The 41,927-nt window shown below is 35.8% G+C and carries 30 protein-coding genes; 6 read left to right on the forward strand and 24 right to left on the reverse strand.

Going from position 1 to position 41,927, the window contains the following annotated elements:
* Positions 1–259: 259 nt before the first annotated feature.
* Together RMO83_RS13260 and recA are read left to right on the forward strand one after the other, a co-directional pair.
* Entirely contained in the window at positions 260–859 is a 600-nt protein-coding gene (locus tag RMO83_RS13260; RefSeq protein WP_310560180.1) for a hypothetical protein, read from the forward strand.
* Between the two features lie 105 nt (positions 860–964).
* The gene (gene recA / locus RMO83_RS13265) at positions 965–1,969 is read left to right on the forward strand and encodes a recombinase RecA (RefSeq protein ID WP_310560208.1); all 1,005 of its coding nucleotides are present in this window, start codon (positions 965–967) and stop codon (positions 1,967–1,969) included.
* A gap of 136 nt (positions 1,970–2,105) precedes the next feature.
* Here recA and RMO83_RS13270 read toward each other — a convergent pair whose 3' ends face one another.
* A complete protein-coding gene (locus tag RMO83_RS13270; RefSeq protein ID WP_310560181.1) occupies positions 2,106–2,852 on the reverse strand; it encodes a lysophospholipid acyltransferase family protein in 747 nt (248 codons plus the stop codon).
* Positions 2,853–2,926: 74 nt separating this feature from the next.
* On the opposite strand from RMO83_RS13270, the gene trpS reads away from it, so the two are divergent.
* Positions 2,927–3,898 carry a tryptophan--tRNA ligase gene (trpS, locus tag RMO83_RS13275; protein ID WP_310560182.1) on the forward strand — a complete coding sequence of 324 codons (972 nt, stop codon included), beginning with the start codon at positions 2,927–2,929 and terminating at the stop codon, positions 3,896–3,898.
* 10 nt (positions 3,899–3,908) lie between these two features.
* On the opposite strand, the gene RMO83_RS13280 is transcribed toward trpS, so the two are convergent.
* From RMO83_RS13280 to RMO83_RS13355, 16 genes are all read right to left on the reverse strand, one after another.
* Positions 3,909–4,565, reverse strand: coding sequence for a CoA transferase subunit B (locus RMO83_RS13280; RefSeq protein ID WP_310560183.1), 657 nt, complete (start codon positions 4,563–4,565; stop codon positions 3,909–3,911).
* 111 nt (positions 4,566–4,676) lie between these two features.
* On the reverse strand, positions 4,677–5,135 hold the full coding sequence (locus tag RMO83_RS13285) for a DUF4265 domain-containing protein (protein WP_310560184.1): 459 nt from the start codon (positions 5,133–5,135) through the stop codon (positions 4,677–4,679).
* 52 nt (positions 5,136–5,187) lie between these two features.
* Positions 5,188–5,604 (reverse strand): hypothetical protein, encoded by a 417-nt coding sequence (locus tag RMO83_RS13290; protein WP_310560185.1) that lies wholly within the window; start codon positions 5,602–5,604, stop codon positions 5,188–5,190.
* Positions 5,605–5,730: 126 nt separating this feature from the next.
* Positions 5,731–6,189 (reverse strand): hypothetical protein, encoded by a 459-nt coding sequence (locus tag RMO83_RS13295; protein WP_310560186.1) that lies wholly within the window; start codon positions 6,187–6,189, stop codon positions 5,731–5,733.
* Positions 6,190–6,257: 68 nt separating this feature from the next.
* Positions 6,258–6,956 carry a CoA transferase subunit A gene (locus RMO83_RS13300; RefSeq protein ID WP_310560187.1) on the reverse strand — a complete coding sequence of 233 codons (699 nt, stop codon included), beginning with the start codon at positions 6,954–6,956 and terminating at the stop codon, positions 6,258–6,260.
* A 152-nt stretch (positions 6,957–7,108) separates the two neighbouring features.
* Positions 7,109–9,421, reverse strand: a complete 2,313-nt coding sequence (locus RMO83_RS13305; RefSeq protein ID WP_310560188.1) for a transglycosylase domain-containing protein — start codon at positions 9,419–9,421, stop codon at positions 7,109–7,111.
* A 9-nt stretch (positions 9,422–9,430) separates the two neighbouring features.
* A complete protein-coding gene (locus RMO83_RS13310; protein WP_310560189.1) occupies positions 9,431–9,910 on the reverse strand; it encodes a gliding motility lipoprotein GldH in 480 nt (159 codons plus the stop codon).
* Positions 9,894–11,198, reverse strand: a complete 1,305-nt coding sequence (locus RMO83_RS13315; RefSeq protein WP_310560190.1) for a regulatory iron-sulfur-containing complex subunit RicT — start codon at positions 11,196–11,198, stop codon at positions 9,894–9,896. Before RMO83_RS13315 ends, RMO83_RS13310 begins: the two co-directional genes overlap by 17 nt.
* Positions 11,199–11,632: 434 nt before the next feature.
* A complete protein-coding gene (locus RMO83_RS13320; protein WP_310560191.1) occupies positions 11,633–12,532 on the reverse strand; it encodes a hypothetical protein in 900 nt (299 codons plus the stop codon).
* 107 nt (positions 12,533–12,639) lie between these two features.
* Positions 12,640–14,025, reverse strand: coding sequence for an MBOAT family O-acyltransferase (locus RMO83_RS13325; RefSeq protein WP_310560192.1), 1,386 nt, complete (start codon positions 14,023–14,025; stop codon positions 12,640–12,642).
* A gap of 144 nt (positions 14,026–14,169) precedes the next feature.
* Positions 14,170–15,525, reverse strand: coding sequence for a rhodanese-related sulfurtransferase (locus RMO83_RS13330; protein ID WP_310560193.1), 1,356 nt, complete (start codon positions 15,523–15,525; stop codon positions 14,170–14,172).
* 146 nt (positions 15,526–15,671) lie between these two features.
* Positions 15,672–16,058 carry a hypothetical protein gene (locus tag RMO83_RS13335; protein ID WP_310560194.1) on the reverse strand — a complete coding sequence of 129 codons (387 nt, stop codon included), beginning with the start codon at positions 16,056–16,058 and terminating at the stop codon, positions 15,672–15,674.
* 142 nt (positions 16,059–16,200) lie between these two features.
* Complete coding sequence (locus tag RMO83_RS13340) at positions 16,201–16,611, reverse strand: BrxA/BrxB family bacilliredoxin (RefSeq protein WP_310560195.1); 411 nt, start codon at positions 16,609–16,611, stop codon at positions 16,201–16,203.
* 153 nt (positions 16,612–16,764) lie between these two features.
* Positions 16,765–23,481 (reverse strand): T9SS type A sorting domain-containing protein, encoded by a 6,717-nt coding sequence (locus tag RMO83_RS13345; RefSeq protein WP_310560196.1) that lies wholly within the window; start codon positions 23,479–23,481, stop codon positions 16,765–16,767.
* A 299-nt stretch (positions 23,482–23,780) separates the two neighbouring features.
* The gene (locus RMO83_RS13350; RefSeq protein WP_310560197.1) at positions 23,781–24,257 is read right to left on the reverse strand and encodes a DUF255 domain-containing protein; all 477 of its coding nucleotides are present in this window, start codon (positions 24,255–24,257) and stop codon (positions 23,781–23,783) included.
* A 67-nt stretch (positions 24,258–24,324) separates the two neighbouring features.
* Positions 24,325–26,406 (reverse strand): TonB-dependent receptor domain-containing protein, encoded by a 2,082-nt coding sequence (locus tag RMO83_RS13355; RefSeq protein WP_310560198.1) that lies wholly within the window; start codon positions 26,404–26,406, stop codon positions 24,325–24,327.
* 92 nt (positions 26,407–26,498) lie between these two features.
* Between RMO83_RS13355 and RMO83_RS13360 the strand changes: the two genes are divergently transcribed.
* Complete coding sequence (locus RMO83_RS13360; protein ID WP_310560199.1) at positions 26,499–28,370, forward strand: Nramp family divalent metal transporter; 1,872 nt, start codon at positions 26,499–26,501, stop codon at positions 28,368–28,370.
* A gap of 97 nt (positions 28,371–28,467) precedes the next feature.
* The gene (locus RMO83_RS13365; protein WP_310560200.1) at positions 28,468–29,124 is read left to right on the forward strand and encodes a metal-dependent transcriptional regulator; all 657 of its coding nucleotides are present in this window, start codon (positions 28,468–28,470) and stop codon (positions 29,122–29,124) included.
* On the opposite strand, the gene RMO83_RS13370 is transcribed toward RMO83_RS13365, so the two are convergent.
* The 7 genes from RMO83_RS13370 to RMO83_RS13400 form a co-directional block, all read right to left on the reverse strand.
* On the reverse strand, positions 29,118–29,243 hold the full coding sequence (locus RMO83_RS13370; RefSeq protein WP_310560201.1) for a FeoB-associated Cys-rich membrane protein: 126 nt from the start codon (positions 29,241–29,243) through the stop codon (positions 29,118–29,120). The genes RMO83_RS13365 and RMO83_RS13370 overlap by 7 nt on opposite strands.
* An 11-nt stretch (positions 29,244–29,254) precedes the next feature.
* A complete protein-coding gene (locus tag RMO83_RS13375; RefSeq protein ID WP_310560202.1) occupies positions 29,255–29,740 on the reverse strand; it encodes a PAS domain-containing protein in 486 nt (161 codons plus the stop codon).
* A gap of 282 nt (positions 29,741–30,022) precedes the next feature.
* Positions 30,023–32,236 (reverse strand): TonB-dependent receptor domain-containing protein, encoded by a 2,214-nt coding sequence (locus RMO83_RS13380; protein ID WP_310560203.1) that lies wholly within the window; start codon positions 32,234–32,236, stop codon positions 30,023–30,025.
* A gap of 80 nt (positions 32,237–32,316) precedes the next feature.
* A complete protein-coding gene (gene feoB, locus RMO83_RS13385) occupies positions 32,317–34,419 on the reverse strand; it encodes a ferrous iron transport protein B (RefSeq protein WP_310560204.1) in 2,103 nt (700 codons plus the stop codon).
* A gap of 6 nt (positions 34,420–34,425) precedes the next feature.
* Positions 34,426–34,659 (reverse strand): FeoA family protein, encoded by a 234-nt coding sequence (locus tag RMO83_RS13390; protein ID WP_310560205.1) that lies wholly within the window; start codon positions 34,657–34,659, stop codon positions 34,426–34,428.
* 215 nt (positions 34,660–34,874) lie between these two features.
* A complete protein-coding gene (locus RMO83_RS13395; protein WP_310560206.1) occupies positions 34,875–35,753 on the reverse strand; it encodes an endo alpha-1,4 polygalactosaminidase in 879 nt (292 codons plus the stop codon).
* A gap of 227 nt (positions 35,754–35,980) precedes the next feature.
* Positions 35,981–36,658: an SCO family protein gene (locus RMO83_RS13400; RefSeq protein WP_310560207.1), complete on the reverse strand. Its 678-nt coding sequence runs from the start codon at positions 36,656–36,658 to the stop codon at positions 35,981–35,983.
* A 1,193-nt stretch (positions 36,659–37,851) separates the two neighbouring features.
* Here RMO83_RS13400 and RMO83_RS13405 point away from each other — a divergent pair.
* The coding region (locus RMO83_RS13405) for a hypothetical protein (protein ID WP_409025013.1) at positions 37,852–41,927 on the forward strand (4,076 nt) is incomplete at its 3' end.

Below are 41,927 nucleotides of genomic sequence, written 5' to 3' on the forward strand. Positions count from 1 at the left end.
GGGTACAATTTTAAGCTCCGATTCAACCAAATCAAGGAACAAATTGTTTTTTGGCTTAATTATTTGTTCAACTTCTATCCTGAAAATAATATTCCTATTTTTGTGGAAATTAAAAATAGCTCTTTTTAAGGGTTGACTAAATACAAATTCAAAAGAAATACTTCGAATAAAACAGCTTGATTGGCTAAAAATCAGAGATGCAGAATTTAAGAAAATTGATTCTAAAGAAACTGGTCTAGGAAATGGTAGAGATGATTTGATGAGTAAAACTCAGGACAAGGCAGATTATGTAAAAGAAAGAATCTGTTTTTTAATCAAAACATACCCAGATAAATATTATGATAGAGATTTAAAAAATAAATTTTCAGTATTTATACCTGCCGACTATAAAATTTTAGATGCGATAAAAGGAAATTTAAACCTAGATAAATATCCAGATTACATATTGATATTGAAGAAAAACAATGAAGAAACAACTTCAAATTTTGCAGATGATAAACAAGAAAAACGTCCGTTAATAATTTTAATAGGTTCAGAAAACAACACTTATACATTTGCAGGAAGAAATGATAATTCAGTTTTGTGTTATGATTGTGGAGGAATGATGGGAGATCCTTATGAAGGTGTAACAATTAAAGACGGTTATTTTTCTGTTGAACATTACGGCGGAAGCGCTTGGAGATGGACACAAACTATTACTTATAAATATTCAAATGAAGATAAAAATTGGTATCTCCATCGAGATGGTGGACAAAGTTTTCACGTCAACGACACTAACAAAGTAGAATTTTACGGCAAAACCAAAAAAGATTTCGGTGTTATTAAATTCAAAGATTTTGATATTTATAAAGAAGATTAAATAGATTTATACATTCAAAAATTCCCCTTGCTACTTCCAAAAAAAGAAGTATTTTTACAAAAAGATAAGCACAAAAAAAATATAATGAAAGAAAAGGTAAAAGAGATGAGTTCAGAAAAAGAAGCCAAATTAAAAGCACTACAGCTTACACTTGACAAGCTGGATAAAACTTACGGAAAAGGCACCGTAATGAAAATGGGTGACAAAGCGATTGTAGAAGTAGAAACTATTTCTTCTGGATCTTTGGGAATCGATTTAGCCTTGGGCGTTGGCGGTTACCCAAGAGGAAGAGTGATTGAAATATACGGTCCAGAATCTTCAGGAAAAACAACTTTAACATTGCATGCCATTGCAGAAGCTCAAAAAGCGGGTGGAATTGCTGCTTTTATAGATGCAGAACACGCTTTCGATAGAAATTATGCCGAAAAATTAGGCGTTGACATCGAAAACTTAATCATATCGCAACCGGACAATGGGGAACAAGCTTTGGAAATTGCCGAGAACTTGATTCGTTCTGGCGCGATTGATATTGTCGTGATTGACTCGGTTGCTGCTTTGACTCCAAAAAGTGAAATCGAAGGCGAAATGGGAGATTCTAAAATGGGATTACACGCTCGTTTGATGTCTCAAGCCTTGAGAAAATTAACTGGAACCATCAGCAAAACCAATTGTACGGTTTTCTTCATCAACCAGTTGAGAGAAAAAATTGGAGTAATGTTCGGAAATCCTGAAACTACTACAGGTGGAAATGCCTTGAAGTTTTACGCTTCGGTTCGTTTGGATATTCGTCGTTCGACACAAATAAAAGATGGTGATAACGTTCTAGGTAACAGAACCAAAGTGAAAGTCGTGAAAAACAAAGTGGCTCCACCGTTCAAAGTCGCCGAATTTGATATTATGTATGGCGAAGGAATTTCGAAAACAGGAGAAATCTTGGACTTGGCTGTTGAATTTGAAATCATCAAAAAAGCAGGGTCTTGGTTTAGTTATGGTGACACCAAATTAGGTCAAGGTCGTGATGCTGTGAAATCATTAATTAAAGATAACCCAGAATTAGCCGATGAGTTGGAAGAAAAAATCAAGGCTAAGATTAAAGAAAATAATGCTTAAAATTAGAAAAGAGTTCGCCACGGCGAACTTTTTTTTGCAAACGATAATTCTATACGCCTCTTTTCACGCTGGAAGCGTCACAACACAATAGAGCAAGAATTATTTAGTGTCAACTATAAAAGGTTTTAACTAAAAGCTACTTCTTCTTCTGAAACTCCAATAATTGTTTATGAATTACTTTCCAAGCTTGGTCTTTAAGACTATTCTTGTCTGCCATTGTTTTTCCTGCTGTTTCAATAAAAGGAAGAATTTTTACGCGCAAAAGCCCTGGGCTTCCACTAAAAATGGTATAGGAATATCGCTTTTTATTATCTGCAAAAGCAATGGGAACAATCGATAATTGATGGTCAATTGCCAATCGGAAAGCGCCGTCTTTAAAGCTGTCTAAAACTATGGATTCATCACTAGGAACTCCTCCTTCTGGGAAAATACAAATGCTGAGTCCTTGATCTATTCTTTTTTGTGCTCGTTCAAAAACCCCGTGCTTGCTTCTGGAACTTGTTCTGTCGACTAAAATACAGGTTCGTTTGTAGAAAAACCCAAACAAGGGAATTTTTACTAATTCTTTTTTGCCCACAAAAACAAAAGGTTTCTTTACAGAGACGAGCATCAACATTATATCGACCATCGAAGTGTGATTGGCAACAAACATATAACTTTGATGTTGTTCGAGCTCTTGATCTTTTTCGATTTTATAATAAAAACCCATTCCAAAAAGAATAACTTTCGCCCAAATTCTAGCCATTTTAAAAAAATAGGAATAGCCACTTTCGGTCAAAATGGAAGCCACTAAAAAAGGAAACATAATTAGAATAGGAATGGTCATTAATACATATAACCAGACTCGCCAAACGGACCAAAAAATGATTTTTATTCCTCTCATAGCGTCAAAAGTAATGAAAAGTGTGTAATTTTTAGTAAAAGAATTAACTTTGTCAAAAATAGCAATCTTTTACAATGGCAAAAATACTCACTGGCGTTCAAAGCACAGGAACACCACATTTAGGAAACTTACTTGGCGCAATCATTCCCGCAATTGAATTATCGAATGACCCTAAAAATGAATCGTTCCTTTTCATTGCCGATTTGCATTCGATTACCCAAATAAAAGACGGCAAAACATTAAGAGAAAACACCTATAGCACTGCAGCAGCTTGGCTAGCCTGTGGTTTGAATGTGGATAAAGTGGTTTTTTACCGTCAGTCTGATGTACCACAAACAGCTGAATTGTCTTGGTACTTGAGTTGCTTTTTCCCTTTCCAAAGATTGACATTGGCGCATTCTTTCAAAGACAAAGCCGATCGATTAGAAGACGTAAATGCTGGATTATTTTCATATCCAATGTTGATGGCTGCTGATATTTTATTATACGATGCACAGTTTGTTCCCGTAGGAAAAGACCAATTGCAGCATCTTGAAATTACTCGCGATGTGGCTTCTCGTTTCAATCATCAAATGGGAGAAACTTTTGTAATTCCTGAAGCCATAATCCAAAAAGACAGCATGCTCATTCCGGGAACCAATGGTGGAAAAATGAGCAAATCCGCCAATAATATCATCAATGTTTTCTTGGATGATAAAGGGTTGCGCAAACAAGTAATGAGCATCGAAACCGACAGCACACCGCTTGAAGCGCCAAAAAATCCTGATACTTGCAATGCTTTTGCTATTTATTCTTTGTTGGCAACCCAAGAACAAATAGAAGTAATGAGAGCCAATTATTTAGGTGGAAACTACGGTTACGGTCATGCAAAACAAGCCTTGTTTGAACTGATTGTAGAAAAATTCAAAACTGAGAGAGAGAAATATAACTATTACATTAAAAATCTTGCAGAAGTTGATACTTTGTTGAAAGTAGGAGCCGAAAAAGCTGGTGTTGTTGCCAATGGAGTTTTAGCTAAAGTGAGAGAAAAATTAGGGTTTGAGTAAATTTTAAATTTTAATCAATCACCATTTCTGGAATTTCGCCTTCGATAATTAAATTTGCTTCGGTGGAAGCGATGATATGCTCTACAGAAACTCCTGGTGCACGTTCTAAGAGTTTAAAACCTTTTGGAGTTATTTCGAGAACGGCCAACTCGGTTACAATTTTTTTTACGCAACCAACGCCTGTTAGGGGCAAAGTACATTTTTTGAGAATTTTACTTTCTCCCGCTTTGTTAACGTGCATCATTGCCACGATTATATTTTCGGCCGAAGCAACTAAATCCATAGCGCCACCCATTCCTTTGACCATTTTTCCAGGGATTTTCCAGTTGGCAATATCGCCGTTTTCGGCAACTTCCATCGCACCAAGAATCGTCAAATCGACGTGTTGTCCACGAATCATTCCAAAACTCATCGCTGAATCAAAAAAACTGGCACCTTGCAAAGTGGTGATGGTTTGTTTTCCAGCGTTGATTAAATCAGCATCTTCTTCGCCTTCAAAAGGGAAAGGTCCCATTCCGAGAACGCCGTTTTCACTTTGAAATTCCACGTCAATTCCTTTTGGGATATAATTGGCTACCAATGTTGGAATACCAATTCCGAGGTTTACAAAGTAGTTGTCTTTGACTTCTTGGGCTATTCGTTTGGCGATGTCTTCTTTTGTTAGCATAATTTTGTTTATTGAACCATATAAGTCATATAAGTTTTCTTTTTCAAACTGAACACTATGTTTTTTGAACCATATAAGGAATTTAAGGTCATTTAAGTTTTTATGTTCTTCTTATTCGTAAAAATGATTGTTCGATAAATTAGGTTCAGCAAATGAAATTATATTTTTCTCTTCAAGGTCGATGAGTTTTTGTCTTATTGGTGTGTAATCTATTTTTGCTGGAATTTCAATTACAAAATAACCTTCTTTGAATTTTTCAGATTCACAACCAAAATCATTGAAAATTTCTCGTAAATCATTTGTCGCTATCTCTTTGTTTAGTATAATAACTTGTATGGTTGAATTTCCTGAATGTTCAATGGTTTTTCTGTAAGTTAACATTTCTTCGTCTTTGTCATATTCAGCAAATACGATATCATCACAAGATACCGAAGCATAAAAAGGAATGTTGTCTAGTTTGTACAAACCTTTTTCTACATTAATTGTTGTAGCCCACATTGTTTCTACTGTCCACTCATCTAATACATTACTGAAGAATCTGAAAAGTATTTTTGCATCTTGGTTATCCATTTTGAGAAATATTTATTCTTTAATTTATTTTCTTCCTCGAACCGTTCTATTTTCAATTTTGTTGTAAACCTTTGCTTTTGTCAAGTACTTTATAACATTTAATTCTTTCGCTAACATTGTCAATTGAATCAATGCTTGAATAATATATTTTGTCGACTTCGCATTCGCAACTATCTTTTTTTAAAGTTATGGATACAATTCGTGATCCCAAAGGATGATTTCCACGCCCCCAATTTATAACTTTAAAACTTTTATTTTTAAGTGTTTGTACTAAAATTAGTTTTTCAGTGTTATCATTTACAATATTTTTGGATAAAGAATCGTATAAATTTGGAAGTTCTATAAATTTGTCGTTTGAGTTTTCAATTGCAAAATCTACAATTTTTTCATTGAAATTTTTAGGTTGATTTTGCTGTTTATTATTGCAAGAAAAAAGAAATACACTAACAAATATTACTATATATTTCATTGTAGTACAAAGTTAATTTAAGTTTTGATTTGACCTGAATATTAGATGTTTTTTTGAACCATATAAGTCCTATAAGTTTTGCTTGAATAATAATTGATATTCACCTTCAAGCTGTCGCTAATTGTTTTATTTACTAATTGATTTGCAATTTTTAAAGGTGTTTTTTAAAACCAATTCTTTTTTAAATTCTTCGGGTAATACTAATTTCTCATTGCAAAAATCTTTCATTTCGTACAAATCTGTTTTTTTGTTAAAGATAATTGCTTTCGATGATGAATAATCCGAATTATAAAACCAAATATTTGCTTCTACATCAACATATAAACACCAGTAATGATATGAACTGAAAGTTTCGTTTAAATCTTGCTGAAATAATATTTTATTTGAATTGTCGGTAATCGCAAATATTATAGATTCGTCTTTAAGTTGTTTTACTATTATTTTTCTAGTTTTAAAATCTTTTAAAAAGATTGAATATTCACCTGGCTCATTTGTAAATCCTGATTTAATACGATGTGATTTGAACTCAGAGTTATTACAAGAGACTAAGATTAAAAAAAGCATAATAAATATATTCCGAGTCATTTTCTGTTTTTTATAAGTATAAACTATTTTCTTTTTCGAACTGATCACTAAAAACTGAAAACTGAACACTATTTTTCCCTAACCGTTCTCTTCTCAATCCTCTTTTCATATTTCTCCCCTTGAAAAATGCGTTGCACGAATATTCCGGGAGTGTGAATTTGGTTGGGATCGAGGGTTCCGGCATCAACTAATTCTTCGACTTCAGCGATGGTGATTTTTGCGGCACCAGCCATACAAGGATTGAAATTTCGGGCGGTTCCTTTGAAGATGAGGTTCCCTGCCGTGTCGCCTTTCCAAGCTTTTACAATGGCAAAATCGGCTTTAAAAGCCAATTCCATTACGTGCATTTTTCCGTTGAATTCTCGGGTTTCTTTGCCTATGGCAACTTCAGTTCCGAAACCAGCTGGCGTGAAAAAAGCGGGAATCCCGGTTTGGGCTGCGCGACAACGTTCGGCTAAAGTTCCTTGCGGAATGAGTTCTACTTCGAGTTCGCCGGTCAGCATTTGGCGTTCGAATTCGGCATTTTCTCCTACGTAGGAAGAAATCATTTTTTTGATTTGGTGTTTTTGCAACAGCAATCCAAGACCAAAATCATCCACGCCAGCATTGTTAGAAATACAAGTAAGATTGTTGGTTTCTTTTTTGACGAGTTCGGCAATGGAGTTTTCGGGAATACCACACAATCCGAAACCACCCAGCATTAGGGTCATTCCGTTTTCGATTCCATCTAGTGCTTCTTGTACGTTATTTACTTTTTTGTTAATCATATCGGGTTTTTTAGCCCTGATGGGAACGGCATCCTTTTGTGGCGGTGTTCGCCACAAAAGATACAGTGTACAGCAGGAAATAGCTCCTCATTAAACAAATCAATAACTACAGATTGCGGTGTTACGATAGTTATAGGAACTCGCAATGACTATTACAACCCGAATTCCTCGGTTTGTTGTTCTACCGCAGTCGTGTCTTTTACAACTGCTGGTCGGGTGTAGCAATCTACTTTTATAGAGAGATTCGCAGGTCTATCGAAATCTTCTTTGGAGACTTTCAGGTTGTTGTCTTCGTAGCATTTTTTCATAAAATAAGCCCAAACAGGTAAGGCAGCAGTTGCTCCTTGACCATAAGTTAAACTTTTGAAACGTGCTGAACGGTCTTCGCAACCGACCCAAACTCCGGTAACAAGGTTGGGTACCATTCCCATAAACCAACCATCAGACTGGTTTTGTGTTGTTCCGGTTTTTCCAGCAATGGGGTTGGTAAACATATACGGATAGCCTGTCCAGCGGTTGTCGCCGCTTCCGCCACCTTGTGTTCTTAATCTGGCACCAGAACCACTTTCGGTAACGCCTTCTAGCAATTTGATTACGGCAAAAGCAATGTCTTTATTCAACACATCGTGAGATTCGGGTATTGGTTCGTAGATGATTACGCCGCTTTTATCTTCGATACGGCTGATAAATTGTGGTTTTACGTAAACACCTTGGTTGGCAAAAGTTCCGTAGGCCGCAACCATATCTTCTACCGTAATATCAACAGCTCCAAGAGCAATAGAAGGTTGGACAGGAATTTCGGATTTAACACCTAATTTGTGTGTTAATTCTACTACTGCTTCTGGACCAGTTTTATCGATTAATTTTGCCGAAATTGTATTAATGGAGTTTGCCAAACCTTGTTTGAGAGTTACCATTCCGCGGTATTTGTTGTCGGAATTTCTTGGTTCCCAATCTTCAGTAACATGATGACGGCCTTTTCGAATCATGAATGGCCCATCAAGGATCGTATCGCAAGGCGACATTCCTAATTGTTCGATAGCGGTTGCGTATACAAATGGTTTGAATGTAGAACCTACTTGTCTTGCACCTTGACCTACGTGATCGTATTGGAAATATTTATAATTGATACCACCAACCCAAGCTTTAATATTTCCAGTTTGAGGCTCCATTGCCATTAAACCCGATTGCAGAAAGTGTTTGTAGTATCTAATGGAATCCATAGGAGTCATAATAGTGTCTCTTTCACCTTTCCAAGTGAATACTTTCATTTTGGTTTTTTGGCTGAAAGAAGCTTCGATTTCTTCATCGCTTTTATCCATTTCCGCCATTACTGTCCAGCGGTATGATGATTTCATAGCTTGCGTCAAGAGGCGAGCTGTTTCAGCTTTAGAAATGTTGACAAAAGGAGCGTTTTTATTTGTTTTGGCTTCATCGAAAAATTGCTCTTGCAGGTTTGCCATATGTTTTTCAACGGCTTCCTCGGCATACAATTGCATTCGAGAATCGATGGTGGTGTAGATTTTCAAACCGTCTTTGTAGATGTTATAATCAGAACCGTCTGCTTTTTTGTTTTCTTCCACCCATTTTTTCATATAATCACGCAAATATTCTCTGAAATATGTTGCGGTTCCTTCACGGTGACTTTCTAATTTGAAATGTAAGGTGATAGGCAAAGCTTGAAGTTTTTCTTTTTGTCCTTCGGTAATAATCCCTCCTTTTTCCATTTGCAAAAGCACCACATTTCTACGGTTTTTAACTCCTTGGGGATTTTTGACAGGATTGTATAAGCCTGAATTTTTAAACATTCCAACCAAGATTGCCGATTCGTCAATGGTTAAATCTTTGGGCGCTTTTGAAAAATAGGTTTGCGCTGCCGAACTTACGCCCACCGAATAATTTCCAAAATCGTAGACATTGCAATACATGGCGATGATTTCGTTTTTCGTATATTGTCTTTCCAATCGGATGGCAATTATCCATTCCTTTATTTTTTGTACGATTCTAAAAGGCAAGAATTTTGACCCTTCTCCGTGGAATAATTGTTTGGCTAATTGTTGTGTCAAGGTACTTGCACCACCACTGGTTCCAAGGCTTGCGATGGCTCTTAAAGTTCCTCTTCCATCTATGCCTGAATGTTCGTAGAAACGAGCGTCTTCAGTGGCTACCAATGCATCGACAAGGTTTTTGGGTAAGTCAGAATATTTTAATTGTGATCTGTTTTTTTCGAAATATTTACCCAAAATTACTCCATCAGCCGAGATTATTTCGGTGGCTAAGTTAGAATCGGGATTTTCTAAATCTTCGAATGAAGGCATCGAGCCAAAAAGTCCCCAAGAGGCAAACAAGAAAAATAATAACAATCCGCCAAGTCCATAAAAGAAAACTTTCCAGAATTTCTTTTTATAGTAGTTTATGTCTTTTTCGGTATTTTTTGTCTGAATATTGTTTTTTTGACTAGCCATAATTACTTTTTAATCTCTGTTTTCTATTCTAAAACCAACTTCGGTGATTCCTTCCAATGCGGTTACTCCGGGAACTTTTCCGTTTTCACGAACTGCCTGTTTAATGTTTACTTTGTATTTTCCTCTAAATCGCACTTTTTCTTTGTAGAAAAGTTTGTTTTCTTTGATATCAGAAAAGCCATCTCCCATTAATGATCCATCAGGATTAGCCATTTTATATTCAAGGGTGTCCACTTTTGTAAAACCATTTGGCATTTCAATTCCCACAATCAAAAAGAGATTGTTGAACGGATAGTTGTTGTTGTCTCTCAAAGTTACAAAAAGATTGTAGCGTTTTGTTGAATCTAATTCGGGCAAATCGAAAGTTACAATACTGTCTTTGTGCCAAGCAGTTCCCACAGATTTGTATTCGTCGAAAACTCTTTTTTTGTCACAAGAAAAAAAGAGAATTGCAACTAAAATTAGTAATGCGCTATTCCTTATTCTCATTTTTAGTAATAATTATAGGTTTCCTAGCTACTACAGGTTTTGTGTCGTTTGAATTGTTGGGCTTGGAGTTATTGTTGGGCTTGTTACTATTGTTATTTTGCCTATTATTGTTGCTGATATTACTATTGTTATTATTATTTGCTACAATTAAATTCTCACCACTTTTGCGTTTTTTATTTGATTTTTTCTTTTTCTTTGGTTGGTCAAAACGGGTTAAACTTTCTTGACCCATTGCGTTATTAAAGTGTTGTTCAGGCTCTACAGCAATAACAATTTCATAATCTTCGAGAGATGCAACCTTGTTTTTTAGTTTATTTTCGGCAACAATTTCTTTGACTTGTTCGATTTTTAAAACATGCCAATTGGCAAAATCATTGGTGTAAGCAAACCACATCAATCCTTTGAAATTATCTTGTTTTTGACAAATAGCATCGCCTTTTTCGGTAACTAATTTGGTGTCGAAATCTGGGAAACCTTTCAAAGCATCCATATAAGTATCCAGCTCATAATTCAAACAACATTTCAATTTTCCGCATTGTCCCGCCAGTTTTTGTGGGTTTAATGACAACTGTTGGTAACGAGCTGCTGAGGTGTTTACGCTTCTAAAATCCGTTAGCCAAGTAGAACAACACAATTCTCTTCCACAAGATCCAATGCCGCCCAAACGAGCTGCTTCTTGACGCAAACCTACTTGTTTCATCTCGACTCTAGTGCTAAATTCTTTAGCAAAATCTTTGATTAACAGTCTAAAATCAACTCTGTCATTGGCAGTATAATAAAAGGTTGCTTTTGAACCATCGCCTTGAAATTCGATGTCAGAAATCTTCATTTCTAGTTTTTGCGAAATAGCTAATTCTCGAGCGCGAACCTTCATAGGTTCTTCTTTATCTCGTGCAGCCGACCAAATATCAATATCTCTTTGGGAAGCTTTTCTATAGACTTTAGCAACGTCAGCACTAGAGTGATTCACTCCTTTTTTCTTCATTTGGATTTTTACCAATTCGCCCGTCAATGTAACAATTCCGATGTCGTGTCCCGGAGAAGCCTCGGTAGCGACAATGCCTCCAATGCTTAAAGTTAGTTTTTCGGTATTGCGGTAGAATTCTTTTCTCCCGTTTTTGAAACGTATTTCAACACAGTCAAAAGGAGTTTCTCCATTGGGTAAACTCATATTTGAAAGCCAGTCGAAAACTGTTAATTTATTGCAGCTATCGGTGCCGCAAGTCCCATTATTTTTACAACCCTTTGGAGCACCTCCATCAGAAGTTGAACAACTTGTACATGCCATAATTTTATATGTAGTGTCGTGACAAGCACAACTTAAGTTCTTAAACGTTTAATCTGTAAAGATAGTATTTTTTAATTTTATGTCGCAAGAGTGAAGTAGCTCAAAAATGCATAATTATTTATTAAAAAAAGGGTCAACAAATTAAGCTGAAATTAGTTTATTTTTAATCTAAAATTAAATAAAAACTACGTTTCTTTGACTGATATAGTTTTCAGTGGACAAGCTTTGGTAGCGAGTTTGCATTTTTCAAATAGGCTGCTTAACATCACAACCTCAAATCTGACGGTTTTTTAGTATTGTAAATCTGACTAAAACTTTATGTTGCTTAGAAATCATTTAATTTTGTAATAGGTTTAAACGTATTTTCCCGACCAGAAGCAGCTTTATCTGCGTAGAAATAGTTGTGAGGTGTTTTTGTATTTATTAAAAGAGAGTTACTTTTTTATAAAAGGCACTAATTGGTTGCTCAAATAAATTCCGAAAACGCTATTTCCTTCATAATTCAAGTGTCCTTTAGTTTGCGTTAATTTCCAATAATAAGGATTAATTTTTTTTTGTCTTAACGTATTTAAGGCCGTACGAGTTTCGATTATTGGAATATTATAGTGTTGTAATTTAGATTTAAGTTTTTTGTTTGCATTTTCTCTAAAAACAAAAACAGATTTATCTTTTTCCATTTCTGAAATTATTTTTAAATATCTTGTTGATAAATTGTTGAACTGTAGATCGGAATATTTTTTTCGATAATTAATTTTTTTTGGGGGATAAAATTTGTCAAATAGTATAGGCATTATTTTGCCTCGACGGATAAGTAAGTAAGCGTCTAAAGTAAAATTTAAATACGAACTTTTATCGATTACGAATTGCATTTTCTGATAGAATTGATACTGTTTTGAGGTGTTTGGAACAATGAGTAGTTTGTTGTTTTTTTCTATTAATTCAACGCTGTTTAAAATCCCTTCAGGCTCCATCACAAAATCATAACTATCAAAAACATAAACATATAAATCAATATCAAATTTTTCGGCAAGCCTCTTTTTTCTTATGTACATTTCTGGTAAAACGACATTGCTGATGCCAAAATTTAGAACTTCGACTTCGATTTCAGATTTTTCGTTTAATGATTTTTCTAAAACTCTAGCAAATTTATAAGGCTCGAAAAGCTGAAAGCCTTCAGTATAAGAATCCCCAAATAGGGCGATGCGGAATATATTATCTTTTGTCCTGCTTTTTCCAATAAACCCATTTGAGTTGGTTTCTCCCATATAAAAGCCTTCCCTAATTTCGTTAATGGGAACATTGGATTGATAGGTTTTACCAATTTGTGGGTCCAATGTTTTGAATGGTAGTTTGATTTCGCTAAATTTTAAGAAAAACTCTAGACCGAAGACTATCAGGAAAAATCCACCGACGAAACTTAGTATTTTAATTGTGTAAGTTCTCAAAATTGAAAATAGATAAAAGGGGAGGTTTTTTTTGTTAAAATATAAATTAAACTTACAAATAACAAACTAGCTGTTAATCCGAACGCAAATGATTGATTTTTAAAATTCGTAAAAATCGCATCATTTTTGTATTTAATTTGAAGCCAGTCTATTGTAAACAGAACACAGCCAAATGTTAAAATCATTTTTATAAATCTGCCATAATAATTTCCTAAATCCAAAATAAATAGTTCTTGTAAAAATAAATTTAATTGGGATAAACTAGTTATTCTAAAAATTGCCCAGCCTATAGTTATTGCCATAAAAGTTACAATACTATTGACATATTTAGGCAAAGAAATCGACTTATTGCTGTGAAAAAGTATGAGTAACAACCCGTGATAAAAGCCCCAAAGGATATAATTCCAGCCAGCACCATGCCACAATCCGCCCAATATCATGACGATTAATAAATTCCGATATAAAATATTTTTCCCATTTCTATTACCGCCCAAAGGGATGTACAAATAATCACGTAACCAAGTCGATAATGAAATATGCCATCGTTCCCAAAATTCCTTAATGTTTTTTGAACTGTAAGGCTGTTTGAAATTGATAGTTAGTTCGATTCCGAAAAGTTTTGCCAAACCACGTGCTATATTTGAGTATCCAGCAAAATCAGCATAAATTTGAAAAGTGAATAATACAACTGCGCTTACTATTTCAAAAGAAGAATATTTACTCAAATCAAAAAAAATAGAATCGACAATTCTACCACAAGCGTCACCAATCATTACTTTTTGGAATAATCCTATAGAAATTAAAAAAAAGGCGTCTTTTACTTGTGTTTTTGATGGGGTTAAAGAGGACGCTAATTGTGGGAAAATATATTCGGCTCGTTGTATAGGTCCTGCTATTAATTGAGGAAAAAAGCTTAAATATAATGTTAAGTCAAGAATTTCCCTTGTTGGTTCAATTTGTTTTTTGTAAACATCTATTAAATAAGCTATGGCTTTAAAAGTATAAAATGAAATACCAATAGGCAAAACTAGGTAGAGATGAGCTCGATTTAAACTAAACCCTAAAATTTTTGTTATTTGATCGAATGAGTCAATAAAAAAATTAAAATATTTAAAAATAATTAATACCGAAAGGTTGAAAACAATACCGAATACCAGCCAATTTTTAGTTGATTTTGCCGAATTTTTTAAGCAAATGGCAAAGTAATAATTACTAATAATACAAACAAGCAATAGTCCCAACAATTTCCAGTCCCAATAAGCATAAAAGAATAAACTGGCTAGTACGAGCCAATATTTTTTATATCGCTGCTCTTTTAAAAAGTAAAATACCGAAAGAACGACAAAAAGAAAAACAAAAAAAATGTAACTGTTGAATAGCATTTTTTACGGGTTGTTGCGATTAGAAAACAGGTATTTCAAAATCTTTTTGGGATAATAATTTGGCTAAATAAAAACAGAATCAATAGTTTGTATGGAACTAATCGGGCTTAATAAACGCCCATGCTTATTTCAAATGTAAATAAATTATTCTAAAACCTTGAATAATTTGTCGGATAATCTAATTCGGAAAGGGATTTTAAAGGTGACGGTTTCCCCCAAGACTGCTCTTTTTGAATCGATTTCATTGACAAACATTTCTGAAAGGATAAGTTCTTGCTCTCCTGTTGTACTACCTTTTATTAAAATGATATCGCCAAGCTCAAGTTCGTTTTCTTCGATTAAAAACTGTCCAATTCCTGATTTTGGAAAATAGTGAACCGCTTTTCCAAGATAGATTTTATTTATTTTGGGTGTTTTAATTCGAATTATTTTAGGTCCTACAGTTTTAAAAGCAGCGTGAGTTTCAATATTATTTTTGAAAATCAAAACATCAGATTTTCCCTTTTTGAAAATTTTATTTCCGTTTTTAATGCCTCTGCGAACGGCTTTTTGTTCCTCTTCAGGCAAATGAATTATAGTTACACATTCAGTTGAACAACAACCTTCCATAGCGGTTTTGCATTCTTCGCACTGGATGAAAAGCAAATGACAGCCTTCATTCACACAATTCGTATGCACGTCGCAAGGTTTTCCACATTGATGGCATTGCGAGACAATATCGTCTGTAATTCTTTCACCTAAGCGGTGATCGAAAACAAAGTTTTTGCCGATGAATTTACTTTCCAGACCTTCGGCTTTGACTTGTCGTGTGTATTCAATGATTCCGCCTTCGAGTTGATAGACATTTTCAAAACCTTTATGTTTGAAATAAGCGCTAGCTTTTTCGCATCGAATGCCGCCGGTGCAATACATCAAAAGATTTTTGTCTTGTTTGTGTTCTGAAAGTTGATTTTCGATAATGGGTAGACTTTCTCTAAAAGTGTCCACATCGGGTTTTATGGCATTGGTAAAATGACCAATTTCGCTTTCATAATGATTGCGCATATCAACCACAATAGTATTTGGATCTTCGACTAATTTGTTAAATTCCTTGGCTTTTAAATGAATTCCAATATTGGTCACATCGAAAGTTTCATCTTCTAATCCATCGGCAACAATTTTGTCACGGACTTTTATGGTGAGTTTCAAAAAGGAATAATCATCATGTTCGACGGCAACATTCAACCGAATCCCATTCATGAATTCGTACTTTTCGATAGTATCTTTGAAAGCATAAAAATGATCTGCCGGAAGCGATAATTGGGCGTTGATCCCTTCATTGGCAACATAAATTCGACCTAAAACATCGAGTGGATTCCAGGCTAAAAATAATTCATTTCTAAATTGAGTTGGATTTTGTAAATGCGCATAAGCATAGAAAGACAGCGTGAGTCGCTGTTTTCCGGCATCATCAATCAAGATGGCTCGCTCTTCTGCGCTTAAAGTGTTGTACAGTTGCATGCTATAAACAGGTTAAGTTGAGAAAAATTGTTTTGCAAAAGTAAAAAAATTAACCGCAAAGTCCACAAAGAATGGGAAAAGTAAAAAAAAGAAAAATAAAAAACCACGAAGAAACGTGGTTTTAGAGTATTTATAAATTTAATGTTTTACTTGATAATGGTGCAAATTCCATTCATACATTTGACTTCAGTTGGTGGTGCTACAAACATACAATCTGATACCGCGTTGGTTTGAACGTTGTACAACTCGTCCATATCATTATAGGTTTTAACCATTGCTTGCAGTTTTGTCAAGTCGACACTGTTTGAAAAAAGCAAATAGCTTCTTGGACCGCCGCAAGGTTTTGAACCAAAGGCAATAAAACCACAACCCACACTTTCAGAGCAGCTAAAACTATTGATGTAATTTTGAATTTCTTGTTTTTTGGTTTCTAATTGCGCCGAAATTATAGCTCCAGAGTTGTCATCTGTGTCTGTGCATTGAAAACTTTGTAACAAGATAGAAAGTACTACTATTTTAAAAAACCACTTCATGTTTACGATATTTAAAGCTGTTTGTAATATTGTAAAATTATACAATTTAGTGGAAATGAACAATAGTGCAATGAATTTTAGTTAAAAAAGCAAAAAGCACTATGTTACTAGTGCTTTTTGTATGTTTTTTTCTAAAAAAGTACTAACAAAACTCGTTGAAAGCGTCTTTCAAGTTGTCAGAAATCAATTCGGCAGGTCGACCCTCGATGTGATGACGTTCGAGCATATGAACTAATTCACCATCTTTGAACAAGGCAATACTGGGCGAAGATGGAGGAAAAGGAAACATATGTTGTCTTGCAGCATCAACTGCTTCTTTGTCAACACCTGCAAAAACCGTAACCAAATGGTCTGGTTTTTTAACATTGTCTAAGCTCATTGCAGAACCTGGACGTGCATTTCGAGCAGCACAACCACAAACAGAATTTACCACCACTAATGTTGTTCCCTCTGCTTTTATTGCAGCATCTACAGCCGCAGCATTGTGTAAATCTTGAAAACCAACGGCTGTCAACTCAGCTTGCATTGGTAATACCATTTCTTCTGGATACATATTTTTATATTTAAAGATTATTGTTTTGAAGCTGCAAAGTTACAAAGTTTCAATTCAAGTTATAAGATCGAATTATAAAGTTTTGTTATAGTTTGATAATTGAAGCAAACAGGAGAAAAATTCAGCAAGGGTCACGTTATAAAAACAAGATTTTTAAAAAACGACTTTTCGAGAAATTTCTTGGTTGTTAAACAGCTTAACTTTTATAATAAATACACCCGATAGTTTTATTGGTTTATCCAGAATTATATTGGTATTGTTGAGGTTGTTTTTTGACAATAATTTTTTCCCGGTCAGGTCATAAATAGTTGCTGAGATAATATTTTCTGCAGTCGAATTGATTTTGATTAGGTCTTTGGCAGTAGAGATTGTAACGGTTTCTGAGTCTAGCGAAGGTTTATTTATGCCCAACACTTTATTTGTAAAGCTCAATTCGAAACGTTTGTCAAACCTGCCAATTCCAGTTGAAAAGAGATAGGCACTTTGTTTTAAGTCGTGTTCTATTCCTAATAAATTATCTTTTAGATAGATGTTTTGATTTTTAAAAAACCCATCTACATCATCAATATTGAAGTAAAAATCTCCAACAATCGAGGTTTCATATCCTACAGGAACAATTTCATTTTGATCAAATGGCAATTGTCTCCCTTGAATTACCAAATCTTTATTGCCGAGTAAGGTATAAATAGAGATGGGACTATCAGTATTGGCTAAGCCATCATAACGAGAGTCATAGTCATTTGTTGCTCCATTTACATAACCCAACAGCAGTTGTCGGAAATTGCCTTTATTGCTTACATTAAGCCAAATCCTACCTTCCTCAAGTTGAGATGATATAGCAGTTGTTGCCGGAGAAAGCTGCTTGGAAGATGGTTTCTTTTTAAAAAATTGTGTGTTTACATTGTCTTTTAAACGCGCGCTATTATCAAAATAAACATCCCCATCCTTTTTAACTTCAACAAAAAATCCCTGACCGGAGGCTATTTTGCCAGTTGGCACTAAAACTCCAACGGCTGCAGTTGCAGCTTTTGTCATAGTTGCTGTGCCGCCAGTAAAATTCCAAGTCGCGTAATCGTCTGGATTATAGTTATAGAGATAAGGGTCATCGGGCAGATAAACGCCGTCTATCATAGGTGTAATAGAGGTCCAGAAATACAATGTGCTTTCAATTGAATCGTTTTTTGGATTGGATAAAAACGTTTTGGCATCGATGGCGCAAGGGTACGGATTTGCAATTAATGCAAAATCTAAATAGTCGGAATAACTGGTTTGTGGATCTGTACTTAATGCATAGTTTAGTACAGAGGATTTTACTATTCCATTATTTGCGGTTCCTGTAAATGTTACTGGAACGTTTGTCCCTTCTGTTAGAATTCGGGTAATAAATCCTTCGGCAGGCACAGTCGTTGTTAAACCTTGCCAACCTCCATTTGTTCCGGATTGCCATCTATATTTCCAATCAAAATCGGAAGGAAATTGCGAAATTACATTTTCTAAAACAGGAGAGCCCCAATATACATAATCAAGAGCGGTCATTGACCGAGTGTACTTTGTATGTTCTATATGAGCTGATGGCGTTTTTTCGTCACATCTTTGTACAAAATTTCCAGAGTTTTCTATAATGATTTTTGCTGTTCCAGTGGTGGTTACTGTGTTTAGTGCTTCAATGAAGTTTCCATTTGTAATGGTCACAGTCACACCATCATTTACGGTCATATCGTTACAGCTAAAACTTCCGTACGTTGTTGTTGAATAATTTGAACTCATTGTGACATCTTTTTTAACACTCGGAGGTCCATTTGACCAGGTCGTTCCATTCCAAGCTGCTGTGCCCCCTGAAGCGCCTATTGTCACCTTTGATATATAAAATAAAGTAGTGCCAGGCAAGGTGTTTTTTGATGGACTTCCAGCATTGGATGTCGGAACATCGGGATGATTTGGATTCAGAACGACAGCAGCATCGGTTATTTTATTTTTATTGATGTCTCTGTGATAAATAAATTTTGAAGCATCATTACAGTCGCCGTTTGTACTTACCCAAGCTAGCATTGCAACAGCGACCCTATATGAACCTGAACAAGTAGGACATAGAACTGAATTTACGGGAATTTTTATTGTGCTAACTACTCCAGTAGTTGGGTCAGTGTAATCTTTGTATTTTATTTTATGTACACCGCCAGCAGTAAGCAGCGCATTATAAGCGCTTGTATAGGTCGTTCCATTTGCACTCTCGCCAGTTGTTCTAGTAAAAATTTGATTCGAACCAAAATTCACAGAAGAGTTGAGCAGTGTAAATTTACCGTTGATTTGGTTGGTAAAAGGCAAACCTGCATCAGGCAACGGAAAATCATTACTATTGGGATCGGGATCACCGTCTTTATAGACATAATACCAACTACTACAGCCACAATCGGTGTGTGTTCCTTTAGTAAATATTTTAGTTTCAGTTCCTATGTTAAAAGACAATCCAGGATTTTGAGTGCCAAAATCAAAGTTTGTATTATTAATACTGGAGAGCGCTCCATCCATATCAAAAACCCGGTTTAAGCCAGGAAGAGGATTGCCCGACTCATCTTTAAGTAAAACCCCCATATACGATTCATAGATACCGCTACCATTTGCAACACTGGGATCATAATTTCCGTCGTTTGCGTCTCGTTCGGCAGCAGGTGTGGGAAGGTACAAACTTATTGTTGCTTTAAAGTTGCTATTTGAATTATTAAAATACACTACTCCTGTGAGATCGGTAGCTTCAAAATAAACTTCAATAAAGTAATCACCATCAGTATTAAAAAATGAAGTATTAATAACTTGTGGGGTATTTTGTTCTTTTTTGGTTGTCCCACTACAACTGGTTGTTCCAGTATTTGTAAGATTTATGGTTTGAAACGCAATACTTGATGGATCAGCGATTGAAGTTGAATATACCCGATATCTTAAATACGCATTAGTTACTGCTGTGTTTGCAATCATATTTCCACCGATTGATAATCCGAGATTTCTGCCTATAACGCCAAAGTCTTTTGAGTTAAAGTTTGCATTTCCTCCTGGGTCACAAGCTTCGTTATGATTGGCACTAAACCAAGTTGTAGTAGCGCCTATTTTTAAAGCAATTTTAGCAGAAAAGATGTCTTCAGTTACTGTAAAAGTGGCTTGAAAAGGAGTAACTCCTGTTTTGTACCAAGTGTAAGTTATACCTCCAGAAACAACGGTATAATAGATTTCTGCAACATATGTACCCGTTCCCTCAACTGTGCCTGAGCTATTTAAGCCAGCCACCATAGTTGTAAATGATGATGGTCTTTCCCACTTCGTATCAGCTGAATTACATCCATTTCCTGGCGCTCCATTGTTAGCTAACGCAATACTATTATAACTAGGCGCAATGTTTCCGCTTTTGTAAACTCTATAATACATGGTTGCTGCAGTGAAAACGGTTCCTGATTGTATTAGGTTTCCACCAATGTTAATATTTTGCCCTTGGGCAACAGAGCCAACATTTACTACATTATTCAATAAATCAAAAGCACCATTTCCACCTGGATCGCAAATGTTGTTTACGTTACATCCGGTATAATAGGTTGATCCATTATTAAAAGTGAAGTAGGCTTTGCCTGAATAGACTGGATGTATCGTTGTAAATGAAATTTCAGATCCGTATGTAGTTCCTGCGCCATTTATGGCATAAGAACGCACATAGTATAGCGTAAGTGGCACTAACCCTGTTAAGTTAGCAGAGAATGAACCGGTTGTTCCCAGTGCAACTACTTTTGTAACACCTGCGCCACCGATTACAGGTGCGGGATTTGTAGAAAAAACAATTCCTCTTTCAGTTATCAGGTCGCCACCATCCGAAGTAACATTACCACCCGAGCTTGCAGCATTAGAACTTATTGCTGTTGCCGCTGTTGTTGCCGCAAGTATTGGAGGGGTATCTGTCGTAAAAGAGCCTTGTGTGGTATAAACCGTACCACCGCTATTGGTTGCAAAAGCTTTGTAATAATATAGTGTTCCTGACGAAAGTCCTGTAATGCTTTGAGTAAAAGTACCTGCGGTAAAGGTACCAAAAGATGATACTTTGGTGCCGGTGCCATCTGCAAAGCCATTTAAAGTGCTACAATAAATACCGCGCTCTGTAACCGATGAACAAGCTATCGAGCTAATATTGCCTCCTAATGTTGCTGAAAAGGGATTTACCACACTGTTGGTGGGCGATGTAATGGTAGGCGGCAAATTTGTGACAGTAACCGCTAATGTTCTTACTCCACTTGTACCACAACTATTACCAGCAGTTACAGTAATGTCGCCGCCTTGATTTAAGCCTCCAGTGGTAACGGTTATTGAAGTAGTGCCTTGTCCTAAAGAAATTGACCAAAAGGCAGGCACAGTCCATGTATAAGTAGAAGCATAGGTTACCGCACTAATACTATATGTTTGAGAACTAAGCGAAGCGCATTGCGTAATAGTGCCAGTTATCGAGCCTGGAGTGGCTGGTGTTGCCACTACGTTAACAGCCAGTGCTCGAACAGTACTTGCACCACAAGTATTATTTGCAACAACACTGACATCTCCGTTTTGTCCACCTGCACCAGCTGTAACAGTAATAGAATTAGTTGTTGATCCCGCAGTTGACCATCCTGCAGGAATAGTCCAAGTGTATGATGTAGCACCAGTCACGGCGGCAATGCTGTAGATTTGACCTGCTGCACCAGCACATTGTGTCACAGTTCCGGTTATTGTTCCTGGTTGACTTGTGCGAGTTGTTGCATTAGCAGTTGTACCTGTTGAATAACAAGTGTTGTTTGAAGTATAAAATTTATAGTAATATTGGGTTGCCGCAGTTAAACCAGTATCAGAAAAACTTGTGGCAGAACCATTGTAAATCACCGTATCTCCTCCAAGGGAAGTATTATTTACTGGATAAGCAGTTCCTTGTGTTGGATTTGTAAAGGTATTATCTGCAGAACGTACAATCATTACGTTGCTACCAGCAGCATTTTTAGTCCAAGCCAAATCTATTTGGGTTTCAGCAGTGCCACAATTTGCTGTGGTTAGTGTTGGGTTATCTGCGGTTACAGTAAATGTAGCTGTATAAGGCGAGCTAGAAGTTCCCATATTTATAGCACTCCCATTAGTTGCTTGATGATATACCTCAAAATTATACGTTCCGGCAACAGCATAAGTTGATACAGCAAGGGATATGTTGAGCGCGGCACTTTCATATTTAGTCGTAGATCCGCAAGAAGCCGATGTGGTCGTCAAGTTTGCCCTTAAAAAACCCGGTGGCGTATCGCCTTGTTTGTAAACTCTATAAAACAATTGAGGGGTTGTAGAACCTGTCATAGCTACCATATTTGCACCGACTAGTACTACTGCATTCCCTGCTGGCAATGACCCAAGATTTGTTCCTGGCCAAACCGCTGATCCAGCATCGCAGGCATCCTGTGCCCCTGTGAAACGCCAAGTTGGTCCAGTGCCGTTAAAGGTAAGACCTATTTTTGCTCCAGTAACTGGGTTAGTTGTCGTAAAAGAGCCTTGCGTGGTATAAACCGGACCGCCGCTATTGGTTGCAAAAGCTTTGTAATAATATAGTGTTCCTGAGGAAAGTCCTGTGACGCTTTGAGTAAAAGTTCCTGTGGTAAAGGTACCTGTTGAAAATACTTTGGTGCCGGCGCCATCTCCAAAACCATTTGAAGTACTATAATAAATGCCACGCTCTGTAACCGATGAACAACCTATCGAGCTAATATTGCCTCCTAATGTTGCTGAAAAGGGATTTACCGCAGTGTTGGTGGGCGATGTAATTGTAGGCGGCAAATTTGCAACAGTAACGGCCAATGTTCTTACTCCACTTGTACCACAACTATTACCAGCCGTTACGGTAATGTCACCATTTTGACCTGCGCCACCAGTTGTAACTGTAATTGAATTTGTGCCTTGTCCTGAAAAAATTGACCAAAAAGCGGGTACTGTCCAAGTGTATGTAGAAGCTCCACTCACAGCAGTAACGCTGTAAACCTGCGAACTAATCGATGGACATTGAGAAGTTGTTCCTGTTATAGTTCCTGGTGTTGCTGGAGTGGCAGTACTAACAGTATATGAATAATTTGTACCCCCAGAATTATTGAAGTTAATGGTATATAAATCAGCGTTTGAGCCGTTTGATGCTACATTTGATGTTCCAGAAGTAAAAATATAATATCTAACCGTAGCTCCGTTGGCATTAGTAGCACCTGGAATAGTTGCAGAATAAGTTATTCCACTTCCTGATAGTTGAGTGACAGTACTTGTTGAAAAATTATCTGTAGAATATCTTAAATATACCGCTTGACCACTAGGTAAACTTCCAGAAAGAGTTGCTGTAATCGTACTTGCGACACCAGGACAAGCCCCTGGATTTGTTACCGAAGAGATGGTTATGGGAGCGCCATTTAATTGAAAAATCACAAAATTTCTTGAAGGAGCCGATGAGGCATCTTGTGTCTTAATGATATATCTGTTTGATGTGCTTGAAACATTAATGTAATAGGCTCCAGATGTTGTGCAGCCATCATTAGCTGTATAAGTTGTATTTGCAGCTACTACCACATCCGCCCCTGTACCTGTTGGTAATTGTTTTATGGTACCGCTAAAATCAACAGCTAGTCGCCAATATCTATCACCTGTTGCAGATGGCGTCAGGGTTGGAGAGATATAACTACTTCCAGCCCCAGCTGAAAAATAAGTAAAACCAGAATTGCTACTACAAGCTCCTCCCCAGCTTCCGCCAAACCCATTGCCAACCATTGCGTTCTGCCCATAACTATACCAACCCACCGTGGCGAAAAAAATTGCTGCGATTAAGCTAATGTGATTTAATACTCTTGTCATTTTTAAAAAATTAATAACTTAACCATGAAGGATATAATTTTTTAGCAAAAAATTAGATATTATAAAATTATAAAATTAACCGAAAGAAATGAAAACTGTATCTATTGACCGATAACTATAACGTTGTAGTTGGATAAGTTTTTCGACGTGGTACAATGCGAAAGGTTTTTACTATATTTTTATTGTGAATTTTAATTGAATTTTTGAGTAATTTTCGGAAAATATAAACAACTAAAATTAGTTTATAGAATTGAATTGTAAAGTTTTATGTAATATTTTTTTATTTTGGAAGCGCTGTATTAGAAAGACTTTTCACTTGATTTTTTTAGAATCACAAGCAACTCCTTACCATTTAAAAAAGATTGCTTTTGAAAAACAATTGAATAATCGGTTTGCAAAATAGTAACCGTTGGATAAACCACTTGAGAGTTAATGGTAGCCAATGCTGTGGCAAGGTCATGAATACCTGTGTTATTTCCGTTGGGGATAAATTGAAACTTATGATTATTGAAATGAATGTCATTTTTATTTTCGGCATCCAATGAAATGAAATAGAATTTACTGTTTAAAACAGCTATGATTTCTGGGTTTTTGAAAGTGGAATTTTCCATCATCTTGCAGTAATGACACCAAGAGGTATGAATGAAAACAACCAATGGTTTAGGGTTTTCTTTTGATAATTTGTCGGCTTCTTCAAAAGTATGGATTTTCAGTTGCGCAAAACTAGATGTAATTGTCCAAAAGAAAATCAATAATATGTACAGCGTCTTTTTCATTATTTATCGTTTCTCTAATCTGTGTTAATTTGTGGAAATCTGTGTCTAAACTATATCTCATTTCCATCTAAAATAAATTATAACGCACTCCAAAAAAACCTCTAAGCCCTTGATTCGGGCCATAAACGTACGAGGTGTCAAATGTTAAGCCATAAGGGTTGTTTTGCGTGACCAATGCTTGCCCTTTCGAATCGTATTGAACATTTTTGTCAAAAGGATCTTCGGTTCTAGAAATTAAGAAAGGATTATTACGTTTAGGCGTAAAGTTAAGTAGATTTTTTATTCCCCCAAACAATTCAAAGTTTTTCAAGCCTGAATACGTAAATTGAATGTTTTGCAAACTGTACCAAGGCGAATCAGGATTTCTTGGATCGGTGTCGCTTAACAAAGGCAATTTCATCGGGCTGTAAACATTTCCGGTGTAATCAACAGATAATTTAATTGGATTAATTTTATACGAAACGGTCCAAGTTCCTGTAAAATTTTCGGTCAATATTGGTCTAATTTTTACGCCATTTTCAACATTGGATACATCCATATAGGTTGCTCCGAGTATGAATTTTAATCCATTGGTAAAATTGAGGTCTACATTGCAACTAATTCCTTGACTGAATGCATAACCATCAATATTGTCATATATTATTTTATTGGGATCAGCTTCATAATCGGGAATTATTTTATTGCTAAAAAGGGTATGAAATGCGGTGGTTTCAATGCCCAAAAACGTTCCATTATCGAAGTAGATTTTCTTGATGTAATTCAAATTAGCATTAACGGATTTTTCAGGATTTAAATTGTTCGCAATAACAACTTCTCTGGCGCCAGTTAAAGCAGTGTGATCTTCCGTAAACAAATTGACGACTCTAAATCCGGTTCCAGCGTTAAAACGAAGGATGTTATTGTCGTTGATTTTTAATTTATAAGCCATTCGTGGAGTCAAGATACGGCCGTGTATGGAATTGTAATCGTATCGCAATCCCAATAAAACTTTATGCCTTTGATTAAACGCAATTTCATCTTGTACAAAAATACCGGGAAGCCAAGTTTTTTCAGGATTGTTTTCGTTCAAAATGGACGTTGCTGGTGTGTTATCGTCGTAGTAGGTGTATCGAGAAGCGATTCCGGTAAGCACATCATTTTTGCCAATTTTTTTGTCCCAAGTCAGTTGCAGGAATCCAATTTTCTGATTCGCAATATAAGATGTGGTTCCGTAGCGACTGTCTTGAAAGTGAGCCGTTCCAGAGAACGCTAACATCAGTTTTTCGGTGGTGGGCAATTGGTAACTTCCCAACAATTCGCCCCGTTTGGTGTAAATACTTTCGCCATAAATTTCATTTCCACCTCGGTATTTTTTCTCCCAGCGCACATCACCGCCCCAACGATCTTCGTACATTCCGCGAGCAGCAATGGTGAAGATTCGGTTTTGATTTCGGTTAAAGTTCCATTTGTTGAATAGCGAAATTCTGTTTTGAGCCGTTACATCTGTAAATCCGTCTTTGTCATTGTCAATGGTTTGATCGTAATTGAAATAATTTAGACCCAAAAGCGAAGTGGCTTTTTTGCCAATATTAAATTTAGCCCCTAAATCAACATTAGTTTCCAGCCAAGAAGTGGTAAAAACATCTGCTGAAAATAGGGGAGCATTGTTTGGATTTTTGGTAATAATATTGATTAAACCGCCCACGGCTTCGCTTCCGTACAAAGAAGAGGCCGGACCTTTTACAATTTCAATGCGTTCTACTAGCGAATTTGGAATTCCTGACAAACCATAAACTGTGGATAGGCTGCTTACAATAGGCATTCCGTCAATCATCACCGAAGTATAAGGACCTTCCAATCCGTTGATGTGAATGTCGCCCGTGTTGCAAACGCCACAATTGAGTTGAGGTCGTACTCCGTTTACATTTTGCAAGGCTTCATAAATACTGGCTGTTGGGTTTTTCTTGAAGAAAACAGGACTGTAAACTTCAACTGGAACCGCGCTTTCTAGTCGTTTTACCGCTTTTAAGGTTCCAGAGACTACGACTTCGTTAAGTTCGTTTTCGTTTTGATGTCTTTTAATAGTGTCTTTTTCTTTAACTAGAATTTTACTTTGTGAAAACAAACTGTTAAATGCCAATAATAAAAACAGTAAAAACAAACATTTCATTTGGGTAAATTAAATTTTAGGCAAATCTAAAAAAATAATTACTCTAACAAAATATTTATATATATATTTGCCTTAATAATTTAATTTCAGCTATGAGCAAATCTCTCGAAGAAGTAAACCAATCGGTAGCTACACAAAATAAAACTTCGACTTTTAGAAAAATTTTGGCGTTTTTTGGTCCAGCTTATTTAATTTCTGTGGGCTATATGGATCCCGGAAACTGGGCGACTGATTTGGCTGGAGGAAGTCAATTTGGGTATTCCTTATTGTGGGTTTTGCTAATGAGCAATATGATGGCGTTGCTGTTGCAAAGTTTAAGCGCCAGATTAGGAATAGTAACCCAACGTGATTTGGCACAAGCCTCAAGAGAAACCTACTCCAAATTTGTTAACTATATTCTTTATTTTCTGGCGGAAATAGCTATCGCCGCTTGCGACCTTGCTGAAGTTTTGGGAATGGCAATTGGATTAAATTTATTGTTTGGTATTCCGCTTATACAAGGTGTTTTAATTACTGTTTTGGATACTTTTTTATTGTTATTTCTAATCAATAAAGGGATTCGAAAAATGGAAGCTTTTATTATTGCCTTAGTAGCAATTATTGGTTTTTCCTTTGTTTTTGAAATGGTTTTTGCGCAACCCGAAATGGCAAGTGTTCTTAGTGGTTTAATTCCAAGTATTCCAACCGAAGAAGCACTTTATATTGCCATCGGAATAATTGGAGCTACTGTAATGCCTCATAATTTGTATTTGCATTCTTCCTTAGTACAAACTCGTAAATTCGATCGAACCAATACAGGTATAAAACAAGCTTTGAAATATAATTTTATTGATAGCACTATTGCTTTGAACTTGGCTTTTTTTGTGAATGCAGCTATTTTAATTTTGGCAGCAGCCACTTTTTACAAAAATGGATTGTTTGAAGTTGCGGAAATTCAAGATGCACACCGATTATTAGAACCTATGCTTGGCACCGAATGGGCTCCTATTTTGTTTGCAGTTGCGCTAATTGCTGCAGGACAAAGTTCTACCATAACAGGAACTTTAGCCGGTCAAATTATTATGGAAGGCTACCTTAATTTGCGCATTCAACCTTGGGTTCGCCGCATCATTACCCGATTAATTGCTATTGTTCCAGCGGTAATTGTTATTTCTATTTTTGGCGAAAGCGTGACTGGAAAACTGTTAATTTTGAGTCAGGTGATATTGAGTTTGCAATTGGGGTTTGCCATCATTCCATTGATACATTTCGTGAGCGATAAAACTAAAATGAAAGGTTTTCACATATCAAAAATTACCCAAATAGCATCTTGGATCGTGGCGCTAATTATTGTTACGTTGAACGCAAAATTAGTTTTCAACGAAATTCAAGGTTGGCTCGAAACTTCTGAAAACCCAGTAATTCTATGGCTTACAGTAGTTCCTTTGGCTTTTGGTTTTTTGGTTTTGTTGTTGTTTATTGTTTTCAAACCGTTTATTACCAAAGCAAAACAGGAATTTCAAAATCATTCGCCACATAATTTAGACCTCCAATTTTCTGAAATTGGCACATATAAGACCAAGCGAATTGCCATAACAGTAGATTTCTCGTCTGCCGATACAGTTGCCATTAATAGCGCTTTTGAATTGGGAGGAAAAGAAGCAAAATACACCTTGATTCACGTGGTCGAAACTGTGGGAGCAATGGTTTATGGTAAACACATTGAAGATCACGAAACCTTGATTGACGAAAAATTATTGTCAGAATATAAAGAAATGCTTTCGCAGAAAGGGTTTAAAGTAAAAACAAAATTAGGTTATGGCAAGCCCAATAAAGTAATTCCAGAAATCATCAATAATGGTATTTTCGATATTTTGGTAATGGGAACTCACGGTCATACAGGATTTAAAGATTTACTTTTTGGTACAACCGTAGATAAATTACGACACAAGATTTCGATTCCTTTATTTATTGTAAAAAATTAAAAGAAAGTATTAAGATAAAAGTATCAAGTAATAAGATTTTGGAATAAAGGGTTTTAAATCTGAAATCAAAAATCGTTAATCTACAATCAAAAATCAAATGACTTTTTCAGAAGAGAATTATTTAAAAGCGATTTATCATCTTACCGCTGTAACCGATACCGAGGTGAGCACGAATGCTATTGCCGAAACGATGGAAACTAAGGCTTCCTCAGTGACCGATATGTTGCGGAAATTAGCCGAAAAGAACTTAGTGAATTACAAAAAATACCAAGGCGTTTCTTTGACTGACACAGGCAGACTTTCTGCCAAAATGATTGTGAGAAAACACCGTTTGTGGGAAGTTTTTTTAGTCGATAAATTGAATTTTGCTTGGGACGAGGTTCACGATATTGCAGAACAATTGGAACATATAAAATCCGAGCAACTCATCAATAAATTGGATGATTTTCTAGGCAATCCTACAGAAGATCCACACGGTGATCCTATTCCGAATGCAAAAGGTCAAATTGTAACCATCGAAAAACAATTACTTTCTGAATTGGCAGAAAAACAAATTGGAATTTGTGTAGGTGTCAAAGATTCTTCAGCAGATTTTTTGAAATATTTAGACAAACAAGAAATTGCTTTGGGTTCAAAAATTGAAATTGTCTTTAAAGAAAGCTTTGATTTGTCTACGAAAATAAAGGTAAACGGAAAAGAATTAACAATTTCGAATAAGATTGCTAATAACCTGTATGTAAAAGTAGTTCAATGACAACCGCAATCTTCGCCACAGCTTTTGTCGGTTTTTTTCTTTTTGAAAAAGAACTTTTTAACCAAAAAAGCAACTGCAATTGCTAAAGTTACATAAGACAAAATTTCTTGAATATCCATAAATAAACGATTTAAGATGCAATTCTTTCTAAAGCGATGTAGTTTGTAAATGTTCCACTTTTGTCAAACATTGGATAAGCATCAATTTCGCACCAATACGATTCGCCATTTTTTTTATAATTCAAAATAACTTCCTTGAATGGTTTTAGCTGCGTTAATGCAGTTTTTATTTTTTGTCGGGTAACAATACAGGTACCTTCACCTTGAAACATTGTTGGCGATTTTCCTATTATTTCATCCCTACGATAACCACTTATATGAGAGATAGTATCTGAAACAAACACTATTTTAAAATTTTTGTCTGTAACGATGAGTTCTCTATTTTCTTTATGGGCTTGTTTTAGATAATCTTGTTTAGAACTCCAATTATTTTGCAATCTTTTATACATAATTACATCCGAAAAATGGTCTTTACGAAATTCCCAAGTGGTCAACGGAAGACATTTTATATTTAAACTATTGTAATATTTGGCACAAGCATTATCATAATGTTCCATAGTCGTAAATTTTTATTTGTAGGCGATGTCATTGTATCGCTTTTTTATTGGTTAATATTCTAGTTTATATTTTTAGTTAATCAATTATAGAATGAAGTAACTGTAATCCACAAAAGTAATCCAAAACAATTAAAAATTATTAAAACTCTTTTGTAAATTGAAATGTATTGAAACGTTAACATTTGTTTAGAACAGTTGTAATTTGCCATTGTCAGCAAAAACGCCGAAAAGACAGTTTTATTGTATAAAAAAAGGTCTTCATTTATGTGAAGACCTTTTTTGCTATAATTTGTAACCAACTGAAACGTAAAAGCTTCTGCCTTCGCCTGGTAATATTCCGGGTCCGGGATAACCGCCAGCGCGACGAGTGGCGTAGCTTTTGTCCAGAATATTGTTTACTCCGGTTCTAATATTGAATTTTTTATAAAATTTATATTCAGAGGAGAAATCCCAAATTTCGTATCCATCCAAACGACCTGTCTGACCGTTGGCCGACGGAGCAACTGTATTTTTAGCATCTGTGAATATGTCGCCAGACATTTTGTACTGAAGAGTTGCCGAGAAATTATTGTTTCCCCACGACATTCCGAAATTGTGGATGTATCGTGGTGCATTTTCTACTTGGTTTCCTGCTAAATTGGTTTCTGTAAGAATAATTGGAGTTGTTGCTGATGGTGTTAATACTTTTTGATCAACATAACGACTGTCGATGAAAGACATTGAAGCAAAAACATCCAAATTTCCGTAAGGTTTGTTGATGCCGAACATTTTGGTGACATTCAAATCCACAAAACTTTCTATTCCTTTGTTGCGTGTTTCTCCTAGATTGGTTCGGAATATATAGGTTTTGTTTGGATCATTGTCCAAAATTTGAGGAATGACACCTACACGGTCTTGATAACTGAGGAAAAAAAGACCCACGTCAAAGTTTAAAAAACCTTTATAAACACCGCGATAGCCTAAATCCGCATTATAGCCTTTTGAATCTTTTAAGTTTGGATCAATCACATCTGTAACTGCAGGTGGTGTTAAATCGCTAAATAAAACAGGACGATAGGCTTGTGATATATTGGCATAAAAGTTTGTTCTTTGTAATTTATATTCAAATCCAACACCAAAAAGAGGTTGGTTTCTAGTGATTTGTTTTTCAGCAAAAGTGACATCATTTCCATCTTTAATGCCAATTCTACCGTTTGATGTAGAAAAAATATGCTCAAAACGAAAACCCGGAGTAATGCTGAATTTGTCAGTAACTTTAAATTGATTTTCAGCAAAAAAAGCAAAGTTTTTGGTTAAAAATTCTAATTCTGTTGGATATTTGCCTTCAATAGTCATATCAAAATCGCTTCCTGTTGTACCAACACCTTTTTGAAAACGCTCTGTATTGGCTTGGTACAAACGAATTCCGAAAGCAAGGTTGTTTTTGATTTTACCCAAATTGTAACGATAAAGATTTCTGTTCTCAACGCCTAAATTTTTGTAAATATCACTATCAACTTGGCGTTTGCCGTATTGATTTATAGTTATAGCATCGGGAACTGTTGCGGCGCTTGTAAAACCAACGCTGTTTCTTTCGCCAATAAGTCCAAAAGCTTTTACCGAAACATCAAAATTAGTATTTATTTTGCTGTCAAAATTCAGAGAAAAAATATTCCAAGGCACACCAAACCAATTGCGCTCTCTAAAGGATTGTCTTGAATCTGTTCTAAATTGATCGTCGGTTAATCCGCCTGGTTGTTGCATTACATAATCAGAATTGGTGTATTCAGCCGATATTTTGGTTTTGTCTGTTAAACGATATTCTAGAAAAGCGTGCGTGTTTCTGGCTGTAAATCGGTTGTTTTCACGCCATCCTTCTGAACTTCTGGAATGGTTGTAAACGTAATAGGAGAATTTTTTATATTTTCCACCAATAGCGTTAAAAGAACTAACTAGTCCAAAACTTCCGACAGTATTCTGCGTTTCGAACGAAAATGGTTTTTCTGTTTCTCTTTTTAATACATAGTTCAACATTCCGCCAAACTGAGGACCAAATTGCAAAGAAGCACCACCACGCACCATTTGGATGGTTTCAACCGCTTCTAGCGGTGGATTGTAATAAGCTTCAGGATAACCAAACACATCTGCCGAAATATCTACACCGTTTTGACGTGTATTTAATTCCCAACTTCTGTTAGGGCTTAAACCTCTAACGCCTACATTGATTTGCAGACCCGAACCTTCGTTTTCCCAAACCGTTACACCTGGAATTCTAGCAAAAACTTCACGAGCATTATTATTGGTTAAATTGGCATTAAGATTAGAAAGTTTCAAAACTTCGTTTTTCTTACCCGAAAAAAGGATGTTGTCTTTGATTTCTGGCATTCGTTCCGGGCTTTGTTGTTTGACAACAATAACAACAGTCGATAATTTATTTATGGTATCCTTTTTAATTTCTTGAGCTAAAGTAATTTTTACAAAAAGCAAGCATAAAAGGGCTGCAGATAGGTGTTTCATTTCTTATTTATTTGTTTTATGCTGCAAAAATAAACATTATTTTTATTTAGACAAAATATAAATAAGAGATTTGGATAAATTTATTTTAATAATTGATAGGCAATCAAAGCCACGATATAAGCAAAACTACTCATAAAAACCAATTGTCCTAAAGGCCATTTCCAACTGTTAGTTTCCTTTTTAGTAACCGCCAAAGTACTAATGCATTGCAATGCAAAAGCGTAAAAAAGTAGTAGCGAAATTCCGGAAGCAAAATTAAATATTTTCGCTCCCGTTTCAGGATTGGTTTCTGTCGCCATTTTGTTTCGGATTGTATTTTCATTATCACTGCCACCAACGCTATAAATTGTAGCTAGGGTTCCCACAAAAACCTCTCTAGCGGCAAACGAACTAATAATCGCAATTCCAATTTTCCAATCATAGCCTAGAGGTGAAATGGCGGGTTCAATCGTTTTTCCCATAAGTCCAATATAGGAATTTTCTAATTTATAGGATGCTACTTTGTTTTCAATTTCCAATGCCGAAAGGCTTTTATTCTCAACTTTTGAAGCAATAATCGTTTGGGCATTTCTAAATTTGTCGCTTGGACCATTAGAAGCCAAAAACCATAAAATAACCGATATGGCTAAGATGATTTTTCCCGCCCCAAAAACAAAAGCTTTGGTTTTTTCGACAACGGTGATGAGCACGTTTTTGAACATCGGCAACTTGTAATTGGGCATTTCGACCACAAAGTAAGTTTTGCAATTCAGTTGAAGTACGTTGTGGAGGATATAAGCCGAAAAAATAGCTATTGCAAAGCCTAAAACATATAACAGCATTAGTGTTAATCCTTGTAAATTTAGAATCCCAAAAATATATTGATCTGGAATTACAAGCCCTATAATGATGGCATAAACAGGCAATCTTGCAGAGCAAGTGGTAAACGGAGTGACTAAAATGGTGATTAATCGCTCTTTCCAGTTTTCGATATTTCGGGTCGCCATAATAGCTGGAATAGCACAAGCAGTTCCAGAAATTAAAGGCACAACGCTTTTGCCTGAAAGACCAAATCTACGCATAATTTTGTCCATCAAAAAAACTACACGACTCATATAACCGCTTTCTTCGAGTATTGAAATGAATAAAAACAGAAAAGTAATTTGTGGTATAAACATTAAAATTCCACCAATTCCAGGGATAATACCTTCCGCAATCAAATTAGTAAAAGCTCCTGGAGGCAAATTTTTGCTAGCTGCTGAACTCAAACTAGCAAAAGTAGTATCAATAAAATCCATTGGAATTTTAGACCAAACAAATATGGATTGAAAAATACCAAATAAAACAGCAAAGAAAATCAGATAACCCCAAAGTTTGTGCGTGAGCACCCGATCGAGTTGGCTTCTGAAATCAGTAGCTGTTGAGGAATCTACTTTTTGACCAATTTTCAAAATGGAATTTATAAATTGGTAGCGCTTGATGGTCTCTTTTTGTTGTAATTTTTTAAGCTCTGAATTGGTTTTGGTAAAAGATTGTTTTTCAAGAGTATTTCTATTCAAATCTGCGAAATTGACATCTTGAGTAATTACCAACCAAAGTTTGTACAACGATTGATTAGGAAACGTTCTTCGAAGCGTATTGAAATAATCGTCATCTATAGACGAGGCATTCAAACAAGGTGCTGTAGAAATGGTTTTATACGTAGTGATTACCGTTTTTAGAGTTTCAATTCCGATATTTTTTCTAGAACTTACTAGTACAATTTTGGTTTTTAATTGTTCTTCTAAAAAAGGAATATCAAGCGAAATGCCTTTGAGCTGCATTCGGTCAACCATATTGATGACTAAAATGGTTGGAATTTCTAGGTCTTTTATTTGCGTGAAAAGTAGCAGATTACGTTTCAAATTCTCCACTTCGGAAACAACAACAATCAAATCAGGAAATAGTTTGTCTTTTTTGTTGAGCAAAAGTTCAATCACCACACTTTCGTCGGCTGAACTGGCATTCAGACTGTACGTGCCCGGCAAATCTATTACGTTCGCATTAATAGTGTTAGTTAATTTACAAAAACCAACCTTTTTTTCGACGGTAATTCCGGGATAATTTCCCACTTGTTGATTTAAGCCCGTAAGTTGGTTAAAAACCGAAGTTTTTCCCGTATTTGGATTCCCAATTAAAGCGACATTGATATTTTGTTTGCTCATTCCGTGTTATTTTTTGATAATATCAATCTCAATTTCACGAGCAGTTTCAATTCGAATGGCAAGATGTGAGCCATTGATGTCTAAATATAAAGGATCACCAAAGGGTGCGATTTGAAGTAATTCGACAGTGTTTCCGGGCAAACAACCCATTTCTAATAATTTTAACGGAATTACATCGGCATCAAAATCTTTGATGATGGCTTTTTCTCCTTTTTTTAGGTTGGCTATTGTAGTTTGCAATTCTTATTTAGATTGAATATAGATTGCAAAAGTAATCTAAAAAAAAGAATTATAAATGATAATTGTCAGGTTTGTAAATCAAACAAAGAATTTTAAAGTGTAATAAGTCCTGATTTAGGATTCAAGTTATTGTTTAGCTTTGAGTAGTGGTTACAACTAGTAGTATTGTAAATGAATCATTGCGTTTTGATAGTTAAAAAAACAGCAATTGCATTTTATGATTCATAAAATTCAAAAGCATCAATAATATCCAAGTACGCACCATCAAAACCTGCATTTATTATTTTTTTAATGTAGGAATTGTCATTGCCATAAATGATGTTTTGCCAATCTTCATTCCAATATTTTACTTTAAAATTTCCGGGCCAATCTGGATTTACTGTATCTAGCCAAGTTGGTTTATTGGTATTCCAATTGGTGTTCCAATAATATCTATAATTTTCGGCTTCACCAATAGATATATATGAAATAACCAGTCTTTTCCCTCCATTTGCCTTGGTTTTTAGTTTGTCTATTTCTGATTTAGTGAATGCTGTCCCATCGTTAAAAAACAAATCCATAATAATCAAATCGTAATTACTGGCGCTTACAGCATTTATAAAATCATTTTTAGATGTAAAACGTGACGGATCAATTAAATACAAAAAATTTTTTACTTGCAGCATTGAAGTTACATCTGCATTGTTTTCGTGGTAAATTTGGGCAGGAATCGTGGGAATGTTATCTAATTCTCGATGATTTGCCGCAAAAGATACATAACCGGAATTGTTGTTTTCAAGATACGAATTGTTGATTTTTGAGGGTGTCCAAACATAATCCGTCACGAGAATTTTTTTATTGGTGCTTTTTGAGATGTTCAAAAACCCCTTCAAGTACGAAATGGTTGCGTTAGGAGTTGGCTGATCATCATTGTCATAACCATAAAGTAAATCTTCTTGTCCGTTGGCATCAATTGCGTTCAAATATGCCATATTTGGTTGTCCAGAAACCATTCCATCGCCCGTTACCAATTCAATTCCATTTTGTGGAATAATATTGAAATTTGGGTTTATTGCTTTGGAATATTTACTGATTTCAACAACAAAATTTCTCATATTTTGTCGGAAATCAATTATATTTTCAGGATTTGAGCCTTCCTCTTTGCTGCAAGATGTCAGCGAGAAAAATACAATCAAAAAAAACAGTTTAAATTTCATTTTATAGATTTAAGATTTACAATATATAACTATAAAAGTGAAATTTTATTGCTGAGTTTCTAAATACCAAAGATACGATGTGATTTTTTTCGAAATCCTTCAATCTTAGTTGAAATTATCAGAAATTACTGTTTTTTCTCGTCTTCCAAAAGCCACTTAATGTCCTCAATTAGCTTTTGAATTTCTTCTTTTTTGGTACCATCATAAAAACCACGAACTCTTTTTTTGGAATCCACGAGTACAAAATTCTCGGTGTGAACCATATCGTATTGCTCTTCGGGTTTTCCTTGTTTTACTGCCAAATACGATTTTCTAGCCATAGTATAAATGGCTTTTTTGTCGCCTGTGACTAAGTTCCACTTGTTATCGTTCACGCCATTTATTTTGGCATATTCTTTTAATACTGAAACGTTGTCAATGTCTGGCATTACGGTTAATGAGAGCAATTTTACTTTTGGATTATCGAGAAATACTTTTTGCACATCGACCAAATTCGTTGTCATTATCGGGCAAATCGATTTGCAGGTTGTGAAGAAAAAATCGGCTACATATATTTTGTCTTCATAGTCTTTTTGGGTAATTGTTTTTCCGTTTTGATTTTTAAAAGAAAAATTGGCAATCGTGTGATATTTGCTGATATATTGCACCGTTGTATCCACTAATTCAGGATTTACATCCGATGGATTATAAATAGGTAGCGATTTCTTGGGGTTTAATGCAGTGTAAAAAAAGGAAATCGTTATGATGGAAAACACCAACAATGCACCAAAGAATTTCCGATAGGTGTAGAAAAAAGATTTCATAGAAAATAATTTTTGCAAAAGTACAAAAAGCGATTAGTAATAGACCTATACCCTTTTATAATCCTTACCGATTCGTTTTGAAATTCCTATAATTTGTTCTACCGCTAAATGGTCTTTTATTAGCTTAGACTTTTGCAAACTAAGATGTACCACCAATAGTTTGAAATCTTTTAAAAAAGTGCGTGGTTTAGATTCATTTTAAGTTTGATTTTTTGGATAAAAACGTAAAACTGCTGCTTTTTAAAAAATCGTTTTAACTATAAGTAAATGAGTGTTTTACGTAAATAAACGTAAATATATTTATACCTATATATATATACTTCATTTTAGGTGATTTTTTTAAAGCTAAATTTTTCATTTTATTTTGTTTCAATTCGAGTAGAATCACCTAGCGATAAATAGAAAATGATGCACAAAAAAAATGGCTCAAAATAGTAGATTTTCTAAACTACCTCTTTAGTCTTTCTAGACAACGATGTCGATTAGAAAACAGCAGCGCTTTCAAAAGTATTTTTACAACCAATACTCATAAATAAGTTGCACGCAGTTTCTACGATTTAACAAGTAGCTGTCCTGTCGTTGTTGTATGGGTTTCTGTTAAAAATGATAGCGAATCACAATTGAAGCTCACCGTCAATCGATTACCTTTAATTTATTTACTACTTTATTTGTTTTTTGTTAAAAAAGTATGAATATTTGCATTAATTTTAATTGTTAATGTTTTACTAATGAGGACTACATTTTTATAAGATATTTTAACAATAGTGGGTAGGTTCCGCCCTTTTTTTGTAGGGTCATGAGATTTTTAGACATAAAAACGTGTATTTCACCGATAATAATGTGTCTTAATCGAATAGTTTAAAGCCTTCCTAAATAGTAAGGACGGTTGTTATTATATTTGTAACTAATTGGAGAAGACACCTTAAATAAATTTTAGTGTACTTTATATCAACAAAGTTGAAATAAATAGTATTGTAAGGATCGCAAATGGATTATTCATTTGCGTTTACTTACATTAATTTCTAAATATAGTTGCCCTTTATTTATTCACTTAGTGAATGAATAAAGGAGTATAGTATTGAAATAATAATAATAAGATTTATAAAACATAAATTTAAAAATTTTTAATAACCCTGACCCAATCAATTTTTAATAAAGGTTTACGGTTTGAGAATTTTACTAAAAATAAAAGTATGGATACTAAAATTACAAAATTTATTACCGAAAGTTTCAATTCTGTATTGATTTCAAAAATAAAAAAGTTTGCATTCTTTTTACTTCTTGCAGTATTTGCACAGAACACTGTGTATTCGCAAGAGGGAAGCAAGCAGTTTATTCAAGCGCTGAATGGTAACGGCGAAGTAGCAAATACTCGTTCCTGTATTATCTTACATAATGATGCCGATACAGACGGGACGCTCCATACCTACTCCTCGCCAGCTGAGGGAAGAATGTATTTTAGATTCAAAGCAGGAGAACAGGCCTTTGTAGGTATGAACATTCAATCAGCAGGTTCTGCTCCTGGTACTGTGCCTCAATTTCAAGTAAGAGGTCCGATTGGCGCCTTAGAAGACCCTCGAACCGCAGCAACCGCACCAGTTGTTTTTGGCCCAGTTAATGTTAAAGGAACTGTTTATAATGCACCGAATAACACAGGAGCAGGTTTTATAGCTACTCCTGCTCAGGCTAGTGCTGGAGCAAGTCAAGTTGTCGGAGCTGCGGGTTATAATGGCATTCAAATCTTACCAAATACTGCAGCTGCCGGTATTTATTACATAGAGTTTTCAAACAATGTTCCTAGTGGTAACAGAACTTTTTTAAGTTTGTTTGATCTTACGATCAGAAGGACAAATGGATTTCCTGCGTCTGGTCGATTATTCTCTTACAGGTGGTCGTTTTACAATCACGCTACTGCTGTTGGGCTCGGTAAAGGAGATCTCGCCTTATTCAATTATCAAGCAAAGGATAGTATTGTAACAAGAGTGAGAATGGACAATGTGGTTACTGGTGGCTTTTCTGTGCAGTTTAATGAAACGGGTCCAAAATCACTTGCTCTTGATACTCCAGAAGAAGCTCGAAAGTCTGTGCTTTATGGTGCTACTCGGCCCTCTGTTCCTAATAATGGTGTAAACGGTTTTTTCCCTATCTTTTTTGCAAGTCCAGATCCAGAGTTTTTCCCTCGAGCAACTACGGCACCAGTGCTAAAAGGAAGTTTAAATTCCTATTGTAATCAAAATAAATTTTTTAGACTTCGTTTGAATAAAGGAGCCTCTGTTCAAATATTTTTAGATTTTGAGTCAGGCGATGGCTTGTATACTGCCAATACTAAGGATGTCCTGTTAGCAACCCAAAGAGCCAACGGAGGAGAAATGCTCGTTCCTTGGGATGGCAAAAATGGATTAGGAACAGTAGTTCCTAACGCAACCCCTATTCCATTAAAAGCTTTTATTGCACTTGGAGAAGTACACATGCCATTAGGAGATTTCGAACAAAACAGTTTGGGTTTCGATATTCAAATAACAGAACCACCATTTGCCGCTGTTGGTAATTCAACAATTTACCACGATGATTCTATTTTGGGGGCAAGTCCAAACAATCCAGTTCTTACAGAATTAGTAGGATGTCAGGGGGCTTGCCATAAATGGGGAGATCCTACCCATACTTCGACTGCTGCTGGATTTAATTACGGAGATCAACGATGGCTTAATACTTGGTGGGGTAGCTTTAAGTTGATTGGGGATTTAGAAATCATTAACGTAGGCAATTGTAGACCTGATGCAGTAAATGACACTGATCTTACTCAGCATCCACTCTTTTCTAGCCCAAGTATAGATATATTAACTAATGACACTATTTATGGTGGTGCACAAGCCACCCTTGCAAACTCGAGTATACTGTTGATCGATCCTTCTAATAATGTTAGAGCAACCACAGTAGTTATTCCTGGACAAGGAACTTGGTCAATATCACCAGGTACAAGTATTGTGACTTTTACTCCAGAAGTAGGATATACTGGCGATCCAACGCCGCTAAATTATGAATTAACGCAAACATCAACCGGTGGAACTGATATTGCTACGATAACTTTTGATTACAACAATTGTTTGTTAACAGTGACTACTACAAAAGTGGACAATGTTTGTAATGGTGCAACTAATGGTGCCATCACTATCAATGGTGGTACAAGTCCAAATTATGTATACAGTTGGACTAGAACTAGTCCTGGAGGTTTTACCTCTAGCTCCAAAAATTTGACAGGACTTGCTGCAGGAACCTATACCTATACTATAACAGATACCTTAGTGGCTAATGCTTGTGCATCGCCCGTAGCAACTGGTACTGTAATTATTACACAACCAACCGCAATTACGATTTCGAGTATAGTTGCCAGCGCAATAAGTTGCAATGGTAACAATGGTGGTGTAACGGTAACAGCATCAGGCGGTACGGCACCATTGGCATACAATATAGAATTTTCTGAAAATATCGGTGGGCCATTTGGTGCAACCGCTGATAAGGATGGCGATTCAGATGGTTCCTATTTAGCATTAATAAAAGGCTTTTATAGAGTAATTGTTACAGATGCAAATTCTTGTGGCCCGGTCGTATCGACAATTGTAGAAGTTAAAGGTCCAATTTCAGTTACGGCTAGTACTGCTACTTCAAAATCGTGTGGCGCTACAAATAACGGAGCAATAACTCTTGGTACCGTTTCGGGAGGAACACCACCGTACATCTACAGTTGGACAAAATTTGGCGATGCAGGTTTCACTGCAAGTACAGCAAATTTAACAGGTTTATCACCTGGAACTTATTTATATAGTATAGTAGGTACAGCATACACTTGTGCGCCTGAAACGGGAAGTGTTGTTGTGGGCGATTTTAATCCAAGCGCAACAGTTAGTTTTGCAAATGCCGGTTGCGGGGTATCTAATGGTTCAATAACCTTTACTTTTTCTGACAATCCTAATATTAGTACACTAGAATTTAGTATTAATGGTGGAGTAAGTTATCAAACGGCCGTTGCAGATACAAGTGGGTCTGTGACTTATTCAGGATTGGCAGCAGGAACTTACTCTACGTTCGTTCGTTCAAATTCGGGATGCGTGGTTAATTTAGGTTCAGTAGTCATTGTGAACAATGCAAATTTAGCAACACCAGTTGCCGGTACTGTTACACAACCGACGTGCTCAAACAGTAATGGAAGTTTTACTATTACAAACTATAATCCTGCTTACACCTACACTTTTTCTCCGTCGGTAGGAGTGAATAGAACAGGCGCTAATGTTACAGCTCCTGCAGGAACTTATACAGTTACAAGTAACTTAGGTGCATGTCCTTCGCTTGCTTCATCTAATATAGTTATAAATGCACAACCTCCAACCCCGGCTACTCCAACACTAGGTTCTGTAGTGAAGGCCACTTGCGCCGGAAATGGTAGTTTTACCATTACAAATTATAATGCTGCTAATACCTATACCATTTCACCCCCAACAGGAGTTACAAGAGTTGCGGCGCTAGTAACTGCACCAGCTGGTTTTTATACTGTTACAGCTACATTAGGAAGTTGTTCTTCAGGTTTTTCTAGTAGTATTGAAATAGATAGTGCCACACCAGAGGTAACCGTAACAGAAATTCCTTGTGGTGGAACAACGGGTACCTTAACAGTAACTGTTGTAAATGGCACTGATAATTATAGTTTTGATAATGGCGTTACTTATCAAGTAAGTAATGTTAGATCAGGATTAGTTGCGGGCATATACAATGTTAGAATTCGAACTGCCAGTTTATGCGTTACTCCAGCTACACCTGTACAAATATCAGCTGCTGTCCCTGTACCAACAGCAGGTGCTATTGGAACATCACAAGCGATTTGTAGTGGTGGAAATCCAGCCGCTTTTACAAATACTACAGCAGGAACAGGATCAGGAACTATAACATATAGATGGGAACGAGCTATAAGTCCTTTCACTACTTGGGTTATTATAAGTGGCGTTACTTCCCCAACTTATGATCCAGCTGTAGGATTAACCGCTACTACACAATATAGAAGAATAACAATTTCCACAGTGGGTGCTACAGTTTGCGAATCGGTTCCAACTGCATTTGTAACAGTGACAGTAAATTCATTACCAGCAGTACCAACAATAGCAGTAACGGCACCAACTTGTGCTTCCGCAGCAACGAATATTTTAAGTACCTACAGTGCCAGTTTAACCTATACATCCACACCAGCAGGATTATCAGTTGGCGCAGGAGGCGTAATCAC

The organism is Flavobacterium sp., assembly GCF_031423415.1.
In the GTDB taxonomy this organism is placed as follows: Bacteria; Bacteroidota; Bacteroidia; order Flavobacteriales; family Flavobacteriaceae; genus Flavobacterium.

Excerpts from the sequence above, each read along its gene's own strand:
- RMO83_RS13340 (WP_310560195.1), bottom strand. The coding sequence starts at position 16,611 with ATGTATCCAGAAGAAATGGTATTACCAATGCAAGCTGAGTTGACAGCC.
- RMO83_RS13350 (WP_310560197.1), bottom strand. The coding sequence starts at position 24,257 with ATGAAAAAGACGCTGTACATATTATTGATTTTCTTTTGGACAATTACA.
- RMO83_RS13335 (WP_310560194.1), bottom strand. The coding sequence starts at position 16,058 with ATGAAGTGGTTTTTTAAAATAGTAGTACTTTCTATCTTGTTACAAAGT.
- trpS (WP_310560182.1), top strand. The coding sequence starts at position 2,927 with ATGGCAAAAATACTCACTGGCGTTCAAAGCACAGGAACACCACATTTA.
- RMO83_RS13270 (WP_310560181.1), bottom strand. The coding sequence starts at position 2,852 with ATGAGAGGAATAAAAATCATTTTTTGGTCCGTTTGGCGAGTCTGGTTA.
- recA (WP_310560208.1), top strand. The coding sequence starts at position 965 with ATGAGTTCAGAAAAAGAAGCCAAATTAAAAGCACTACAGCTTACACTT.
- RMO83_RS13330 (WP_310560193.1), bottom strand. The coding sequence starts at position 15,525 with ATGCAACTGTACAACACTTTAAGCGCAGAAGAGCGAGCCATCTTGATT.
- RMO83_RS13360 (WP_310560199.1), top strand. The coding sequence starts at position 26,499 with ATGAGCAAATCTCTCGAAGAAGTAAACCAATCGGTAGCTACACAAAAT.
- RMO83_RS13325 (WP_310560192.1), bottom strand. The coding sequence starts at position 14,025 with ATGCTATTCAACAGTTACATTTTTTTTGTTTTTCTTTTTGTCGTTCTT.
- RMO83_RS13355 (WP_310560198.1), bottom strand. The coding sequence starts at position 26,406 with ATGAAATGTTTGTTTTTACTGTTTTTATTATTGGCATTTAACAGTTTG.
- RMO83_RS13260 (WP_310560180.1), top strand. The coding sequence starts at position 260 with ATGAGTAAAACTCAGGACAAGGCAGATTATGTAAAAGAAAGAATCTGT.
- RMO83_RS13295 (WP_310560186.1), bottom strand. The coding sequence starts at position 6,189 with ATGACTCGGAATATATTTATTATGCTTTTTTTAATCTTAGTCTCTTGT.
- RMO83_RS13305 (WP_310560188.1), bottom strand. The coding sequence starts at position 9,421 with ATGGCTAGTCAAAAAAACAATATTCAGACAAAAAATACCGAAAAAGAC.
- RMO83_RS13400 (WP_310560207.1), bottom strand. The coding sequence starts at position 36,658 with ATGAAATCTTTTTTCTACACCTATCGGAAATTCTTTGGTGCATTGTTG.
- RMO83_RS13365 (WP_310560200.1), top strand. The coding sequence starts at position 28,468 with ATGACTTTTTCAGAAGAGAATTATTTAAAAGCGATTTATCATCTTACC.
- RMO83_RS13395 (WP_310560206.1), bottom strand. The coding sequence starts at position 35,753 with ATGAGAAATTTTGTTGTTGAAATCAGTAAATATTCCAAAGCAATAAAC.
- RMO83_RS13280 (WP_310560183.1), bottom strand. The coding sequence starts at position 4,565 with ATGCTAACAAAAGAAGACATCGCCAAACGAATAGCCCAAGAAGTCAAA.
- RMO83_RS13290 (WP_310560185.1), bottom strand. The coding sequence starts at position 5,604 with ATGAAATATATAGTAATATTTGTTAGTGTATTTCTTTTTTCTTGCAAT.
- RMO83_RS13380 (WP_310560203.1), bottom strand. The coding sequence starts at position 32,236 with ATGAAACACCTATCTGCAGCCCTTTTATGCTTGCTTTTTGTAAAAATT.
- RMO83_RS13315 (WP_310560190.1), bottom strand. The coding sequence starts at position 11,198 with ATGGCATGTACAAGTTGTTCAACTTCTGATGGAGGTGCTCCAAAGGGT.
- RMO83_RS13345 (WP_310560196.1), bottom strand. The coding sequence starts at position 23,481 with ATGACAAGAGTATTAAATCACATTAGCTTAATCGCAGCAATTTTTTTC.
- RMO83_RS13375 (WP_310560202.1), bottom strand. The coding sequence starts at position 29,740 with ATGGAACATTATGATAATGCTTGTGCCAAATATTACAATAGTTTAAAT.
- RMO83_RS13300 (WP_310560187.1), bottom strand. The coding sequence starts at position 6,956 with ATGATTAACAAAAAAGTAAATAACGTACAAGAAGCACTAGATGGAATC.
- feoB (WP_310560204.1), bottom strand. The coding sequence starts at position 34,419 with ATGAGCAAACAAAATATCAATGTCGCTTTAATTGGGAATCCAAATACG.
- RMO83_RS13310 (WP_310560189.1), bottom strand. The coding sequence starts at position 9,910 with ATGAGAATAAGGAATAGCGCATTACTAATTTTAGTTGCAATTCTCTTT.
- RMO83_RS13370 (WP_310560201.1), bottom strand. The coding sequence starts at position 29,243 with ATGGATATTCAAGAAATTTTGTCTTATGTAACTTTAGCAATTGCAGTT.
- RMO83_RS13285 (WP_310560184.1), bottom strand. The coding sequence starts at position 5,135 with ATGGATAACCAAGATGCAAAAATACTTTTCAGATTCTTCAGTAATGTA.